This window comes from Trichococcus sp., from assembly GCF_055118575.1.
Map to the genome: position 1 here is coordinate 1 of NZ_JBSQPW010000020.1, position 46,003 is coordinate 46,003.

Annotated in this window: 41 protein-coding genes; 35 read left to right on the plus strand and 6 right to left on the minus strand. The window is 47.6% G+C overall.

What is annotated here, in order from left to right; all coding sequences use genetic code 11:
* The first annotated feature begins 236 nt into the window (after positions 1-236).
* From ACTCCX_RS07000 to ACTCCX_RS07165, 34 genes are all read left to right on the plus strand, one after another.
* A complete protein-coding gene (locus tag ACTCCX_RS07000; RefSeq protein ID WP_463275335.1) occupies positions 237-1,103 on the plus strand; it encodes a DegV family protein in 867 nt (288 codons plus the stop codon).
* Between the two features lie 102 nt (positions 1,104-1,205).
* On the plus strand, positions 1,206-1,793 hold the full coding sequence (thpR, locus tag ACTCCX_RS07005; RefSeq protein WP_463275336.1) for an RNA 2',3'-cyclic phosphodiesterase: 588 nt from the start codon (positions 1,206-1,208) through the stop codon (positions 1,791-1,793).
* A 94-nt stretch (positions 1,794-1,887) separates the two neighbouring features.
* Positions 1,888-3,258, plus strand: coding sequence for a DEAD/DEAH box helicase (locus ACTCCX_RS07010; protein ID WP_463275337.1), 1,371 nt, complete (start codon positions 1,888-1,890; stop codon positions 3,256-3,258).
* Positions 3,259-3,382: 124 nt separating this feature from the next.
* Positions 3,383-3,919 carry a ComF family protein gene (locus ACTCCX_RS07015; protein ID WP_463275338.1) on the plus strand — a complete coding sequence of 179 codons (537 nt, stop codon included), beginning with the start codon at positions 3,383-3,385 and terminating at the stop codon, positions 3,917-3,919.
* A 126-nt stretch (positions 3,920-4,045) separates the two neighbouring features.
* Positions 4,046-4,603 (plus strand): ribosome hibernation-promoting factor, HPF/YfiA family, encoded by a 558-nt coding sequence (hpf, locus tag ACTCCX_RS07020; protein ID WP_463275339.1) that lies wholly within the window; start codon positions 4,046-4,048, stop codon positions 4,601-4,603.
* Between the two features lie 300 nt (positions 4,604-4,903).
* Positions 4,904-7,453, plus strand: coding sequence for a preprotein translocase subunit SecA (gene secA / locus ACTCCX_RS07025; protein WP_463275340.1), 2,550 nt, complete (start codon positions 4,904-4,906; stop codon positions 7,451-7,453).
* 159 nt (positions 7,454-7,612) lie between these two features.
* A protein-coding gene (gene prfB, locus ACTCCX_RS07030; RefSeq protein WP_276647472.1) for a peptide chain release factor 2 occupies positions 7,613-8,729 on the plus strand; the annotation gives its coding sequence in 2 pieces (ribosomal slippage) (positions 7,613-7,684 and positions 7,686-8,729; 1,116 coding nt in all).
* Between the two features lie 202 nt (positions 8,730-8,931).
* On the plus strand, positions 8,932-9,618 hold the full coding sequence (ftsE, locus tag ACTCCX_RS07035; protein ID WP_463275341.1) for a cell division ATP-binding protein FtsE: 687 nt from the start codon (positions 8,932-8,934) through the stop codon (positions 9,616-9,618).
* Complete coding sequence (gene ftsX / locus ACTCCX_RS07040) at positions 9,608-10,495, plus strand: permease-like cell division protein FtsX (protein WP_463275342.1); 888 nt, start codon at positions 9,608-9,610, stop codon at positions 10,493-10,495. Before ftsE ends, ftsX begins: the two co-directional genes overlap by 11 nt.
* Positions 10,496-10,946: 451 nt before the next feature.
* Positions 10,947-11,678 (plus strand): response regulator transcription factor, encoded by a 732-nt coding sequence (locus ACTCCX_RS07045; protein WP_463275343.1) that lies wholly within the window; start codon positions 10,947-10,949, stop codon positions 11,676-11,678.
* Positions 11,675-13,435, plus strand: coding sequence for a two-component system histidine kinase PnpS (gene pnpS / locus ACTCCX_RS07050; protein WP_463275344.1), 1,761 nt, complete (start codon positions 11,675-11,677; stop codon positions 13,433-13,435). The genes ACTCCX_RS07045 and pnpS overlap by 4 nt, the downstream gene beginning before the upstream one ends.
* Positions 13,436-13,654: 219 nt before the next feature.
* Positions 13,655-14,620 carry a PstS family phosphate ABC transporter substrate-binding protein gene (locus tag ACTCCX_RS07055; RefSeq protein WP_463275345.1) on the plus strand — a complete coding sequence of 322 codons (966 nt, stop codon included), beginning with the start codon at positions 13,655-13,657 and terminating at the stop codon, positions 14,618-14,620.
* 86 nt (positions 14,621-14,706) lie between these two features.
* Entirely contained in the window at positions 14,707-15,636 is a 930-nt protein-coding gene (pstC, locus tag ACTCCX_RS07060) for a phosphate ABC transporter permease subunit PstC (protein ID WP_463275346.1), read from the plus strand.
* The gene (pstA, locus tag ACTCCX_RS07065; protein WP_463275347.1) at positions 15,636-16,508 is read left to right on the plus strand and encodes a phosphate ABC transporter permease PstA; all 873 of its coding nucleotides are present in this window, start codon (positions 15,636-15,638) and stop codon (positions 16,506-16,508) included. The genes pstC (ACTCCX_RS07060) and pstA (ACTCCX_RS07065) overlap by 1 nt, the downstream gene beginning before the upstream one ends.
* Before the next feature lie 50 nt (positions 16,509-16,558).
* A complete protein-coding gene (gene pstB, locus ACTCCX_RS07070) occupies positions 16,559-17,308 on the plus strand; it encodes a phosphate ABC transporter ATP-binding protein PstB (protein ID WP_463275366.1) in 750 nt (249 codons plus the stop codon).
* Between the two features lie 66 nt (positions 17,309-17,374).
* Entirely contained in the window at positions 17,375-18,049 is a 675-nt protein-coding gene (gene phoU / locus ACTCCX_RS07075; RefSeq protein ID WP_463275348.1) for a phosphate signaling complex protein PhoU, read from the plus strand.
* 373 nt (positions 18,050-18,422) lie between these two features.
* The gene (locus tag ACTCCX_RS07080; protein ID WP_463275349.1) at positions 18,423-19,283 is read left to right on the plus strand and encodes a phosphate ABC transporter substrate-binding protein PstS family protein; all 861 of its coding nucleotides are present in this window, start codon (positions 18,423-18,425) and stop codon (positions 19,281-19,283) included.
* Between the two features lie 99 nt (positions 19,284-19,382).
* Complete coding sequence (gene pstC, locus ACTCCX_RS07085) at positions 19,383-20,300, plus strand: phosphate ABC transporter permease subunit PstC (protein ID WP_463275367.1); 918 nt, start codon at positions 19,383-19,385, stop codon at positions 20,298-20,300.
* A gap of 2 nt (positions 20,301-20,302) precedes the next feature.
* Positions 20,303-21,187, plus strand: a complete 885-nt coding sequence (pstA, locus tag ACTCCX_RS07090) for a phosphate ABC transporter permease PstA (protein ID WP_463275368.1) — start codon at positions 20,303-20,305, stop codon at positions 21,185-21,187.
* A 33-nt stretch (positions 21,188-21,220) separates the two neighbouring features.
* Positions 21,221-22,027, plus strand: a complete 807-nt coding sequence (pstB, locus tag ACTCCX_RS07095; protein WP_463275350.1) for a phosphate ABC transporter ATP-binding protein PstB — start codon at positions 21,221-21,223, stop codon at positions 22,025-22,027.
* A 12-nt stretch (positions 22,028-22,039) separates the two neighbouring features.
* Entirely contained in the window at positions 22,040-22,804 is a 765-nt protein-coding gene (gene pstB / locus ACTCCX_RS07100; RefSeq protein WP_463275351.1) for a phosphate ABC transporter ATP-binding protein PstB, read from the plus strand.
* A 43-nt stretch (positions 22,805-22,847) separates the two neighbouring features.
* Positions 22,848-23,516 (plus strand): phosphate signaling complex protein PhoU, encoded by a 669-nt coding sequence (phoU, locus tag ACTCCX_RS07105; RefSeq protein ID WP_463275352.1) that lies wholly within the window; start codon positions 22,848-22,850, stop codon positions 23,514-23,516.
* 182 nt (positions 23,517-23,698) lie between these two features.
* On the plus strand, positions 23,699-24,046 hold the full coding sequence (locus tag ACTCCX_RS07110) for an ArsR/SmtB family transcription factor (protein WP_463275369.1): 348 nt from the start codon (positions 23,699-23,701) through the stop codon (positions 24,044-24,046).
* A 118-nt stretch (positions 24,047-24,164) separates the two neighbouring features.
* The gene (gene uvrA / locus ACTCCX_RS07115) at positions 24,165-27,014 is read left to right on the plus strand and encodes an excinuclease ABC subunit UvrA (protein ID WP_463275353.1); all 2,850 of its coding nucleotides are present in this window, start codon (positions 24,165-24,167) and stop codon (positions 27,012-27,014) included.
* A gap of 452 nt (positions 27,015-27,466) precedes the next feature.
* A complete protein-coding gene (gene liaX, locus ACTCCX_RS07120; RefSeq protein WP_463275354.1) occupies positions 27,467-28,978 on the plus strand; it encodes a daptomycin-sensing surface protein LiaX in 1,512 nt (503 codons plus the stop codon).
* Between the two features lie 41 nt (positions 28,979-29,019).
* A complete protein-coding gene (locus ACTCCX_RS07125) occupies positions 29,020-29,337 on the plus strand; it encodes a PspC domain-containing protein (RefSeq protein WP_463275355.1) in 318 nt (105 codons plus the stop codon).
* Positions 29,337-29,681, plus strand: coding sequence for a phage holin family protein (locus tag ACTCCX_RS07130; protein ID WP_463275356.1), 345 nt, complete (start codon positions 29,337-29,339; stop codon positions 29,679-29,681). The genes ACTCCX_RS07125 and ACTCCX_RS07130 overlap by 1 nt, the downstream gene beginning before the upstream one ends.
* Before the next feature lie 227 nt (positions 29,682-29,908).
* Positions 29,909-30,847: an HPr(Ser) kinase/phosphatase gene (gene hprK, locus ACTCCX_RS07135; protein ID WP_463275357.1), complete on the plus strand. Its 939-nt coding sequence runs from the start codon at positions 29,909-29,911 to the stop codon at positions 30,845-30,847.
* A gap of 20 nt (positions 30,848-30,867) precedes the next feature.
* A complete protein-coding gene (gene lgt, locus ACTCCX_RS07140; RefSeq protein ID WP_463275358.1) occupies positions 30,868-31,704 on the plus strand; it encodes a prolipoprotein diacylglyceryl transferase in 837 nt (278 codons plus the stop codon).
* 7 nt (positions 31,705-31,711) lie between these two features.
* Positions 31,712-32,362 carry an HAD-IA family hydrolase gene (locus ACTCCX_RS07145; protein WP_463275359.1) on the plus strand — a complete coding sequence of 217 codons (651 nt, stop codon included), beginning with the start codon at positions 31,712-31,714 and terminating at the stop codon, positions 32,360-32,362.
* Positions 32,363-32,381: 19 nt separating this feature from the next.
* Complete coding sequence (locus ACTCCX_RS07150; RefSeq protein ID WP_463275360.1) at positions 32,382-33,428, plus strand: NAD(P)H-dependent glycerol-3-phosphate dehydrogenase; 1,047 nt, start codon at positions 32,382-32,384, stop codon at positions 33,426-33,428.
* Positions 33,425-34,318 (plus strand): UTP--glucose-1-phosphate uridylyltransferase GalU, encoded by an 894-nt coding sequence (gene galU / locus ACTCCX_RS07155; protein WP_086988679.1) that lies wholly within the window; start codon positions 33,425-33,427, stop codon positions 34,316-34,318. Before ACTCCX_RS07150 ends, galU begins: the two co-directional genes overlap by 4 nt.
* A 217-nt stretch (positions 34,319-34,535) precedes the next feature.
* Positions 34,536-35,507 carry a thioredoxin-disulfide reductase gene (gene trxB, locus ACTCCX_RS07160; protein WP_463275361.1) on the plus strand — a complete coding sequence of 324 codons (972 nt, stop codon included), beginning with the start codon at positions 34,536-34,538 and terminating at the stop codon, positions 35,505-35,507.
* Positions 35,508-35,679: 172 nt separating this feature from the next.
* A complete protein-coding gene (locus tag ACTCCX_RS07165; protein WP_463275362.1) occupies positions 35,680-37,407 on the plus strand; it encodes a phospho-sugar mutase in 1,728 nt (575 codons plus the stop codon).
* Between the two features lie 63 nt (positions 37,408-37,470).
* Here ACTCCX_RS07165 and ACTCCX_RS07170 read toward each other — a convergent pair whose 3' ends face one another.
* From ACTCCX_RS07170 to ACTCCX_RS07195, 6 genes are all read right to left on the minus strand, one after another.
* Entirely contained in the window at positions 37,471-38,091 is a 621-nt protein-coding gene (locus tag ACTCCX_RS07170) for an NAD(P)H-dependent oxidoreductase (protein WP_463275363.1), read from the minus strand.
* A gap of 390 nt (positions 38,092-38,481) precedes the next feature.
* On the minus strand, positions 38,482-40,359 hold the full coding sequence (asnB, locus tag ACTCCX_RS07175) for an asparagine synthase (glutamine-hydrolyzing) (protein ID WP_463275364.1): 1,878 nt from the start codon (positions 40,357-40,359) through the stop codon (positions 38,482-38,484).
* Positions 40,360-40,562: 203 nt separating this feature from the next.
* Complete coding sequence (locus tag ACTCCX_RS07180) at positions 40,563-41,234, minus strand: ABC transporter permease (RefSeq protein WP_463275365.1); 672 nt, start codon at positions 41,232-41,234, stop codon at positions 40,563-40,565.
* Positions 41,234-42,184, minus strand: a complete 951-nt coding sequence (locus tag ACTCCX_RS07185; RefSeq protein ID WP_463275370.1) for an osmoprotectant ABC transporter substrate-binding protein — start codon at positions 42,182-42,184, stop codon at positions 41,234-41,236. Before ACTCCX_RS07185 ends, ACTCCX_RS07180 begins: the two co-directional genes overlap by 1 nt.
* Before the next feature lie 2 nt (positions 42,185-42,186).
* Positions 42,187-42,825, minus strand: coding sequence for an ABC transporter permease (locus tag ACTCCX_RS07190; protein ID WP_068560924.1), 639 nt, complete (start codon positions 42,823-42,825; stop codon positions 42,187-42,189).
* 4 nt (positions 42,826-42,829) lie between these two features.
* Complete coding sequence (locus tag ACTCCX_RS07195) at positions 42,830-44,011, minus strand: betaine/proline/choline family ABC transporter ATP-binding protein (protein ID WP_086988674.1); 1,182 nt, start codon at positions 44,009-44,011, stop codon at positions 42,830-42,832.
* 390 nt (positions 44,012-44,401) lie between these two features.
* Here ACTCCX_RS07195 and glpK point away from each other — a divergent pair, with 390 nt between their 5' ends.
* A complete protein-coding gene (gene glpK, locus ACTCCX_RS07200; RefSeq protein ID WP_422539269.1) occupies positions 44,402-45,913 on the plus strand; it encodes a glycerol kinase GlpK in 1,512 nt (503 codons plus the stop codon).
* Positions 45,914-46,003: the final 90 nt, after the last annotated feature.

A 46,003-nucleotide genomic window follows, 5' to 3' on the forward strand; every position in this document is an offset into this window, starting at 1 on the left:
ACAATCGCATTCAGTGATTCTTTTCGTCTCTAAGAGACGTTTTTAAAAGGAAAAAATAACAGCTCTGCCAAAAATCCAATATTGCAGATGAAATAGGGTTGTTCATATCAAGATTTGGGGTGGTATGAATAATTCAGGAAACAATTTATGCGTTTTCGGCGCGGATTCAACCAGAAATTTATCGTATAATAAAGAATAATTAAGCTAAATAACGAGCAGAAAGTTTGAGGATTTTCATGAAAATTGCAGTAGTTACGGACAGTACCGCTTATTTGACGGCTGAAATACGTCAGCGGCATCATATTCATATGCTGCCGTTAGTCGTGAATATCGGAGGAAAGACATATGAAGAAGAAATAGATTTGGCTGCTGAGGACTTTTACGCGCTGATGAAAGTGTCTGAGGATTTTCCGAAGAGCTCCCAACCAGCAGTGGGTGTCATGTATCAACTGTATGAGGAATTGGCGAAGGAGCACGATGCGATCATCAGTATCCATCTTTCAAGCGGCATCAGTGGCACATACCAGAATGCGGCCTCTTTGAGCAGGGAATATCCTGAGTTCAACATCCATCCCTTCGATTCCGAAATCAGTTGCTATGTGCAGGCCCGATTCGTCTTGGAGGCTGCAAGGCTAGCTAATGTCGGTATCGAACAGGAGCAGATCATTGCGCGATTGGAACACATGAAGAAACGTTCCCAGGCCTACTTTATGGTGGACGATCTGATGAACCTGCAGCGCGGCGGCAGACTCTCAGGGGGGGCCGCGGTCATCGGCTCCATCATGAAGATCAAACCAGTGCTGCATTTTTCGGACAAAAAAATAGTTGTCTTCGAAAAAATCAGAACAAATGCAAGGGCATTACGACGGATCGAAGAACTGCTTGGCCAGACTGCCGCAACAGCTGATTACCCAATCATCGCAACGGTCATCCATGGGAATATTCCCGAAAAAGGACAAGCTTGGTTAGAGCAGCTCCAACGAGAGTTTCCGGACATCAGATTCGAATTGAGTTATTTCGGCCCTGTCATAGGGACGCATTTAGGTGAAGGTGCGTTAGGGCTGACCTGGACGGAAGATACCGAATTGAGCTGTCCGCTATAAGCGACAAATAGTTGCGGCAATCATACATTCATTTGGGAGGAAGAGCCAACAAGGTTCTGTCCTTCCTGTTTTTTTATCAAAAATGGATAGAGGAGTGTAGTCATGAGAGTATTCGTTGGCATCCAATTGCCTGAAGACATCAAAGAACACCTAGCCGCTGTTCAGGGAGAAGTGAAACGCGCCTGCCTGAAAGGGTCATTCACGGATCCGGATAACTTTCATTTGACGATGCGTTTTATAGGAGAAGTGGATCCGGATCAGAAGAGTGCAATCACAACTCTGCTGGCCCGTTGTGCCGCAGGACAACTCCCATTCCTGATCGAAACCGCTGGATTGGGTTGTTTTTTCAAAAAGAACAAGCGGATTATCTGGCTGGGCATTAAAGAAAATAGTCAACTCCAAAAACTCTATGGTCAGCTTAACGCTTCCTTGCAGGAGCAAAAAATGACAGTAGCCGAGGAGGGGGCTTTTATTCCGCACCTTACGCTCGGTCGGGGAATTACACTGTCGCAGGAGTGGGAAGTCCTAAGCCAATTGTCGTTGCTGCCGGATCAACAAATCCCGGTAACTGCGCTGACACTGTTCGAAAGTGGTCGGCTGAACGGAAAACTAGTCTATCGCCCGATTGCTGATTTCCCTTTCGAAGGGAGTTCCGTCCAGCCGATAGCCAACAAATCAAAAAATCCCTGACCGGAAACAGAAAAGCGTCACTCTCCGTAAATTCAGCGGAAGAGCGGCGGCTTTTTTTGCGTATGCTACCAAGGAGGGGGAAAGGGAGGATGGCATGGACGGAAAGGATTTGAAAGGCAGGGAGTTGACGAGGATCGAGTGCCGCAGTGTGGACGATCTGCTGTTGGATGTGGCTGAAAAACGTCCCGGTTTGGCCAGAGTGAAAGGGAAGCTAACCTGTTCCCGCTGCGGGAATCAGGACAGGAACAAAATGCAGGCAGCGCCGTGCTCTTGTGGAACGGCTTGTCTTTATTGCCTGAGTTGTCTGAACATGGGGAAAATCAAGAGTTGCACTGTGCTCTACCATCTGCCGGAAACCAATTCTTTCGCATGCTACCATGAGCCGATCCTGCAATGGGAAGGCCAGTTGTCCCCGGAACAGAAACGAGCATCGGATGAAATCGTGGGAACGGTCCAATCGGAACAGACACGCCTTATTTGGGCGGTCGCTGGTGCCGGGAAGACCGAGATGATTTTTGAGGGGATTGCAGCTAGTCTGCGCAAAGGCGGAAGAGTCTGCTTGGCTTCCCCACGTGTGGATGTATGTTTGGAACTGGCCCCTCGGATCAAACAAGCATTCCCGGAGGTCCCGCTAGCTTTACTGTATGGGGGCAATGAGGAGGGCTACAGCTATACGCCGCTCGTCATCGCCACAACCCACCAGCTGTTGCGTTTCCGGGAAGCGTTCGATCTGCTCATCATCGATGAGATCGATTCTTTCCCCTATCACAATGATTTGGGTTTGCAGTTTGGGGCGCAGAAATCCAGGAAAATAGCGAGCGCGCTGATTTATCTGACGGCAACACCTTCAGGGGAGATGCAAAAGGAAATCAGGCGCGGCAGATTGGCGACGACGGTCTTACCAGCCCGCTATCACGGCTTTGCGTTGCCCGAACCGGAATGTCTGTGGGTCGGAAATTGGCGTAAGGCCATCAACAGAAAGAAAAATACTCGATTTCTTTCCTTGATACGCAGGCAACTCCAACAGAAAAGGCGCTTTCTGCTTTTTTTGCCGCATATCCAGCTGATGGAAGCGTTGGATAGATGGTTGCAGGAAGTTTTTCCGGATAAGCTGTTCACCTGCGTTTCCGCGAGCGATCCTGATCGCGAGGAGAAAGTGAAAAGGATGCGGGCAGAGGAGTATGATTTTCTGATGACAACGACCATACTGGAGCGCGGCGTGACTTTCCGGGATATCGATGTCATTGTGCTTGGCGCGGAAGATCGGGTCTTCACGGAAGCCTCGCTTGTGCAGATCGCCGGGAGGGCAGGCAGGCACAAAGACTTTCCGACAGGATGGGTCTGTTTTGCCCACTACGGTGAGACCAAAGCCATCCAGGGGGCAATCCGGCAGATCCGCTCACTGAACCGGGACGCGGGAAGAAGGGGGTTGTTGCATGGGACAGTGTCTATTTTGCCAAACTGAGATCCGCGAAGTTCTGACCTTGCAGGAACTTTTCGATTTCGGGAAAAAGGATCGCGGAACGGTTTGCCGAACTTGCGAGGGGAAATTGCCGCGTCTAACCGGCCAAACTTGCTGCTCAGGATGCATGCGTCCGCAAGAATCCACGAATTTGTGCGAGGACTGCCGGAGGTGGAGCAGTTGCTATCCGGAGCTGAAGATTGCGCATCATGCTTGCTATGCCTATACGGGTGCGGTGAAGGACTGGCTGCAACGCTATAAGTTTCAAGGCGATTACCGTCTTTCTGCCGCGTTCACGAACGATCTGCAAGCATTTCGAAGGGAGCATCCTAAAGCACTGTTCCTTCCGTTGCCGATCTCGATTGCCAGCTACGAGGAAAGGGGCTTCAATCAATGCGAGGAGATGCTGAAACGAGCGGGAATCCGCTACGTACAATTCTTGGGAAATCAGCATGCGGGAGAAAAACAATCAGAAAAAAACAGACAGGAACGACTGCTGACCACGCAACCTTTTTCCTTGCTGGTTGGGCATGAAAAATATCTTAAGCAGGAAATTATTCTTTTTGATGACGTCTACACCACCGGGAGAACGCTCTATCACGCAAAATCGCTCCTGTACAAGCAAGGATTCAGATCGGTTCGCTCCATCACAATCGCAAGATAATCAATCATAAAGATTGAAATGTTAAGGCGCTTACATTATAATGAAGTTAAAGAAACCCCCTATGAGTGGTCCATAGGCGAGGGTTGTCTTTATCTGACGATGCGTCAGACGAAAGGAGAGAGTGCTATGTTTAAGTATAATGTCCGAGGAGAAAATATCGAGGTTACAGAACCGATTCGCAGCTACGCCGAGAAAAAATTAGGCAGATTGGAGAAATACTTTGGCAACGTGCCTGAAACAACTGCGCATGTCAACTTGAAAGTATATCCATTCCCAGCCGAAAAATCTGCTAAGGTGGAAGTTACGGTTCCGCTACCTTTCCTGGTTTTAAGAGCCGAAGAGACTTCCAATGATCTTTACGGAAGCATCGATTTGGTCGTGGACAAACTTGAACGCCAAGTTCGTAAATACAAGACGAAGATTCACCGCAAATCCAGAGAGAGAGGATTTGATATCGGTAACGAGCCAAATCCTATCGAAGAAACTATAGAAGCAGACGAAAATGCCCTTGAAATCGTCCGCACAAAACGTCTTTCTCTCAAACCGATGGACAGTGAAGAGGCTGTATTGCAGATGAATATGCTTGGACACAACTTCTTTATCTTCGAAGATGCTGAAACGAACGGCACAAGTATCGTGTATCGCCGTAAAGACGGTAAATTCGGCCTGATCGAAACTGACTGAATCCGAAATTAACGTCCCCCGCCACTGAACGGCGGGGGGCTTTTTTTGATTGTTGCAGCCCGAAGAGTCGATAATAGGTTATCCATCAACCACGGGCTGCAATCACTGACCCTAAATCCATCGATCGGCAACCGCTGCAAGGTTTTGTTGATGGGGACTAGTTCACATTAATTAAAAGAAATGATAGAATAGTAGAGATATAAGAATTATTTTTACAGCACCAACGAACAACATACACATAAATGCATACCAGTGAATATGATCGCTGGAATGAAATCAGACAGCAAGAGGAGATATAGAATGGCCAACTTTTTAAAGAAACTCATAGAGAATGATAAGAAAGAGCTGCGTTCCTTAGAAACATTAGCGGATAAAGTCATCTCATACGCGGATAGAATGGCCGCTTTGGATGATGAAGAATTGCGGGAGCTGACCGAATCCTACAAAGCACGCTATCAAAAAGGGGAATCTTTGGACGACCTGCTTCCGGAAGCATTTGCCGTAGTCCGCGAAGGCGCAAAACGCGTCTTGGGGCTGTATCCTTATAAAGTGCAGATAATGGGTGGGATTACCCTGCATAAAGGCAACATTGCCGAAATGAAGACCGGTGAAGGTAAAACCTTGACCGCAACGATGCCGGTATATCTGAACGCCTTATCAGGCGAAGGTGTCCACGTTGTCACTGTCAACGAGTATTTGGCAAGCCGCGATGCAGTCGAGATGGGTGAACTCTACCGTTTTCTGGGCTTGACTGTCGGTTTGAACACAAACGGCAAGTCTTCGGAAGAAAAGCGTGAAGCCTATAATTGTGACATCACTTACAGCACCAACAATGAATTGGGCTTCGATTATTTGCGTGACAATATGGTTGTCTACAAAAACCAAATGGTGCAGCGCCCGTTGAACTTTGCGGTCGTCGATGAGGTCGACTCGATCCTGATTGATGAAGCCCGCACACCATTGATCATTTCCGGACAAGCCGAAAAATCGACTGCACTCTATAACAGGGCTGATTTCTTCATCAAAGGCTTGAAAGAAAATGAAGACTATACGATCGATTTGACTTCCAAATCAATCGCGTTGACGGACGAAGGCATCGAAAAAGCCGAAAAAACTTTCCATTTACCAAACTTGTATGATGTGGACAATACCCGCCTCGTGCATCATTTGGATCAAGCCCTGCGTGCGAACTACATCATGCTTGTGGACATCGATTACGTGGTGGATGACGGGAAAGTAAAAATCGTCGATCAATTCACGGGCCGGATCATGGAAGGCCGTCGTTACTCGGATGGTCTGCATCAAGCCATCGAAGCGAAAGAGAACGTGGAAATCGAAAATGAATCGAAAACAATGGCCACCATCACTTTCCAGAACTACTTCCGTATGTACAAAAAACTGTCCGGTATGACCGGTACGGCGAAAACGGAAGAAGAAGAGTTCCGGGAAATCTACAATATGAACGTCATTTCGATCCCTACAAACAGACCGATCGTCCGTCATGACTATCCGGATTTGTTGTATCCATCTTTGAAAAGCAAATTCAGGGCCGTTGTTGGCGATATCAAAGAGCGACACGCAAAAGGTCAGCCGATCCTTGTCGGTACCGTAGCTGTTGAAACGTCTGAGCTGCTTTCGCAGATGCTGCGCCAAGAAAACATTCCGCACCAAGTTTTGAATGCCAAAAACCATTTCCGGGAAGCGGAAATCATCATCGGAGCCGGCCAACCCGGAGCCGTCACGATCGCCACAAATATGGCTGGTCGTGGTACCGACATCAAGCTGGGCAAAGGTGTCAAGGAATTAGGCGGTCTTTGCGTCATCGGTACCGAACGCCACGAATCGCGCCGGATCGACAATCAATTACGGGGACGTTCCGGACGTCAAGGGGATCCCGGCGAAACGCAATTTTACCTGTCATTGGAAGACGACTTGATGAGACGCTTCGGATCGGAACGCATCCAGCAAGTCTGGAGCAAATTGAATTTGGATGATGAAGCGGAAGATGTGGTCATCCAAAGCAAAATGCTTTCCAAACAAGTGGAATCCGCCCAAAAACGAGTGGAAGGCAATAACTATGATACCCGTAAAAACGTACTGGAATACGATGAAGTCATGCGTGAACAGCGTGAGATCATTTATGGGCAACGTTTGGAAGTCATCAATGAAACCGAATCGTTGAAGTATGTCGTGACAGCGATGATCAAGCGTGCGATTGCGCGTGTGGTCGAAACGCATACCATCGGTGAAAAGGCGACTTGGAATCTGCAAGGCATCCGTGATTTTGCCGGAGCTGCCCTTGTGCATCCCGACAGCATCAGTTTAGCCGAACTGGAAGGAAAATCTGCGCACGAAATCGAAGAATATTTGGTGGAACGCGCAATGGAAGTTTACAAGACAAAAGAGTCACAATTGAGTCCAGAACAAATTTTGGAATTTGAAAAAGTTGTTATCCTGCGGGTTGTCGACAGCAAATGGACCGATCACATCGACAATATGGATGAGCTGCGTCAAGGAATCGGCTTGCGTTCATATGCACAGAACAATCCGTTGACCGAGTACCAAACCGAAGGCTATGATCGTTTCCAGGAAATGATTGCGACCATCGACTATGACGTTACCCGGATTGTGATGAAATCAGAAATTCGTCAAAATCTGCAACGCCAATCCGTAGGCCAAGGCTCGAACATCATGCCGACGCGTGAGACAGTCGCTTCCCAAACGGAGCAACAGGAACAAGCACGCAGAGCACAGATCGCGGCAATGAGGATGCAAAAACTGATGGAAATCCAAAAAGCAAAACTGGCGGCTGAAGCAGCCGAAAAACAAGAATCACAAACTGAAGAATAACAGGCAGCGCATCCGCAAGAGGCATTTCAAGCAATAAAACCAAGTCAAATACAACAAACTAATCGGATACAACGCCAATCGGGGAGGGTCGGGATAAAAAACAGTCGCTTGTTTTTATCCCGACCCATCCTTCTTTTGTCGAATCTAGGAGGAAATCAAATGGAATTAAGTGAAATCAAAGCAATATTGGAAAGTTCAGAAACAAAAATTGCAAGCTTCAGGAGGTCTCTTTGACTTAGATGGCCTCGAAACGGATATCGCAGAATTCGACGATCGCATGTTGGATCCGGAATTCTGGAACAATGCCGAAGCGGCGCAGGAAGTCATCAACCAATCAAACCAATTAAAAGCGGTCTACAATACGTTCAAGAGTCTGGAAGCGCAATATGAAGACCTCGAAGTCTTATATGAAATGGTAAAAGAGGATGAAGATCCGGAATACCTGGAAGAATTGAACGAAAAAACGACAGAATTTACAGAAGCACTTGAAAAATATGAATTGACGATGCTGTTGAACGGACCGCACGACAAATCGAACGCTATTTTGGAAATCCATCCAGGTGCCGGCGGAACGGAATCCCAGGACTGGGGCAGCATGCTTTTCCGCATGTATACGCGTTGGGCCGACAAAAAAGGCTTTGACGTGGAGACGTTGGATTATCAAAGTGGGGACGAGGCCGGTATCAAAAGCGTAACGATCCTGATCAAAGGGATGAACGCCTACGGCTACCTGCGTTCGGAAAGGGGCGTCCACCGTTTGGTCCGCATCTCGCCGTTCGACTCTGCAGGAAGAAGGCACACCTCGTTTTGTTCGATCGATGTGATGCCGGAGATAGCCGCCGACGATGCAGAGATAGAAGTGAATCCGGATGATATCCGGGTGGATACTTACCGCGCCAGCGGAGCCGGTGGACAACACATCAATAAAACATCATCAGCCATCCGGATCACGCATATTCCGACCGGTATTGTTGTGGCAAGCCAGGCGCAACGTTCGCAATTCCAGAACAGGGATACCGCTATGGGAATGCTGAAGGCGAAACTGTATCAACTGCAGGAGGAAGAGCGCGAAAAAGAACTGGCCGCCATCCGTGGCGAGCAAAAAGAGATCGGTTGGGGTTCACAGATCCGTTCATACGTGTTCCATCCGTACTCCATGGTCAAGGATCACCGAAGCAGCTACGAAACGGGTAACGTACAGGCCGTCATGGACGGGGATCTCGACGCCTTTATCGATGCTTATCTGAAAATGACGATGGATCAGGAAGAACTTTAAAAGCCGCAACCCAAGTAAATATGATTAAGCACGAACAGGGATGCTGAGGATTCAACTGGACTACTGAGAAACTATTGACACATACTTGTAAAGAAACTAAAACAGACATATTTGCGCAACGTGCTATAATAGGGAAGCATTCTTGCAGCCTTTGAAGGTTTCAGAGCGAAAGCAAGGAAAAAAAGAAAAGACAGGTGATAAAATGATTGAAATGCTGAATGTCTCTAAGAAATACAACAACGGCATTACGGCGGTCAATAATCTGAGCGTGAAAATCGAGCAGGGTGAATTTGTATATATTGTAGGCCCCAGTGGAGCCGGTAAATCAACCTTCATCAAAATGATGTATCGCGAAGTAAAACCCACCTCAGGAACTGTTCAAGTAGGCAAATATAATTTAACGACCATGAAAGAAAAAGAAATCCCGTTGTTGCGCCGTTTTGTGGGTGTGGTCTTCCAAGATTTCAAGTTATTACCTAAACTGACCGTATACGAAAACATCGCCTACGCGATGGAAGTAGTCGAAAAAAGTCCGAAAGTCATCCAGAAACGCGTCTTGGAAGTGCTAGATTTGGTCGGCTTGAAGCATAAAGTTCGGATGTTCCCGAATGAACTTTCCGGTGGGGAACAGCAACGGATTGCGATTGCGCGTGCAATTGCGAACATGCCGGGTATTCTGATTGCGGATGAGCCGACAGGTAACTTGGATCCGGATACGTCGATGGAAATCATGCGCATTCTGGAAGAAATCAATAACCAAGGCACAACAATCCTGATGGCAACCCATAACAGTCAAATCGTTAATGACATCAAGCACCGCGTATTGGCAATAGAGAATGGCCGTATTGTCCGAGATCAACAAGAAGGAGAATATGGATATGAAATTTAGAACATTTTTCAGACACGTAAGGGATGCTTTCAAAAGTCTTTTCCGGAACGGCTGGATGTCGGTGGCATCGATCAGTGCAGTGGCGCTGACTTTGCTGCTTGTGGGATCCTTCACCGGTATTCTTTTGAACGTGAACAAATTGGCTTCCGACGTCGAAAATGATGTAAGTGTCAAAGTGTACATCGATTTGGCGGCTGACCCGACAGCGCAGGAAGCGCTGAAGACGGAATTGGAGAACATCGCCAATGTGGAATCCATCACTTTCTCAAGCAAGGACGAAGAGTTGGATAAGATCATCGGAAGCTACGGTGATGAGTTCGACCTTTTCGGTGGGGATGCCAATCCGTTGTATGATGCCTATGTCCTGAATACGACGGCACCCGAGCAGACGAAAGCGGTAGCTGAAGCAGCATCCGACATGCAGTATGTCACTCAGGTCGAATACGGCGGCGCCACAGCAGACAAATTGTTCGAGACGATTGCGACGATCCGTACGATCGGGCTCGTTATCATCATTGGCTTGCTGCTGGTTGCGGTGTTCCTGATTTCCAATACAATCCGGATCACCATCTTCTCCCGCAGCACGGAGATCGAAATCATGCGTTTGGTGGGCGCAAAGAACAGCTTCATCAGATGGCCTTTCTTGATCGAAGGGGCTTTGATCGGTTTGGTAGGGGCTTTGATCCCTACAACTTTCCTTGTGTTCCTGTACCGCTTCATTTTTGATATGAGCGGAGACTACTTGGCCGGCACAAATTTCGGCCTTTTGACCCCGAATCCGTTCCTTATCTACATCAGTCTTTTGATGGTGGGTATCGGCATCTTTATCGGGGCATTCGGTTCCGTATTCTCGATGCGCCGCTTCCTGAAAGTTTAACAAAACAGATTGTATACAAAAACGGGATTGCCTTTATTCAGGGCAGTCCCGTTTTTTTTGAGCGCCCGGCTTTGAGATGTCAGGCTGACGGAGGGGGCATTACTGGCTGAATCCCGGTGAACGGGGGAGTCCAGTTGTTTCCCCCGGTTTATGTAACCCGGCGCCGCTTGGAGTGACTCTTCCAAAATTTGAGCATTCGTTATTATTTTCGCTCGCGAATAATTTTCCTGAAGCTGGGGAAATCACTTCAGCAGCGTACATTTTGGTGCCGTTCCAACTGGGAAATCAGCAACAGATGCCGAAATCTGAATTGCCGTTTTCCAACAAATTTAGTATTCTAAAAAGGAAAGCGAGTCGGTCAGGAAGCTGATACTCTCAAACTACGGATATTTCGTAAACTATATGGGATGGAATAATCCATCCCAGACCCCAATCGGTCAGAGGAGGACATATGAAAAAGGTTTTGCTAGTGGATGATGAACCATCCATCGTTACATTGTTGGCTTTCAACTTGGAAAAAGATGGCTACGAGGTGACAACGGCCACCGACGGAGCGGAAGGCTACCGTTTGGCCATCTCGAATCCTTATGACTTCATCATTTTGGACTTGATGCTGCCTTCGATGGACGGCATGGACATCTGCAAACGTCTGAGGCAGGAAAAATTCGAGACGCCGATCATGATTTTGACAGCGAAGGATGATGAGCTGGAAAAGATCATCGGCCTTGAATTGGGTGCGGATGACTATATGACGAAGCCATTCAGCCCACGCGAAGTATTGGCCAGGATGAAAGCTATTCTAAGAAGGACAAACAAAGCTGTTCCGGCCGAGCCGATTGCGACTGCCCAACCGGAAACAGTGGAGGATGAAACCGAAAAAATCGAAGTGGGCGAAATCACCATTTTTCCGCAATTGTATGAGGTCCATGTCAACGGAGCGCTGATCGAAGTGACACCGAAAGAATTCGAATTGCTGCTTTACATGGCGAAGCGCGCCAACCGCATCTTGAGCAGGGAACAGTTGTTGAATGCCATCTGGAATTTTGATTACGCAGGGGAGACGCGGATAGTCGATGTGCACATCAGCCATCTCCGCGAAAAAATAGAAAAAGATACCAAAAATCCGCAATACATCCGTACAGTTCGGGGGTTCGGCTATAAATTCGAGGTAGCCAAACCATGAAACAACTGCAGTTTCGGATGCTTGCCACTTTTGTGCTGATTTTTGCGCTGTTCAGTGTGGCATTCGGGATTTTCCTTGAGACGGTGCTGGGGAACTACACCCGAAGCCTGCACAGCGAATTGCTTGTTGAGCAGACCCAAATAGTGGGCACACTGCTGCAAAACAGCACGGATGGGAGTGATTGGACTTTTGTCGAAGAAGAACTCGATAAAATTGACGCTTTCACGGAAGATAGGATCACGTTAATCGATACTGATGGGGTCGTGCTTTACGATTCGCAGATCACGACGGTAAATCTGGAAAATCATTTGCGGCGGGAAGAAATCCAAGAAGTTCTTTCCGGAGAGCCCTACGGAACTGGGCAACGGAAGAGCGAAAGCACCAATCAGGAGTTGTATTATGTAGCTGTACCCATCTACGATGCAGAAAGTGCCATCGTCGCTGTTATCCGGTTATCCAGACCGCTGAGCGCCTTGACGGTCAGCCAACGCATTGAGCAGTCACTTTATGTTTTTATTCTATTGGCCTTGGTTGTGGCGTTCATACTCACCTATGCTTTGACGAAGCGCATTGGCCGACCGATTGATGCGGTTATGGATGTCGCCAAGAAGCTTTCTGACCATCAATACGATGCACGATATAAAGGAAGAGGCTTCGGCGATTTCCAGAAATTAGGCGAAACAATCAATGAGCTCGCCGAGAGCCTGGATAATCAAATGAACGAGATTAAGCAGAATGATGAACGGCTTACTGGGTTAATCAATCATCTGGTCATCGGGGTGATGCTTTTGGATGAAAACAAGGAAATCACAATGGTCAATGCCGCCATGCAGGAAATACTGAGCGAAAGTGAAGAATCATTGGTCGGGCAATCCTATGTGGAGGCAGTCAGCAGTTATGGTCTCAGCCATATGATTGAGCAAGCTTACACTTACAGAGAGCCCCAGAATGACGAAATCTATTTTTATTATCCAAAAGACAGAATCGTGGATGCCAATATCGTCCCGATCACAAGCAAGAAACCTGGCGAAATGAACTTGATCGTGCTCCTCTACGACATAAGCGAAATCCGGCGTTTGGAGAAAGTGAGGACCGATTTTGTTGCCAATGCATCCCACGAGCTGCGGACACCCGTCACAGCTTTAAAGGGATTCGCCGAAACGCTGCTGGACGGCGCAATGGAAGATCCCGTCATCCTGAAACAGTTTTTGGAAATCATTCTGGCCGAAAGTACACGGCTGAATCTTTTGGTGAATGACATACTGGAACTGTCAAGATTGGAACAGCGCCAAGTCCCGCTTGCGCTGCAGGAAGTGAATATTTCTGAAGCTGTGTTGGCGACTTTCCAGTTGGTCGATCAGAAAGTGAAAGAGAAAAACATGACGTTGAAATTGGTCGAAAAGGATTTTGTTACGCTGCATACGGATCCGAACCGATTGAAGCAAATACTCGCGAATCTGATCAACAATGCCGTAGTTTATACGCAAGCCGGTGGGGATATCACGGTAACTATCAAGAAGACGGCGGAGCAAGTCCGACTGCACGTTGCCGATAATGGCATCGGAATACCGGAAGCCGATCTGGGAAGGGTTTTTGAACGGTTCTATCGCGTCGACAGAGCGCGGAGCCGCAATTCCGGCGGGACCGGTCTAGGTTTATCGATCGTGAAGTACTTGGTGGAAAACATGAACGGCACGGTGACGGTGGCAAGCAAACAAGGCAAAGGGACGACCTTTACGGTGACGCTGCCCCTATAAGAACAGATCCAAATACACAAGCTTTACAGGCGGGAAACGTGTCTGTAGGGCTTTTTTGTTTGATTTCCGAAGGCGTGTTTACAAAACATTTACAAAAAAACGGGTAACTCAACAAAAACTTTACACGAAACCGCAAGGAAATTAACAATGGACCGTTAATATTAGGGATGTGAACAGGCAATGACGTTCAAATAACCTCAAAATAAAGGATGGTAAAAAATGAACTTTGGCAAATTATCTAAATTCGCAATGGCTTTAACTATCGGCGCTACCTTGGCGGCTTGCGGTAACGGAGATGGCACAACTACTGAGAGCGGTGCGGAAACGGGAAGCACAGCTGCAGCAGGAAGCGGCACTGTTTTGGTCGACGGTTCTTCTACCGTATTTCCGATCATGGAGGGTGTAGCTGAAGAATTCTCAATCGCCAATCCGGATGTCAAAGCAACGATCGGTGTATCCGGCACAGGCGGCGGATTTGAGAAATTCATCGCAGGCGAAACGGACATCAGCAATGCTTCACGTCCGATCAAAGAAGAAGAAATCACCTTGTTGGAAGAAGCAGGCATTGAATATACAGAGTTCCAAATTGCCTTGGATGGTTTGACAGTAGTTGTGAACAGCGAGAACGATTGGGTAGATCAGTTGACTATCGAAGAACTAGCAATGATCTGGACAGAAGGAACTGGCGTAGAAACATGGGCGGATGTCCGTGAAGGCTGGCCGGAAGAAAAAATCGAGTTGTTCAGCCCGGGTACTGACTCAGGAACGTACGACTACTTTGATGAAGTGATCTTGGATGGCGAACAAATCAACAAAGCAGCTTCATTATCTGAAGATGACAATGTTTTGGTGCAAGGTGTTTCCGGATCCGCAAATGCTATCGGCTACTTCGGTTATGCATACTTCCTGGAAAACAGTGACATTGTTAAAGCTGTTCCGATCGTAAACGGTGAGGGCGTTGCAGTCACACCTAACGATGTTACCGTTCAAGATGGATCGTATGAGCCGCTTTCCCGCCCATTGTTCATCTACGTGAAGAACGAGTCATTGAAAAACGAGAGCGTCTACGAATTTACGCAATATACGTTGGAAATGGCAGCCGAAATGGCAGCTGAAGTTGGCTATGTAGCTTTACCGGCTGAAACATATGAAGAAGCCTTGACTACACTGGAAGGCTTGAAATAAACAAAACTAAATCAATGACTAAGGGATGTGAGGAAAGCGGGCGTTTTGCTTTCCTTACATCTCATCTTTATTAGAGGAGAATCAATATGTCCAAATCTGTCAAAGACTTGATGAATGAAAAAAGTTCACGACAAAAATCTCTGCAATTTACAGAAAAAGCAATGCCGCTTTTTTTTCTGACTTGTGCGATCATTTCGATCCTGACCACATTCGGGATTGTCTTCACATTGGCAAAAGAAACGTTCACGTTTTTCGGTGACGTTCCGATCCTGGAATTCTTGACAGGAAAAGAGTGGTACCCTTTCTTCAAAAATGATCCCAGTTTTGGGATTTTGCCGCTGTTGAGCGGAACATTCCTGATAGCAGGCGTTGCGATGCTTGTTGCCGTACCACTCGGCCTAAGCTCAGCCATCTATTTGAGCGAATACGCAACCGAACGGACGAGAAAAATCGTCAAGCCTGTTTTGGAGGTTTTAGCCGGAGTTCCTACAGTGGTTTACGGGCTGTTCGCCTTGACGTTCGTTACCCCTTTGTTGCAGACGTTTATCCCGAATCTGCCGATATTCAATGCGCTTAGCCCCGGGATTGTCGTGGGGATCATGATCATCCCACAAATCACTTCCTTATCGGAAGAAGCGATGGGAGCAGTTCCGAATGCTATGCGTGAGGGAGCTTTAGCTCTAGGCGCTACCCGCTTGGAAGTGGCACTGAAAGTGATCTTACCGGGATCATTGTCAGGGATCATCTCCTCCGTTGTTTTGGGTATTTCCCGTGCGGTAGGCGAAACGATGATCGTATCCACAGCCGCTGGATCCACACCTAAATTTACACTTGATGTAACAGAATCCATCCAAACGATGACATCCTATATTGTTCAGGTCAGCATGGGGGATGCAACATACGGTTCTACGATATACTACAGCATCTACGCAGTAGGGATGACGTTGTTCCTCTTCACTCTGCTCATGAACCTGTTGGCGAATTACATGTCCCGTCGTTTTAGGGAGGAATATTGATGAAATTAGTGGAAAAAAACAACAAAAGAGTCAACAATCGGCTATTGCTCAACACCTTAGTCAAATGGCTGTTCTTTCTGGCAACCTTTTTCGGGATCTTTGTTTTGGCTATCTTGGTCATGCGGATCGTCTCTCAAGGTGCCGGATATCTAGATTGGGATTTTTTGAACAATTATGCTTCGAGAAAACCGGAGGACGCCGGCATCAAGGCTGCCATCTCTGGAACGGTCTGGATCATGGCCATCATCGCCCCGTTATCGCTTCTTCTGGGTGTCGGAACGGCGATTTATCTTGAGGAATATGCTCCCGACAATAAATTTACGCACTTCATCGAATTGAATATTTCGAACCTTTCCGGCGTGCCATCGATTGTTTTCGGGCTATTGGGACTGACGGTATTTGTCCGTTTGCTGGAAATGGGCCGGAGCGTCTTGGCGGGCGGCTTGACTATGAGTTTGATGATTTTGCCTGTCATCGTGGTTTCGAGTCAGGAAGCAATCCGTGCCATCCCACGAGAACAATATGAGGCTTCTTATGCAATGGGCGCCACGAAATGGCAGACAATCCGGACAGTCGTTCTGCCCGCAGCAGTACCCGGCATTCTGACGGGTTCGATACTGGCTTTATCCAGGGCTGTCGGAGAGACTGCACCGCTGTTGATGATTGGAGCGATGACCTTTATCGCTTATGTTCCGGAAAGCATCTGGTCCGGGTTTACGGCAATGCCGATCCAAATTTTCAACTGGGCAGGGCGTCCTCAAGAGGAATTTCAGGCAGTCGCTGCAGCAGGAAGTATTGTCTTGATGCTGATGTTGGTCATCATGAACTCATTGGCGATCTACATCCGCAACAAATTCTCGAAGCGTTATTAAATTAGGAGGTTACTCATTTGAATCCAGAAGTGAGCCAGAAAGATAAAAAAATGATTTACAGTGTGAAAGATTTCAATCTATGGTACGGAAATACACACGCCTTAAAGAACATTCAGCTTGATATTCCCACCAAGGAAGTCACAGCGATCATCGGACCATCAGGCTGCGGCAAGTCCACTTTCATCAAAACCTTGAATCGGATGGTCGAATTGGTTCCGAGCGTAAAAATGACGGGATCGATCAATTACAATGAACAGAATATTTTTGATCCGCGCTATAAAGTGGAGCAGTTGCGCACGGATGTGGGGATGGTTTTCCAAAAACCGAATCCTTTCCCAAAATCGATCTATGAAAATATCGCCTACGGGCCTAAAATCCACGGCGTAAAAGACAAAAACGTATTGGATGAAGTTGTTGAGAAGAGCTTGAAAGGCGCAGCACTTTGGGATGAAGTAAAGGATCGTCTGAAAGAAAATGCTTTCGGGCTATCCGGTGGACAACAGCAACGCTTGTGCATCGCCAGAAGTCTGGCGGTGGAACCGGAAGTCCTTTTGATGGATGAGCCGACTTCCGCTTTGGATCCAATTTCGACATCAAAAGTCGAAGATCTTATCCAAAGTTTGAAAAAAGACTACAGCATCATCATCGTGACCCATAATATGCAGCAGGCAGCACGGATTTCGGACCAAACGGCCTTCTTTTTGAATGGAGAAGTGGTAGAATATGATAAGACGGAAATCATTTACTCCAATCCGAACGACAAACGCACAGATGATTATATCTCTGGTAAATTCGGTTAAGACTGGGCTATAATGGGATAAGGGATGCACTGTGATGCATAATGACATGTAACAGGGGGCGAAAAGATGAGAAAGATTTTTGAAGAAGAATTGCAGGATCTGCACGTACTTTTCTCTGAAATGGGAAAAATGGTGAACGAAGCAATCTACATATCTGTTAAAGGTTTTGTGAACCATGATAAAGAGCTTGCTGCGGAAGTGATTGCGAGTGATGTCGCTATCAACCAAAGAGAAGCTGAAATCGAAAAAAGATGCTTTGAATTGATCGCGTTGCATCAGCCGGTTACCGGTAACCTCCGCAGAATCGTCACCATCATGAAGGCGTGCGCGGATCTGGAGCGTATGGCGGATCACGCCGTCAGTATCGCAAAATCGACCATCCGTGTAAAGGGGAACAAGCGCAATTCCGATATCGAAGCCGCGATAGCCGAACAATCAGAAAAAGTAAAAGTAATGGTGGAGGAAGTACTTGCCGCCTATATCAAAACGGACATCGAGAAAGCCAAAGAAGTTGCCTTGAGCGACAAATTGGTAGATCAGGCCGCCGAACATATTTACGGACGCGCCATCGAAGAGATGAAGCTTGATCCGGAACTTGTTCTGGGAGCAACCGACTACATCATGGTCGCGGGCTACCTTGAACGGATCGGTGATTATGTAACAAATATTTGTGAATGGATCATTTATTTGGGGACAGGGAAAATCATCGAATTGAACACAAACAACAAGTTTGAAGACTGACACATTTAGGGATGCAGAATGAGAAAAGATAAAGCCAGGAAGACCACGTGATCGAACCCGATTGCGCGCCATCTTCCCGGCTTTTTTTTATCCTTTTCTAATATCTGCCAAAAGTGGATGTTTGAAAACACTCATGAAAATGTAATAAATATTTCTGTGCCATATGTAAGACAAGCGTTCCGCCAATTTGTTATAATGTGGATAATCATAGAGTAAATTTACAAAAAAATAACGCAGAATCAACGTTACAATGTTCCATCGATAAAATAAATGATGGATTTACATAAAATTTACAAAAGAGATACGAAACATTTACAAACATTCGTTACGATGGATAAGTATGTGTTCAAGGTAAATAAATGGGAGGTATACAATGAAATTAAGATACGTTTCAGCCATAGCCAGTCTCGCAGCCATTTTTACGCTCTCTGCCTGCGGACCTGTAGTCGATGAGGAATCGATCACCGCAGTAGGCTCTTCTGCGCTGCAACCGTTAGTGGAGGCCGCCGGGGAGCAATTCAGTGCGGAAAATCTCGGGAAATTCGTCAATGTGCAAGGAGGCGGTACTGGGACAGGATTGAGCCAGATTGCCGCGGGTGCGGTCGATATCGGCAATTCGGATATTTTTGCCGAAGAAAGGGAAGGGATCGATGCCAGCCAATTGGTGGACCACCGTGTCGCCATCGTAGGTATCACGCCTATCGTGACGCCTGGCGTCGGTGTGACGGATCTTTCCATGGAAGAGTTGCGCGGCATCTTTACCGGCAAATACAGCAATTGGTCCGAATTGGGCGGAAAGGATCTGCCGATTGTCGTCTTGAATCGCGCGAAAGGCAGCGGAACCAGAGCAACATTCGATAAATGGGTTCTGGCCGGGGAAGAAAGCATCGTCACCCAAGAGCAGGAATCCAACGGAACCGTCCGTCAGATCGTTGCCTCAACACCGGGCACTATCAGCTATGTATCGTTCTCCTACGTGAATGAGGATGTCGAGGCGCTCTCTATCGGTGGGGTGAAGCCCACAGCTGAAAATGTTGCGACTAACGCTTGGGTCATCTGGGCATATGAACATATGTATACGAATGGCGAACCGACTGGATTGACGAAAGAATTCCTGGATTACATGCTGTCGGAAGAGGTGCAGGGAAATCTGATCGAAGCGTTGGGATACATTCCTTCGACGCAAATGAAGGTCGATAGGGACCTAGAAGGAAATGTAACACCAATCGAGTAGCAAGCAACCGAATATCATTGTGACGGAAAGCGGCCGCCTTTTCGGAGGACGGCGCTTTTCGTCGCGGCTCAAAGTTTAAGAGGAGGGTTTCTCTTGGAAATGACACCAGGAAACTTAATGAAAAAGTCAAGTAAACGCAGATTGGAATCATTTGGACGCACCATCAGCCTTATCAGCACAGCAGTCATCGTCTTCATTGTGCTGTCCATTCTTTATTTTGTCACCAGCAAAGGAATATCCACCTTTGTTACGGATGGCGTATCACTGGGGGATTTTCTGACGAAGAGCATCTGGAATCCTGGTACCGTTGCTGATGACGGCACACCATTGGTAGGAGCCTTACCGATGATCGCAGGCTCATTTTTGGTCACTTTGATTTCTGCAGCTTTTGCGACGCCGTTCGCCGTGGCTGCTGCCCTGTTCATGACGGAAATTTCACCGAAATCGGGAAAAAAAATTCTGCAGCCGGTAATCGAACTGCTTGTCGGTATTCCGTCAGTCGTGTATGGATTCATCGGCTTGACGGTCGTCGTGCCTGTTGTCAGGTCTCTGTTCGGCGGTACCGGATTCGGAATTTTGTCTTCCACATTGGTCCTGTTCGTCATGATTTTGCCGACCGTGACCAGCATGTCAGTGGATGCTTTGAATGCTGTTCCTCGTCATTACCGTGAAGCTTCACTTGCATTGGGAGGGACCCGCTGGCAGACTATCTATAAGGTTGTATTGCGGGCAGCGACACCTGGTCTGCTGACAGCAGTCGTCTTTGGGATGGCGCGTGCCTTCGGAGAAGCATTGGCGGTCCAGATGGTCATCGGTAATGCGACTTTGATGCCGACAGGATTGGTGACACCCGCTTCGACATTGACAAGTATTTTGACGATGAGCATGGGGAACACGGTAATGGGAACGTTGGAGAATAATGTCCTTTGGTCATTGGCTACCATCCTCCTGTTGATGGCGCTATTCTTCAATATTTTGACACGCTACATCGGTAAGAAAGGAGCCGTTAAAAAATGAACATGGATTCTAAAAAAGTAGATAAATTTATGGTCGGTCTGATCTATTTGTTCTCCGGAACGATCATCCTTATTTTGGCAAGTCTGCTGCTCTTTATCATATGGCGTGGACTGCCCCAGTTCTCATGGGAATTTTTGACGGCACCGGCAAAATCCTTCCAGGTAGGCGGCGGAATCGGAGTACAGTTATTCAATTCGTTTTATCTGCTGGTCTTGACGTTGCTTATCAGCACGCCACTTGCGTTGGGGGCGGCTATTTACCTTTCGGAATATGCACCTCAAAATTGGTTTACCGACATCATCCGTACCGCTATCGAAGTTTTGAGCTCCTTGCCCTCTGTCGTGGTCGGTCTCTTCGGCTTCCTGATTTTTGTTATCCAGTTTGGTTTCGGCTTTTCGATCCTTTCGGGAGCTTTGTCCCTTACCATCTTCAATCTGCCGCTTTTGACGCGTACGATCGAAGATTCCTTGCGGGCGATTCCTTCTTCCCAGCGTGAAGCCGGATTGGCGCTGGGCCTTTCCCGCTGGGAGACAGTGACGCGGATTATTCTGCCGGCTGCTTTGCCGGGTATTCTTACCGGTATGATTTTGGCTGCAGGCCGTATTTTCGGTGAAGCTGCCGCTTTGATCTATACAGCCGGTCAGAGCGCTCCGGCTTTGGATTTCACAAACTGGAATCCGCAATCCATCACAAGTCCTTTGAACATTTTCCGGCCCGCCGAAACATTGGCTGTGCATATCTGGAAGATCAACAGTGAAGGCGTGAAACCGGATGGAGCGGAAGTGTCCGCTGGTGCCTCAGCAGTATTGGTGCTGGCTGTCCTCATCTTCAATCTGACTGCAAGAAGTTTGGGCAGAAGATTGCAGAAAAAGGCCACTTCTGCATAGGACCGGAAATTTGACTTGAAGGAGGGACCCTTGATGGGAAATGAAAAAACACTGGAAACGAATATCATCCAGATGCGTCCTGAGGCTGAAATCGCCCTTAAAACAAATGATCTGCATGTTCATTACGGCGATTTTGAAGCAATCAAAGGCGTTTCCATGGAATTTGAAAAGAATAAAATCACCTCGCTGATCGGACCGAGCGGGTGCGGAAAATCCACGTATCTTCGTTCGCTGAACCGGATGAACGATACTGTTGCCGGCGCAAAGGTGACGGGGGAAATTATTTACCAAGGCATCGATGTGAACGTACCTGAAATCGATGTGTTCGAGATGCGGAAAAATATCGGGATGGTATTCCAAAGACCGAATCCTTTCAGCAAATCGATTTATGAGAACATCGCTTTTGCATTGAAAAGACACGGCTTGAAGGATAAGGCAGTCTTGGACGAAATTGTCGAAACCAGCCTGAAACAAGCTGCTCTTTGGGATCAAGTGAAGGATCAGTTGAACAAGAGCGCCTTAGCGCTTTCCGGTGGTCAACAGCAGCGGCTCTGCATCGCAAGGGCAATCGCATTGAAACCGGATATCCTGCTTTTGGATGAACCTGCCAGCGCGTTGGACCCAATCTCGACTTCCCAAGTCGAAGAAACATTGCTGGAGTTGAAGGAAAAGTATACGATCATCATTGTTACGCACAATATGCAACAAGCATCCCGGATCAGTGATTATACGGCGTTCTTCTATTTGGGCAATGTCATTGAATATGATGAGACCAGAAAAATCTTTACCCGTCCGAAGATCCAACAGACGGAAGATTATGTTTCTGGGCATTTCGGCTAGGAGGAAAGCAACGTGAACAGCACAAAACCCATTATTGAAACGCGTGATGTACATTTATATTACGGAAAGAACGAAGCGTTGAAGGGCATTTCGCTTGATTTTCATAAAAAAGAAATCACGGCTTTGATCGGTCCGAGCGGATGCGGCAAATCCACCTACTTAAGGACCCTGAATCGTATGAATGACTTGATTCCGGATGTCACGGTCACCGGTAAAATCAGTTTCAATGACCAGGATATCTACAGTCCACAGATGGACACTGTAGAGTTGCGGAAGAAGGTCGGCATGGTTTTCCAGCAACCAAACCCATTCCCGTTTTCTGTTTTCGATAACGTAGCGTATGGTCTACGCATCGCCGGAATGAAGGACAAAGAAAAAATCGCCCGGATTGTGGAAGAAAGTTTGAAGAAAGCAGCTGTATGGGATGATGTCAAAGATAAATTGGATCAGAGTGCCTTATCTTTATCAGGCGGCCAGCAGCAAAGGGTCTGCATCGCACGGGTCTTGGCGATCGAACCGGAAGTCATTTTATTGGATGAACCGACGAGCGCGTTGGATCCGATTTCCAGTGCTCAGATCGAACGGATGCTTATGGATTTGAAAGAAGATTACACGATGATCATTGTTACGCATAATATGCAACAAGCATCGCGGATTTCTGATAACACTGCCTTTTTCTTAAATGGAGAATTGATTGAATTCGGCGAAACCAGCCAAATCTTCACCAATCCAAAAGAAAAACAAACGGAAGATTATATTTCTGGACGTTTCGGCTGATCCGTTGCATAATGAAAGATATTTACAAAGGGGTTGGTTTGTGATGAGACGAGTATTTGAAGAGGAACTAAAGAGTTTGCACGCTCACTTTTTGAAGATGGGTGTGTTGGTCAATGAAGCGATCCATAAATCAGTGGACGCTTTTGTCACACATGACAAAGAATTGGCTCAACTAGTCATAGATGAAGATGCAGCCATCAATAAACTCGAGAACGATTTGGAAATCGAATGTTTCGAACTGATAGCCTTGCAGCAGCCAGTCACTACAGATTTGCGCAAAATCGTTACCGTGATGAAGGCCAGTGCGGATTTGGAGCGGATCGGGGATCATGCGGTCAGTATCGCAAAATCGACGATCAAAGTGAAAGGCAGCAAACATGATGCCGATATCGAGACGGCTATTGCGGAGTCTGGTTTGAAGGTCATGGCGATGGTCAGGGAAGTTCTGGATGCCTATGTCGTGATGGATGCCGATCGGGCCCGCGAGATTGCGGCAAGGGACATCGAAATTGATGCACAAGCAAAAAGCATTTACGAAAGCTGCATCGAGCATATGAAACAGGATCCTGATATCGTTTTTGGAGGGACCAATTATATGCGCATTTCGACTTATTTGGAAAGAATAGGCGATTATGTAACGAATATCTCCGAGTGGATCATTTACTTGGATTCCGGAGAAGTCGTGGAACTGAATGTCCATCATAAAATCTAATCAGAAAAGTGTTGCGATGCCCAAAGCGGTGTTGCAACACTTTTTTTGGTCAGTCAGTGCTTAGGCTAACCGGATTTGCTTGCAGCTGCTTGATTTCGACAGGAAGGGCAATAGCTTTCATAGAACGGATGGATTTGCTAAAATGAAGATTGAAGGAAAGGGATAGGGGTCTAAATGAGATGATGTCAGATTTGAATACCGAAACGATACGAGCAGTTACGCAAATTTTCAAATTGATCGGCGATCCGACCCGGTTTTTGATTCTCCATGTATTGGAAAACCGGGAATTGAACGTTAATGCCATCGCACAGGAACTGGACTTGGAACAATCCGCAGTGTCGCACCAGCTGAAGAAACTGCGGGAAGCGAAGTTAGTGAAAAGCAGAAGAAACGGGAAAAATATACTCTACAGCCAAGATGATCAGCATGTCTACGAAATCCTGCACTTGGCTGTCGAACATGCCGAACATGGTCGGAAAGATGCACAAAATGAGGCAGGGAAAACTCCGTCAGACGGGAAACAACATTGAATATCCGTGCGAACTAGTGTTCTTTTGCGGCGTGGATATGGTATACTATCTACTATAGTAAATAGATAAAAGTAAATAGACAAGAACCAAAGAATAAGGCAAAGAGGGATCTGAAAATATGGCAAAAGACCAAATCATCGTACGGGGAGCCCGTTCGCACAATTTGAAGAATATAGATGTTACCATCCCAAGGGATAAACTTGTCGTCATGACCGGTCTTTCCGGATCGGGCAAGAGCTCATTGGCCTTCGACACGCTGTATGCGGAAGGACAGAGACGATATGTGGAAAGTCTCTCGGCCTATGCGCGCCAGTTTTTGGGTCAGATGGATAAACCCGATGTCGACAGTATCGATGGGTTGAGTCCGGCGATTGCTATCGATCAGAAGACAACGAACCGCAATCCCCGTTCGACAGTCGGTACAGTCACGGAAATCAATGATTTCCTGCGGTTGCTTTTTGCCCGTGTCGGCCATCCAATCTGTCCGAATGATGGCACGCCGATAAGTAGCCAATCACCTGAACAGATGGTGAATCAGGTTCTTGAGTTGCCGGAACGCACGAAACTGCAGATACTGGCACCGATCATCAAAGGCAAAAAAGGGCAGCACAAAAAAGTATTTGAGGACATCAAAAAGCAAGGCTATGTCCGCGTCCGCATAGACGGAGAATTGTTTGATGTTTCTGATGAGATTGAATTGGAAAAGAACAAAAAACATGACATCGCCATCGTTGTGGACCGCCTGGTCATCAAAGAGGGCATCCGTTCGCGTCTTTTCGATTCGATCGAAGCAGCCTTGCATTTGGCTGATGGATATGCTGTAGTTGATGTCATAGGCAGTGAGGAGCTTTTGTTCAGCGAACATCACGCTTGTCCATACTGCGGATTTACGATCGGTGAGATTGAGCCGCGGCTATTCTCTTTTAATGCACCCTACGGAGCCTGTTCCGAATGCGACGGTCTGGGGATGAAGTTGGAAGTCGATCCCGACCTGATTGTTCCTGATAAGCAACTTTCCTTGAATGAAGGAGCCTTGGTACCTTGGAATCCGATCAGCTCGAATTATTACCCGGAAATGCTGCGCCAGTTTTGTGGACAGAACAGAATCGACATGGATGTTCCGTTTGCAGAACTGAGCACGGATACCCAGAAGAAACTGCTCTATGGTTCCGGGGGAGAGCTCTTCCACTTCCATTATCAAAATGAATTCGGTGGTGTCCGCGATGTCGACATACCCTTTGAAGGGGTCATTACAAATGTTGATCGACGCTACAAAGAGACATCGAGCGATTTTACGCGCGACGCGATGCGCCAGTACATGACTGAGCTGGCCTGCCATACTTGCCATGGCTATCGTCTGAATGAGCAAGCCCTGTCCGTGAAGGTGGCCAAGCTCGATATCGGCCAAGTCACCGAATTTTCCATCGAGAAGGCTGTAGCTTTTTTTGAGGATATTTCCCTTTCGGAACAGGAAAAACAGATTGCGGCTCCTATACTGAAGGAAATACTCTCTCGGTTGACTTTCCTTAAGAATGTCGGCCTCGACTATTTAACGCTGAGCCGTACGGCGGGCACACTTTCGGGCGGAGAAGCGCAGCGGATACGGTTGGCAACGCAGATCGGTTCGAACCTTTCTGGCGTCCTCTATATCCTGGATGAGCCGTCCATCGGGTTGCATCAACGCGACAACAACCGATTGATCGAATCGATGAAAAATATGCGCGACCTCGGGAACACACTGATTGTTGTGGAACATGATGAAGACACGATGATGCAGGCGGATTATCTGATTGATATCGGACCGGGCGCGGGTGAACTCGGCGGTGAAATTGTGGCTGCCGGCACGCCCGAGCAAGTTATGAAAAATAAGAAATCCTTGACCGGAAAATACCTGTCAGGAAAATTGTTCATCCCGGTCCCTGAGACACGAAGGACAGAAGATCGAGGAGCCGTCAAAATCACCGGCGCCGCTGAGAACAATTTGAAGAATGTCGCTGCAGCCTTCCCATTGGGCAAACTTGTGGCGGTCACAGGGGTCTCCGGATCAGGCAAGAGCTCCTTGGTCAATAATGTTCTGAAGACGGCGCTTTCCAAAGAATTGACCCGCACGAAAGAAAAACCGGGCAAGTTCAAGACGATCAGTGGGTACGAAGGTTTGGAGAAAGTCATCGACATCGACCAAAGCCCGATCGGACGCACACCGCGGAGCAATCCAGCCACTTATACGAGCGTCTTCGATGACATGCGTGACCTTTTCGCCAGCACCAATGAAGCCAAAATACGCGGCTACAAAAAAGGCCGCTTCAGCTTCAACGTCAAGGGCGGCCGTTGCGAAGCCTGCCGCGGCGACGGCATTCTAAAAATCGAGATGCATTTCTTGCCGGATGTCTACGTGCCTTGCGAAGTCTGCCATGGTACGCGCTACAATTCGGAAACGTTGGAAGTGCAGTATAAAGGCAAGAACATCGCCCAAGTGCTGGATATGACAATTGAAGAAGCTTTGACGTATTTTGAAGCCATCCCGAAAATCAGGCGTAAACTGCAGACCATCGTCGATGTCGGCCTCGGCTATGTGACATTAGGACAACCAGCCACTACTTTATCCGGTGGTGAGGCTCAACGGATGAAACTTGCCAGTGAACTGCAACGCGTATCGAGCGGGAAGACATTCTATATACTGGATGAACCGACCACAGGCTTGCACACGCATGATATCGCAAGGTTGTTGCAGGTTTTGGACCGTTTGGTGGAAGCAGGCAACACAATCGTGGTGATCGAACACAATCTGGATGTGATCAAGACGGCCGATTACATCATCGATATGGGTCCTGAAGGCGGAGCCGGCGGAGGAACTGTACTCGCGACCGGTACGCCGGAAGAAATCGCCGAAGTGAAGGGTAGCTACACCGGCCAATTCCTGAAACCAATCCTTGAACGGGATAAAGCAAGGGATAAAAAAACCAAATAGCCACAAGAGACTGTCTCATTTAATTTAAATATGAGACAGTCTTTTCTTATTGATATCAGATGACTTTTTTGAGGCTACTTTCTATAACTAGGAACTGCACTATTCTACTCCGGCGGACGGAGGCTTTGCCGGAGTACAGGATGCATGCCGATTACGATTTCCGATGAAGGTCGCTTCATCGGAGTTAAGTCCGATTTTTAGTGGTCTACTCCGGCAAATTGCCCCTCATCGGAGCTGAAGACAGATTGTATGCACTGCTCTGTTCAGCAGACAAGCCTATTGTACCCGCAGTCCTCTAGTCATTTCTGCTGAAGGGAAAATCCATCTTAAGACCTATGACAAGGGAAAGGAAATTGGGCATAATAAGAACATAAGCAACAGATAATCAGAAATAGGCAAACTGTCCCGTGTCAGTAATCAGATAGATGGATAACCACCAAGGAGGAACTACCATGAATGAAAGAGACCGAATTTTGGCGTTGGTAAGAGAAGGCATCATCACTACAGAAGAAGCCTTGGTACTTTTGGAAAACTTAGCAAAACGCGAAGGTAAAGATGCAGTGAAGTTAAATCAGCAACAGGATTTTACTGACTCAAAGGATACTGCATCAGCATATATAGAGCAAACGGATCACGTATCCGATCAGGAGCGGGAGGACCGCAAAAATTTGGAAAAGATTTTGGATGAACTGGCAAGCGAGATCTCCTATTTCTCTTCTCAGATAGATGCGAAAGGCGAGGCACTCCAATCGCTGAAAAAACAGATCAACGACAAAGCCGAAAAAAGGCAGGAATTAGCGACAGCCGATGAATTGGGCGATCTGACGGGTGAACAAGAAGTCACCTTAATGCGCTTGGATGAAGAACTGGAGGGTCTGCGTGGGCAAGCTGCTGCGCTCGAAGCCGAAAAAATCGAGATGGAACAAAAAATGCGCAGCCTCAAGAAGGAGCATGTGGAAAACAGTGTGAAATCCTTTGGCGAGAAACTGGGAAATAAAGACGAATGGAAAGACACAGCCACCAATTTCACGGAACGCCTCACCAAAGCAGGCGCACAATTGAGCAAATTTTTGACCGATACGGTCCAAACGGTGGTAGAAAATGTCGATTGGAAAGACACTGATTTCAACATCAAACTCCCGGGATTGATTACCAGCAAATTCCAGCATGAATTCACTTTTGATCAAAATACAGCTACAATCCTTGATTTTCAATTGGCAAACGGCAATGTGACGTTTCAGAGTTGGGATAACGAAACCATCGCGGTCGCCGCGGATGTGAAAATCTACGGGAAAACAGAGGAAGCGACAGCGAAGGAAGCTTTCGATGCGCGCAGCACGGTTGTGATGGATGAGGATAAATTCACTTTCCGCGTTCCGAACAAACGGATGAAATGCGATATCGTCGTCTCTTTGCCGAAACGCGAATACGATTACGTGGCAATCAAGCTTTTGAACGGGAATGTCAGCCTGAAAAATATCGAAGGAAAAGATTTCTACATCAAATCCACAAACGGCAATATGGTCGTCTCAGGTCTCAAGGCCATCATGCTGGAGACGGATGGAGTCAACGGGAATCTGGATGTCTCGGAAAGCACAATCATTGATGTCCTGGCGAAGACTATAAACGGCAGTCTGACGATCAAAAGTGATGTCGTCAGCGCCACTGTTTCCGTTGTGAACGGCGATGTGAAACTGTCCTATCCAGGAACAAACGCCAAGCAGATCCAAGCCAGCTCCGTCAACGGGTCAGTTAAGCTATCTTTGCCGGCTGGCAAAAGCGCTGAAGTGAAAGCCAGCAGTTCTTTAGGGAAAATCATGAACCGGATGGAAAACATCGAAATCATCCGCCAAAAAAATGAACACACCAACAAGTACCTGGAATTCAGACGAATGGACGAGGAATCGCCAGTTATGGTAGAATTAAAGACGACAACAGGAAACATATTCTTAAAAAATAACTAAAAATAGCGACAATAAATGGCACACATAAGGGGAGAATGAACATGAAAAAATTAACGAAATCTGCTACAGACAGACAAGTCAGCGGTGTTCTGGGAGGCATTTCCGAATACTTCGGCATCGACTCGACGATTGTGCGTGTGGTCTTTCTGATCGCCGTATTTGCGGGAGTCGGTTCGCCAGTATTGCTGTACATCCTGATGGCGATCCTGATGCCTGAACCGAGCCAAAGCGGCAGCGGCCAATCATTTGGCGGATCGTATGGTTCTTCATCATCGCGCCGCAGTTCCGACACTGCAAGACCAGTAAAAGAAGCTAAACCAGTGGACAAACAAGAAGAGGACGACTGGAGTGATTTTTGATGGGATTCTGGAAGAAAGCGGCCGTCAATTCGCTAGTGTTCATCGCCTTGGCTTATTTTATGGCACCTTCATTTTATGTGCATAGTCTTTGGACGGCATTTTGGGCCAGCATTGTCTTGGGCATCGTCAACTTTTTGATCAAACCGGTGCTTTCGATTCTTTCGTTTCCGATCACAATCCTTACGTTCGGCTTGTTCAGCTTTGTCATCAATGGCTTCATGCTGTATTTGACGTCTTGGTTAGTGGGTCCAGGATTCCACTTCACGAGCTACGGTACGGCATTCCTCGTGGCTTTGATCATGTCGGTCGTGCATATGTTCCTGAGCAGGGATGACGCGCATTAGTTAGTGTGTTCAACATTGGCAGCCAGCATCAAATAACCTAAATTAAGGCAGTTGAAACGATTGTTTCAGCTGCCTTTTTGTTCTTTCGCATGCACCCATAAAATGTTATGATGGATAGGAATACAATAAACCACAAGCGAGCTGTTTTTTTGATTGCGGTGAGATGAAAACAAAAAAATCCTGCCTGATCAGGGTCAGGAAATTATATGATAGAGCGAGGGATAAGAATGGCGAATACAGTAACTGTAAAGGAATTAGTGGATTCTTCAGGATATGTTGTACTGAGCGGAGAAGAATTTTTGGGCAACGAGATCACGACCAGTGAAATCTCTAGACCCGGCGTGGAGTTGACAGGTTTCTTTAATTTTTACCCATCAGCCCGTATCCAATTGTTGGGGAAAACGGAACTGACATTTATCGAACGGATGACCGCAGAAGAGCGCTTGATCGTCATGAGGCGTCTTTGCAACAAAGAAACACCTTGTTTCGTTATCGGACGCAGACTGCCTGCACCCGCAGAATTGCTGAAAGCCGCACAGGAAGCCGGCATACCGATTCTTTCGGCGCAATCCAGAACTACAAGAGTATCCAGCAACATCACCAATTTCCTTGAGGGCAAGTTGGCAGAACGGGTTTCGATGCACGGGGTTTTCGTTGATGTGTTCGGGATGGGCGTTATGATTACAGGGGATAGCGGCGTCGGAAAGTCGGAAACGGCTTTGGAATTGATCCAAAAAGGCCACCGTTTGGTTGCTGATGATCGGGTTGATCTTTACCAACACGATGAAAATACGCTGATCGGTGAGGCACCGGGTATCCTGCGCCATCTGATCGAAATCCGCGGAATCGGCATCATCGATGTGATGACGCTGTTCGGGGCGGGCGCAGTCAAACAGACCAATGAAGTCAATCTGATCGTCAATCTGGAGCTTTGGAGCAAAGACAAAAAGTTCGAACGTCTGGGCAGCACCGAAGAAATCGTGAACATTCTGGATGTCGGTATCCCTAAAATCACAATTCCAGTAAAGACAGGACGAAATCTTGCCATCATCATCGAAGTGGCGGCCATGAATTTCCGGGCGAAAACCATGGGCTACAATGCCGCTGAGACTTTCGAAAGAAATCTGGAGGCTTTGATAAAAGAGAACGCCCAAAAGGGTGAATAGGTTAAAAAAAGGAGAATGAAATGAATAATTTGATAGCCGCATTGAATCCCGTAGCATTGTCGTTCGGTGGGTTGGAAATCCGTTGGTACGGTGTCATCATCGCGGCAGGTATCCTCGTTGCCATGACACTGGCGACGAAAGAGGCCGACAAAAAAGGATTGGATCCGGATTTTATTGTCGACATGATGTTTTGGACGATACCGATCGGGATCATCGGCGCTCGCATCTACTATGTATTGTTTGAGTTGGATTATTACTTGCAGAACCCAGGCGAAATCATCCAAATCTGGAATGGTGGCATCGCCATTTACGGTGCGTTGATTGCCGGTATTCTGACGATTTATTGGTACACAAAACGAAAAGGGATTTCTTTTGCACTGACGATGGACATTCTGGCACCCGCCGTCCTGATTGCGCAATCCATCGGCAGATGGGGGAACTTCATGAACCAGGAAGCGCATGGCGAAGAAGTCAGCCGCGCCTTTTTGGAGCAGTTATTCTTACCGGAGTTCATCATTGAACAGATGAACATCAACGGAATCTATTACCACCCGACCTTCTTGTACGAATCGCTTTGGTCATTGGTTGGATTTTTACTGATTCTGTTCCTGCGCAGAAAGGCAAAGCTGTTGCGTGTCGGTGAAGTGATGTTCACGTATGTCATGTGGTACTCTTTCGGCCGCTTCTTCATCGAAGGTATGCGTACGGACAGCCTGTATCTTTTCGGACCAATCAGGGTTTCACAAGTGCTGTCCATCCTGTTGTTCCTCGGAGCGATGGCAATATGGGCATACAGGCGCAGAAACAATTATCCACCGGATCCCTTTTACACGGACATCACCAGAAAGGAAGCATAGTAAAGGTATGAATTTCAAAACGGTTTTATTTGATTTTGACGGCACAATTGCCGACACGAATCGACTCATCAGCGAAAGTCACTTCGTCGTTATGGAGGAAAATTTTCCGGGTCGCTTCAAGCTAGAGGAAATGGCTCAGTTCAACGGTCCAAGTTTAGAGGAAATTTATGGGAACCTTGATCCAGAGCGACAGGAGGAACTGGTTGCCCGCTACAGGGAAGTCATGCTGGAGAAGCATGATGACATGATCGGTATTTTTCCGGGCATCAGAGAAGTACTCAACAACCTCAAACAAGAAGGACTTCGCCTGGGTGTTGTATCGACGAAACGCAGCGATGTGCTGAAACGCGGAGTTTCGATACTTGGCATCACAGATTATTTCGATACGATCATCGGTTCAGGTGATTTTGCGCGTCCGAAACCCGATCCGGAATCCCTCTTCCTGGCGATGGATCAACTAGGTGCCGAAAGAGAAACAAGCGTAATGGTAGGGGACAATCACCACGATATAGTTGCAGGCAATAATGCTGGAGTCACAAGTGTTTTTGTGGGCTGGTCCGAGAAAACGACAGACTTCATCCAACCATTTCGGCCAACAAAAATAGTCAAAGATCCAGAAGAGTTGGAAGAGTACATTCTTTCCGGCGTGAGAGTTTAATGGAGGGGAAGCGAGCAAAATGAAACAAAAAGTCGCCGTATTGGGGGCAGGATCTTGGGGAACAGCCTTATCCATGGTATTGGATGAGAATGGACATGAAGTCCGCCTTTGGGGGAACGATCCGCAACAAATCAAAGAAATCAATGAACAGCACACGAATGAGCATTACTTACCGGGTGCCAAGCTGAACGAAGCGATTGCGGGATACACCGATCTGAGAACTGCCATAGACAACGCAGATGCGCTCTTGTTCGTTCTGCCGACAAAAGCAATCCGGGTGGTTGCGAAAGAAGTTGCGTCGTTATTGGATGGCCAGACAAAGCCGCATCTGATCCACGCCAGCAAAGGTCTGGAACAGGATACCCATAAACGGATTTCCGTCATCATCCAGGAGGAGATTCCGGCTGAAAAATACGATAGTTTAGTCGTCCTTTCCGGACCGAGCCATGCGGAAGAAGTAGCCAAAAAGGACATCACCACGATCACTGCCGCATCTGAAAATGAAGAGGATGCTGGGTACGTGCAGAAACTATTCATGAATCCCTATTTCCGGGTCTACCGGAATACGGATGTCATCGGGGTTGAATTGGGTGCTGCATTGAAAAACATCATCGCAGTGGGTGCCGGAGCGCTCCATGGATTGGGTTACGGGGACAATGCGAAAGCGGCTTTGATGACACGCGGCTTGGCGGAAATCAGCCGACTAGGCATCGCTTTTGGAGCCGATCCAATGACCTTCTTCGGTTTAAGCGGAGTAGGCGATCTGATCGTTACCGGAACGAGCCGCCATTCGCGAAACTGGCGGGCAGGGAATCTGATCGGAAAAGGGCATGATCTGGATGAAGTGCTGAACAATATGGGGATGGTCGTTGAAGGAGTGGCGACAACGAAAGCCGCTTATGAATTGGCACAGGAAAAAGGCATCGAAATGCCGATTACGGAAGCCATCTATAAAGTGTTGTACGAGAAAGTCGATGTCAAAAAAGCAATCGAGGAATTGATGCTGCGCGAAGGCAAAGCGGAGCAATCTTCTCAAAATGTGGAAAAGGGGAGCCAGTCAATATGAAAAAAGTCAGAAAGGCAGTGATTCCTGCTGCGGGATTCGGAACGCGCTTTTTACCGGCGACGAAAGCGATGGCAAAAGAGATGCTGCCGATCGTCGATAAACCGACCATTCAATTCATCGTCGAAGAAGCAATCGCATCAGGGATCGAAGATATCCTGATCGTAACCGGAAAAAGCAAACGTCCGATTGAAGACCATTTTGATTCAAATATTGAATTGGAAGCGAATCTGCGTGAAAAAGGCAAAAATGAATTGTTGGAATTGGTTCAGGAAACGACCGGGTTGCGTATCCATTTCGTCCGCCAGTCTTATCCATTGGGGCTGGGTCATGCGGTTCTGCAGGCGAAAGCTTTTGTCGGAGATGAACCATTTGTCGTCATGCTGGGTGATGATCTCATGGAGGATGAAGTGCCATTGACCAAGCAGTTGATGGATGCTTACGAGCGCACGCATGCTTCCAATATCGCCGTGATGGAAGTGCCGCATAAAGAAACATCCAAATACGGCATCATCGATCCGGATCAGGAACTGGAACCAGGCCTGTTCAACGTCCGCAGATTCGTCGAAAAACCGAAGCCGGAAGATGCACCGAGCAATTTGGCTATCATCGGCCGGTACTTATTGACTCCGGAAATTTTCGAAATTCTGGAAAATCAAAATCCAGGTGCAGGCGGAGAAATCCAATTGACCGACGCAATCGATACTTTGAACCAGACACAGCGCGTCTTCGCAAAACGCTTCGACGGCAAGCGTTTTGACGTTGGAGACAAATTCGGTTTCCTGACGACAAGCATTTCCTATGGCCTCACCCATCCGGAAATAAAAGATAAATTGAAAAATTATCTGGTGGAGCTTGGTGAAAAACTGACTGCCGAGGATGAAGGCAAATAGCCGTTTTGGTAATCCGAATCCAGCCGAATGTTGAGTGATAAACAACAGAAGCCGAGCCACCAATCGTTCTGCGATTCATGGCTCGGCTTCTTCATTGTGGATTTGGCAGCCTGAGCAGAATTGTGGCACAAAAAATAAAGTCAGAGTAAACTGTATAAGAACCAGATTCCGGCATCCGGCCGGAACAGACTCAACACAAGAAGGAGATACAATAAATATGGAACAAACTGAAACAATTTATGACGTCATCGTCATCGGAGCTGGTCCAGGCGGAATGACCGCGGCGCTTTACGCATCCCGTTCAAATTTGAAGACGTTGCTGTTGGAGCGCGGCATCCCGGGCGGGGAAATGAACAATACAGCCGAAGTCGAGAATTATCCTGGATTCAAATCGATTTTAGGTCCGGAGTTGGCTGAAAGGATGTACGAAAGCACGATGCAATTCGGGGCGGAGCACGTTTATGGCGATGTAAAACGAATCGTTGTCGATGGCGATTACCGTATCGTTGAAGCAGGCAAAAAATCCTATAAGGCACGTGCTGTCATCATTGCCACAGGATCTTATCACCGCAAGTTGGGTGTTCCTGGGGAGGAACAGTACAACGGCCGAGGCGTTTCCTACTGCGCCGTCTGTGATGGTGCTTTCTTTAAAGGCAAGAAATTGGCCGTAGTCGGTGGCGGCGATTCTGCTGTGGAGGAAGGGACTTACCTGACACAGTTCGCGGATGTCGACATCATCCACAGACGGGATGAATTGCGGGCTCAAAAAGTCATCCAAGACCGTGCCTTCAAGAATGAGAAAGTTTCCTTTACTTGGGATTCTGTTGTGGAAGAAATCAAGGGCGACGGACAAAAAGTAACGGGCGTAGTGATCCGGAACAAAAACACCAACGAAATCACAGAAAAACCCGTGGATGGTGCCTTCATCTACGTAGGTATTTTGCCGCAATCGGACGCGTTCCTTGATCTGGGCATCACCGATGAAGAAGGCTGGATCATCACAAATGAGCATATGGAAACAGCAGTTCCTGGGATCTTTGCAATCGGGGATGTGCGTCAGAAGCTGTTGCGGCAAATCACGACAGCTGTCGGTGATGGAGGGGAGGCCGGAAACCGCGCCTTTGCTTACATCGAAGACCTGCATGACCGGCTGGCAGCTGCAGAAGCAGCTGCTGAGACAGCGGACTGAAAAAAATAGTCACCGCAACAGCCAATTTGTTGTCAAATCGGCAAGCATAAAAGTAGTTCACGCCCTGAAATCAGGGCGTGAACTTTTTTGTTTGTAGATTCCATCTTTTCGCTCATTTGGCATGTAAATAATGTTATAATATGGCTAAACTAATATGGGAAGGATGATGAAAATGTCTTATCAAGAAACCATCGCACAATGGAATGAGTTTGCCTTATTAGAACCTACTTTAAAACAAGAACTGCAATCTTTGGAGGGCAATGAAGAAGCGCTGAAAGATGCTTTCTTTGCTCCGCTGGAATTCGGGACCGCCGGCATGCGCGGCATCCTGGGAGTCGGAATCAACCGGATGAATATCTACACAGTCCGTCAAGCGACCGAAGGTTTGGCTCGTTTGATGGAAGCGAAAGGTGAGGAAGAGAAAAAACGCGGTGTCGCAATCGCTTATGATTCCAGACACCAATCACCGGAGTTCGCCATGGAGGCAGCCAAGACTTTGGGTGCGCACGGTATCCCGGCATTCGTTTTTGAAAGCTTGCGTCCAACACCCGAGTTGTCCTTTGCGGTGAGACATTTGAATGCGCTAACGGGCATCATGATCACAGCGAGTCATAACCCGGCTGATTACAACGGCTACAAAGTCTACGGGGATGATGGCGGCCAAATGCCTCCTGCCGATGCGGATGCTTTGACCGATTATGTAAGAGCAATCGAAAATCCGCTGACGATCCAAGTGGGCGATGAAGCAGAGTTGAAAGCTGCTGGCCTGATCAAAATGCTTGGGGAAGAAGTCGACGCGGCTTACCTTGATTTGGTCAAAACCGTTACTGTCGATCCTGCTCTTGTCAATGAGATGAGCAAAGAGATGAAATTGGTCTTTACGCCTCTGCACGGAACTGGCCAAATGCTGGGTGAGCGCGCCTTGAAAAATGCCGGTTTTGAAGGTATTCACCTTGTTCCGGAACAGGCTGTAGCCGATCCGAATTTCTCTACCGTGAAATCACCGAATCCGGAAGAAGCAGGCGCATTCGAATACGCCTTTAAACTGGGGACAGAACTGGATGCCGATATTTTGGTCGCGACAGATCCGGATGCTGACCGCTTGGGTGCGGCCGTACGCAAAGCAAAAGGTGAGTATGTTGTCCTGACCGGTAACCAGATCGCTTCTTTGATGCTTGATTACTTGTTGCGCGCGAAAAAAGCTGCCGGCACTTTGCCTGCCAACGGGACAGCCCTGAAATCGATCGTATCCAGCGAACTGCCGACCGCAATCGCAAAATCTTACGGAGCGGACATGGTGGACGTACTGACTGGATTCAAATTCATTGCAGAAAAAATCAAGCAATACGAAGAGGACCACAGCAAGGAATTCTTGTTCGGTTTCGAAGAAAGCTACGGCTATCTGGCAAAACCGTTCGTCCGCGACAAAGACGCTATCCAAGCCCTTGTGTTGATTGCTGAGGTAGCGGCTTACTACAAGAAAAAAGGCCAAACGCTTTATGACGGCTTGGTAGAAATCTTCGAAACGCACGGCTATTATAAAGAACAGACGATTTCCGTCACAATGTCCGGCATCACTGGAGCAGAAAAAATCAAAGCGCTGATGGCCAAATTCCGTGCGGAAGCGCCGGCGGACTTCGCAGGCATCGCCGTATCGATCACCGAAGACTTCGGAAACTCAACGAAGACTTTCCCTGATGGTTCCACAGAAAACATCGATATGCCTAGCTCGAATGTGCTGAAATACTTCCTGGAGGACGGCAGCTGGATTGCCATCCGTCCAAGCGGAACAGAACCAAAAATCAAATTCTACATCGGTGCAAAGGCTGAAAGCCAAGCTGCCGTCGATGAAAAAGTTGCTGCTTTCGAGGCAAGCATCCGCACATTGACTGCCGAGTAATCCGAGAAAACGTAACAAACAAAAAAAGAAGCCGGTGGGCTTCTTTTTTTGTTTGAGGTTATATCAGAAAGTTTTGGCCAATTGTTTGGCTTTTTCGATCGCATCCGCGACGATTTCATCAGCACGGTCAGGGTATGTGTCCATCCCTTCGACGAACAGTTGTGAGATTTCCTCTACTCCCAAGAAGCGGAAAATGCTCTTGATGTATTGGCTGGCAGGGTCACGGCCGTCGAAGATTCCGCCGTTAGCTTGGATATGCAGCAACTTTTTATCAGGCACCATTCCGACTGCTCCGGATTCTGTGTAACGGAACGTCTGTCCGGCTACTGTGATGGTGTCGATCCATGTTTTCAGACGACCGGGAACGTGCATGTTCCACAAAGGATTGGCGATGATGATTTTATCCATGGATAAAAAGTCATCTGTGTAATGGTTGAACAGGGTCACTTTTTCCTGCTGACGGGAAGTCAATTGATCAAAAAGGGCGCCTTTCGACAGTTCCTTCCAGGCTGTCAAAAGATCCCGATCGATTTCAGGGATGGCGACTTCATAGAGATTCATGTCCTTGATGCGGTCGTAAGGATTCACCGCTTTATATTCCTCCAGAAATGCATCCAAAACTTTCATGGAACGGGAAACGCTGCTGTCGAAAGGATGCGCGCGCACTACTAAAACTCTGGCCATAGAATAACCTTCTTTCTGATATTTTATATGTACAATGATACCATTTACACGCAATGATGAGAAAGCATAACCCATCACCGATATCACAATTCAACAACCCAAAAAGGAAGGCAGCCTCCCGGATGATTTGAAGCAAGAATCTGTGTGTTCTCCTCTGGCGAACGGAGGATTCGCCGGAGTTCGTCCAACATACTGTTTGTGTCCTTCGGGAAGTACGGCTTAATCGGAGATGAGCCCGATTTTTAACCGCGTTCTCCGGTTAAGAGGCGGTCACCGGAGCTGGCAGCATTTTGGCCGAGCCCCTTCGGCCAGCCGTCCACGCAAAAACAGGTGCACAAAAACAGGAGCCGCCTCGCAACGAGGCAACTCCTGTTTCTGATTTATGCAAGCTTAAGCAACAAAGGCTTCCGCGGATACAGGTGTTTCGTCTATGAAGAAACGTTTGTACCAGACGAGGAAGATGTAGGCTGTCCAGATCTGACGGCCATAATCCAATTTCTTCGTATAGTTGTCATCAAGGATCTGCACGAGCTTAGCCGTATCGAAAAATTCGGCCGCATAGTCGGATGAGAAGGCTTTTCTGACTTCGTTGTAGAATTCTTCCTCACGCAACCAGTGGCGGATAGGAGTAGGGAAGCCCAGCTTCGGACGTTTCGCCCATTCTTCCGGCAGGACATCGGCAGCCGCTCTGCGCAGCACATACTTCGTATCGATTTCATTGACGCGGTAATCGGAAGGGATGCGTTTCGCCAATTCCATCACTTCTTTGTCCAAGAAAGGTACGCGCAGCTCCAACGAGTGGGCCATGCTCATCTTGTCGGCTTTCAACAGGATATCCCCAGGCATCCAAAGGTTCAGATCGAGATACTGCATCTTCGTTACATCGTCCTGGCCTTTGACTTCATCATAAATCGGTTTGGTTATCGAACGGATATCCGGACCGTTTTTGTATGCCGGCTTCAGGATGTCAACAGCTTCTTCCTCATCCCAGACGATAGCTTGTCCGATGAAGCGTTCTTCAACTTTTTGGCCACCTTTGACCAGGAAAGTAGTCAGGGTATTCTTCGGCAATTTATGGGCCACTTTGCCGATGCCTTTTCTCAGGCCGTAAGGGATTTTTTCGTAAGTCTCCATTTTCTTGGATGGCTCATACCAAGAGTAGCCGCCGAAAATTTCATCTGCGCCTTCACCAGAAAGTACGACCGTCACATCTTTCTTCGCCAATTCAGCCAAGAAATACAACGGAACGGAAGACGGATTCGATTGCGGTTCATCCATATGGTATTGGATGGTAGGCAGGGCATGGAAAGCTTCCTCAGGCGAGATGTACTTGCGGACATTCTCGATGCCGAGGATGTCGGAAAGATCGGCAGCCTGGTTGGTTTCGTTGAACATTTTTTCGTATTCGGAGAAGCCGACAGAGAAGGATTTTTCCGGTTTCATCAAGGCGGTAACCAAGCTGGAGTCGACGCCGCCGGAAAGGAAAGCGCCTGTCTTCACATCACTGATTTTGTGGGCACGGACGGAATCGGCCATCGTTGCTTTGACTTCCTCCACGTAGCTTTCCAAAGTGCCGTTTTCGGCATGGAATTTTTTGTCCCAATATTCGACAGTATGGATATCATTGCCTTTCAGCACCATATAATGCGCTGGTTTCAATTTGTGGACGCCTTTGAAGAAGGTTTCGCCCATCGAAGAATATTGCAACGTTAAGTAGGGACGCAAAGCATCTTTGTTCACTTCTTTGATGAACGCAGGGTGAGCCAAAAATGACTTGATTTCGGAACCGAAAAGCAAGCTGCCATCGGTTGTGTTTGTCGTATAGTACAACGGTTTGATGCCGAAGCCATCACGGGCGATGAACATCGTATCGTTCACTTTGTCCCAGATTGCGAACGCGAACATGCCGCGCAATTGTTTCACGAAGTCATAACCGTATTCTTTGTAGCCGTAAATCAAAACTTCACTGTCCGTTTTGGAATGGAAGACGTGTCCTTTTTGCTTCAGATCTTCGCGCAACTCCTGGAAGTTGAAGATTTCGCCGTTGAACACCAATACCAAATTTCCGTCCGCACTGTACATCGGTTGTTTTCCGTTATCGGAAAGGTCGATGATGCTCAATCTCCGGAAGCCTAACGTTACCTTGTCATCAGAATACATACCGCCGCTGTCTGGTCCGCGGTGGACGATTCTGTTCATCATACCTTCAATTACAGTCTGATGGTTCCATGCAGTCGATCCATGGATGTATCCAACAAAACCACACATTTATACCACTCCTTAAGTATCTCTTGCTAGATCAGAATTTTCTGTCCGTCTAGAGTCCAATCTATTCTATCACAAATGGAAAATCATTAAAAGAAATTATCCGCCGCTGAGGCGCAGTGGAATCCATGGGAAAAAAACAAGACAATCCACGGTTTGTGTAATTGCCTTGTCCTTTCGACTGCATTGCTTATTTTGAGCACTCACTATTTAAGTGTGACTTTGCTGGATGGGTCCAATCGCTTTTCCAAAAGACCCAACAACCAGTCGGCCAGAACAGCCATCAAAGCGGTCGGGATAGCACCGGCCAGGATAATTGCTGTACCGTTTGTCGCATTCACGCCACGAGAAATGATATCCCCCAATCCACCGGCGCCGATGAAGGTTCCGATGGCGGTGATACCGATCGCAACGACTAGGGCATTCCGCAAGCCGGCCATGATGACGGAGAGGGAAAGCGGCAGTTCGACCAGATAAGTCAATTGCATCCGCGTCATCCCCATGCCCTTACCGGTATCCAACAGCGCGGCATCCACATTCCGGACGCCCGTGTAGGTGTTCTTGATGATCGGCAGCAACGAATACAGGAAAACAGTCGCAATGACGGTATCCGATCCGAGCCCTAGTCCCAACATCAAAATGGACAATAGCGCCAAGGAAGGGATTGTCTGGATGACATTGGCGGCTCCGATGATCCAATCCGCCAGTTTTTTGTGGCGTGCGATCCAGAAACCGAGCGGGATCGCCACAATCGCTGCAAACAGCACACCGTAAATGGAAATCAGGAAATGGCGGGTGAATTGTTCGAATACATAGCCAGCGTTTTCTCTATAATAGTAGAGCAACTGTTGGAGCGTATTCATTTCACTTAAGTTCATCAGTCTTCCTCCTTTATGGATGTGACTTCTTTGTCTTCAAAATAGTTGTTCTCTTCCAAAAAATTTTGGGCGACTGTTTGGGCTTCCACCAAATCGTTATCGACCTCATAGTTCATCGCCTGCATCATTTCGTCAGTCACAGTGCCCTCCAATTTCAGCAGGATGGTCTCCAGTTCAGGATAAGCTGCAAGTATCTCTTTAGTGGCAACTGGGCTGGCGTCATAGGGTGGGAACAGTTGCAGATCGTCTTCCAGGACGACCAGGTCATAGCTTGCGATCCGTCCGTCAGTGGAGTAGCCCAAAACGATATCCATTTCATCCGCCTGCAGGGCATCATAAACGAGGCCGACCTGCATCGGATAGACACGTTGGAAGTCAAAAGCGTAGGTTTCTTTGAAGGCTTCATAACCGTCGCCTTCCCGCTCCATCCAGGAGTTGTCAACGCCCGCTCTCAGATTCGGCGCTAATGCCGCGAGATCGCTGACGGTCTCCAAATTATTTTCTTCGGCGAATTCACGTGTTACCAAAAAGGCGTAGGTATTGGCAAAACCGTAGGATGGGAACCAAACCTGATCGAAGTTTTCATCGAAACCTTTTACAACCGTCTCGAAAGCCAGTACGGGATCGGTAATAGGGTCCATGCCCAACTCACCGGTCAGGGAGGTCCCTGTATAGCGCGCAGCCGATACATTTGCATCGCCTCCCATCATCGCTTGATGATTCAGTGTCGACGAGCCAAGATTATTGACCATATCCACGGAAGCATCCGGCAGATAGTGTTCCACCATCCCTCTGACCATATAACTCAATATTTGCATTTCTGTCGTTGTCCCACCGGTGATGACGATGCCGTCATTGTTTACGGAGGCACCCAGACCAGGCAGAGAGCAAGCCGCCAATAACAGTGCTGTCAGCGGGAAAAGCAACCATTTTTTCATATATTTCTTCATCATCAGTTTCCTCCTTTTGCAGATGTTGTCTGTGGAGAAACGAATCGTTCAAGCTTACCGAGGAGGAAGTCAACCAATAAAGCCAACAAGGTTACCGGCAGGGTTCCCCAAATGATCATTTCCTGATCGTATACATTTAATCCGTTGAAAATGTAATCCCCTAAACCACCGGCTCCGATATACGAAGCAAGAGTCGCCCAAGCGATGACGTACACTCCCGCCAACCGGATCCCGGACATGATGACCGGGGCAGCAAGCGGCAATTTCACCTGCAGAATAATCTGATTATCGGTCATACCCATCCCTTTTGCGGAGTCAACGATTGTGCTGTTCACATTTGAGATGCCGATGAACGTATTTCTCAGAATCGGCAAGAGTGAATAGATGAACAAGGCTACAATCGCGGGAAGCTTTCCGATTCCGAACAAGGGAATCATCAAGGCAAGCAAAGCCAGAGAAGGGACAGTTTGTAGAATCGAAACAAAACTGATGATAAAACCGGAATAGCGTTTGAAACGTGTCAAGGCGATGCCTAAAGGAACAGCAATCAGAACGCCAAGCACCAGCGCCATCGCTGAGATGTAGAAATGTTCTCCTGTTTTAAAGAGCAACTCGGAACCATTCGCTTTCAAAAAGTCCATATCATCACCCCTCAACCGTTTCGATGTCCGCGGTTGTCTCGATTACTTCTTCCGCCGGCATTTCGGGCTCTATGTCTCCCCAAATTGTGTCATAGACCATATCCACAATGGATGTGCGGGTGATCAAGCCGATAAGCTGGTTATTTTCATTGACCACAGGAATATTTTTGTAACCCAATTTCAGGATCCGTTGTAAAGCATCCCGGACGAGTGTGCCTTCACGAACAAAGGAAACCTCACTCATGACCTCGCCGACAGTGACTGGACGGCGTCGGTTGGTATCGATCGCTTCGACACTCAACATGCCCAACAAGATATCATCCGCATCGGTCACGAACAAACTATCGACACGACGGGTGCGCATCAATTTGATGGCTTCAGAAAGATTTTGGTCTGACGAAACCGAAACTGGGCCGCGGATCATGATCTGCTCAACAGTGCGGAAGTTCGTACGTGCTTGGCTCAGACGTTCTTCGCCTATAAAGTTTTCGACGAATGCGTTCGCAGGATCCATCAGGATATTGTCGGGTGTGTCGAATTGAACGACTTTTCCGTCCTGCATGATGACGATCCGGTCTGCCAGTTTCAAAGCTTCATCCATATCATGTGTGACGAAGATAACCGTTTTTCCCAATTCGCGTTGCAGTTCTTTGAGGGTTTCTTGCAGGGAATCGCGAGTGATCGGATCCAAAGCTCCAAAAGGTTCATCCATCAAAATGATGTCCTGGTCAGCTGCCAAAGCCCGGATAACACCGATACGTTGTTGTTGCCCGCCAGACAGTTCGGATGGATAGCGTTCGAGAAAATCCAAAGGTAGGTCGACTTTTTGAATCAGCTCTTCTGCAATCTTTCTTTGTTTTTCGACAGGCCATTTCAATAGTTTTGGAACCATAACGATGTTATCGAAGATAGTCATGTGGGGCATCAGGCCGATCTGCTGGATGACGTAGCCGATTTGGCGTCTCAGTTCCACCGCGTTCATGTCCTTGCTGTTTTTTCCGTTGATCAAAATTTCACCGGAGGTTGGTTCGATCATGCGGTTGATCATCCGCATAGAGGTTGTTTTGCCGCTGCCGCTCGTCCCGATGAATACAATGAACTCTCCGTCATTGAATGTCAGGTTCAGAGAATCCACAGCAATTTTCCCGCCTGGGAATCGTTTAGTAAGATTTTTAAATTCTATCATGGTTTCACCTCTTAGTGTTTTTAGGTTCACAAATGTCTTACTCTACCTTAACGCGCAACAAAGCCTTTTTGCAAATGATACGGTTGAAATCTTGTGAAAAAAACGCATTTCCGGAAGCGTTACCATCGTTGCGATGACGGTATATTTGCGACAAATTTTTATATTTTTAAATTTACGCATTCTGAATATCTCCAAATTGACAAACGTGACAGTAAATATAGGGTTGGAGATAACCCGGAATCATGCTGGGAAAGAATAAAAAATAATTGGGAATCATAAAAAAGAATGCTAGGATAATAGCAAGAGCAAATGCGCAGAGATGTGAATAAATGAGAACGTTTTCTCGTTTGCGTACAACAACAAATTTTAAGGCAGGAAAGAGGATTTCAAGTGGAAAAAAAATACATCATGTCTATAGATCAGGGAACAACCAGCACACGTGCAATCATCTGGGATAAGAAAGGCACAATCATCTCCTCTTCGCAAAGAGAATTGATGCAATATTATCCTGAACCGGGTTGGGTGGAACATGACGCGAATGAAATTTGGATCAGTGTCCAGTCGGTCATAGCGGATGCCTTGATCAGAGGAGCTATTCGTCCGGAGGAGATTGCGGCAATAGGTGTAACGAATCAGCGCGAGACGACGGTTGTGTGGGACCGCGTTACCGGAATGCCGATCCACCATGCAATCGTTTGGCAATCCCGCCAAACTTCGGAGATCGCCGATAAACTGAAGCAGGAAGGCCATAACGATTTCATCCATTCGAAAACGGGTCTGATCATTGACTCTTATTTTTCAGCCACAAAAATAAAATGGTTGCTGGACCATATTCCGAATGCTCGAGAGCGGGCCGAAAAAGGAGAATTGCTCTTCGGCACCATCGATACATGGATTGTCTGGAAACTGACCGGGAAAAAAGTGCACGTGACGGATGTTTCCAATGCCAGCCGGACGATGCTGTTCAATATTTATGATCTGAAATGGGACGAGGAAATCCTGGATTTACTGGCTATTCCGAGAACGCTATTGCCTGAAGTCCGCTCTTCATCAGAAGTATACGGCTATACGGAGGAAAACGATTTTTACGGATCGCGTATCCCGATTGGCGGAATAGCCGGCGATCAGCAGGCTGCTCTCTTTGGACAGACCGGTTTTGAACAGGGAATGGTGAAAAATACTTACGGTACGGGGGCGTTTATCGTCATGAACACCGGCCTTACACCGGTGAAATCGGAAAATGGCTTGCTTACGACGATCGCTTATGGGTTGAACGGCGAAATAAACTATGCTCTTGAAGGCAGCATTTTTGTGGCCGGTTCTGCTTTGCAATGGTTACGCGATGAAGCTGAGCTGATCCGATCAGCGGCGGAATCGGAAGAGTACGCCGAACTGCTTGAATCGAACGATAATGTCTACATGGTTCCTGCTTTTGTTGGATTAGGTGCCCCCTACTGGGACCAAGATGTGCGCGGCGCTTTCTTCGGATTGACCAGAGGGACTTCAAAGGCGCATCTGATCCGTGCGACACTCGAATCGCTGGCTTATCAGACGAAGGATGTTGTGGACACGATGCAGAAGGATTCCGGACTTGTCATCACGAATATGCGTGTTGATGGAGGGGCAGCGCACAACAACTTTCTGATGCAATTCCAAAGCGATCTGCTGAATACAACCTTGACCAGATCCAAAGTATTGGAGACAACGGCACTGGGAGCCGCATACTTGGCAGGTTTGGCAGTAGGATTCTGGAAGGACACCGATGACATTATCCAAAATTGGCAGCCTGACTGCGAGTTCCACCCACAAATGGCGACTGAAAAACGCGAAGACCTCTATGCTGGCTGGCAAAACGCAGTAGCCGCCGCCCGCCACTTCAAACACAAACCCAAGAGAGCGTGATGATTCGCGGATAGGGGGTGAGCACTAAGCGGGCTAGCCGTAATGGGTTTGTTTTCGCCCATGAAGGTTAGCCAGATTAGGCGGAATCCC

Excerpts from the sequence above, each read along its gene's own strand:
- asnB (WP_463275364.1), bottom strand. The coding sequence starts at position 40,359 with ATGTGTGGTTTTGTTGGATACATCCATGGATCGACTGCATGGAACCAT.
- ACTCCX_RS07000 (WP_463275335.1), top strand. The coding sequence starts at position 237 with ATGAAAATTGCAGTAGTTACGGACAGTACCGCTTATTTGACGGCTGAA.
- ACTCCX_RS07045 (WP_463275343.1), top strand. The coding sequence starts at position 10,947 with ATGAAAAAGGTTTTGCTAGTGGATGATGAACCATCCATCGTTACATTG.
- hpf (WP_463275339.1), top strand. The coding sequence starts at position 4,046 with ATGTTTAAGTATAATGTCCGAGGAGAAAATATCGAGGTTACAGAACCG.
- pstA (WP_463275368.1), top strand. The coding sequence starts at position 20,303 with ATGGATTCTAAAAAAGTAGATAAATTTATGGTCGGTCTGATCTATTTG.
- ftsE (WP_463275341.1), top strand. The coding sequence starts at position 8,932 with ATGATTGAAATGCTGAATGTCTCTAAGAAATACAACAACGGCATTACG.
- ACTCCX_RS07010 (WP_463275337.1), top strand. The coding sequence starts at position 1,888 with ATGGACGGAAAGGATTTGAAAGGCAGGGAGTTGACGAGGATCGAGTGC.
- pstC (WP_463275367.1), top strand. The coding sequence starts at position 19,383 with ATGACACCAGGAAACTTAATGAAAAAGTCAAGTAAACGCAGATTGGAA.
- hprK (WP_463275357.1), top strand. The coding sequence starts at position 29,909 with ATGGCGAATACAGTAACTGTAAAGGAATTAGTGGATTCTTCAGGATAT.
- ACTCCX_RS07125 (WP_463275355.1), top strand. The coding sequence starts at position 29,020 with ATGAAAAAATTAACGAAATCTGCTACAGACAGACAAGTCAGCGGTGTT.
- ACTCCX_RS07130 (WP_463275356.1), top strand. The coding sequence starts at position 29,337 with ATGGGATTCTGGAAGAAAGCGGCCGTCAATTCGCTAGTGTTCATCGCC.
- uvrA (WP_463275353.1), top strand. The coding sequence starts at position 24,165 with ATGGCAAAAGACCAAATCATCGTACGGGGAGCCCGTTCGCACAATTTG.
- ftsX (WP_463275342.1), top strand. The coding sequence starts at position 9,608 with ATGAAATTTAGAACATTTTTCAGACACGTAAGGGATGCTTTCAAAAGT.
- ACTCCX_RS07190 (WP_068560924.1), bottom strand. The coding sequence starts at position 42,825 with ATGGACTTTTTGAAAGCGAATGGTTCCGAGTTGCTCTTTAAAACAGGA.
- ACTCCX_RS07170 (WP_463275363.1), bottom strand. The coding sequence starts at position 38,091 with ATGGCCAGAGTTTTAGTAGTGCGCGCGCATCCTTTCGACAGCAGCGTT.
- pstB (WP_463275350.1), top strand. The coding sequence starts at position 21,221 with ATGGGAAATGAAAAAACACTGGAAACGAATATCATCCAGATGCGTCCT.
- ACTCCX_RS07165 (WP_463275362.1), top strand. The coding sequence starts at position 35,680 with ATGTCTTATCAAGAAACCATCGCACAATGGAATGAGTTTGCCTTATTA.
- trxB (WP_463275361.1), top strand. The coding sequence starts at position 34,536 with ATGGAACAAACTGAAACAATTTATGACGTCATCGTCATCGGAGCTGGT.
- ACTCCX_RS07080 (WP_463275349.1), top strand. The coding sequence starts at position 18,423 with ATGAAATTAAGATACGTTTCAGCCATAGCCAGTCTCGCAGCCATTTTT.
- pstA (WP_463275347.1), top strand. The coding sequence starts at position 15,636 with ATGAAATTAGTGGAAAAAAACAACAAAAGAGTCAACAATCGGCTATTG.
- thpR (WP_463275336.1), top strand. The coding sequence starts at position 1,206 with ATGAGAGTATTCGTTGGCATCCAATTGCCTGAAGACATCAAAGAACAC.
- ACTCCX_RS07195 (WP_086988674.1), bottom strand. The coding sequence starts at position 44,011 with ATGATAGAATTTAAAAATCTTACTAAACGATTCCCAGGCGGGAAAATT.
- ACTCCX_RS07185 (WP_463275370.1), bottom strand. The coding sequence starts at position 42,184 with ATGAAGAAATATATGAAAAAATGGTTGCTTTTCCCGCTGACAGCACTG.
- ACTCCX_RS07145 (WP_463275359.1), top strand. The coding sequence starts at position 31,712 with ATGAATTTCAAAACGGTTTTATTTGATTTTGACGGCACAATTGCCGAC.
- phoU (WP_463275352.1), top strand. The coding sequence starts at position 22,848 with ATGAGACGAGTATTTGAAGAGGAACTAAAGAGTTTGCACGCTCACTTT.
- ACTCCX_RS07015 (WP_463275338.1), top strand. The coding sequence starts at position 3,383 with ATGCGTCCGCAAGAATCCACGAATTTGTGCGAGGACTGCCGGAGGTGG.
- pstC (WP_463275346.1), top strand. The coding sequence starts at position 14,707 with ATGTCCAAATCTGTCAAAGACTTGATGAATGAAAAAAGTTCACGACAA.
- phoU (WP_463275348.1), top strand. The coding sequence starts at position 17,375 with ATGAGAAAGATTTTTGAAGAAGAATTGCAGGATCTGCACGTACTTTTC.
- ACTCCX_RS07055 (WP_463275345.1), top strand. The coding sequence starts at position 13,655 with ATGAACTTTGGCAAATTATCTAAATTCGCAATGGCTTTAACTATCGGC.
- lgt (WP_463275358.1), top strand. The coding sequence starts at position 30,868 with ATGAATAATTTGATAGCCGCATTGAATCCCGTAGCATTGTCGTTCGGT.
- ACTCCX_RS07180 (WP_463275365.1), bottom strand. The coding sequence starts at position 41,234 with ATGAACTTAAGTGAAATGAATACGCTCCAACAGTTGCTCTACTATTAT.
- pnpS (WP_463275344.1), top strand. The coding sequence starts at position 11,675 with ATGAAACAACTGCAGTTTCGGATGCTTGCCACTTTTGTGCTGATTTTT.
- ACTCCX_RS07150 (WP_463275360.1), top strand. The coding sequence starts at position 32,382 with ATGAAACAAAAAGTCGCCGTATTGGGGGCAGGATCTTGGGGAACAGCC.
- pstB (WP_463275366.1), top strand. The coding sequence starts at position 16,559 with ATGATTTACAGTGTGAAAGATTTCAATCTATGGTACGGAAATACACAC.
- galU (WP_086988679.1), top strand. The coding sequence starts at position 33,425 with ATGAAAAAAGTCAGAAAGGCAGTGATTCCTGCTGCGGGATTCGGAACG.
- ACTCCX_RS07110 (WP_463275369.1), top strand. The coding sequence starts at position 23,699 with ATGTCAGATTTGAATACCGAAACGATACGAGCAGTTACGCAAATTTTC.
- liaX (WP_463275354.1), top strand. The coding sequence starts at position 27,467 with ATGAATGAAAGAGACCGAATTTTGGCGTTGGTAAGAGAAGGCATCATC.
- secA (WP_463275340.1), top strand. The coding sequence starts at position 4,904 with ATGGCCAACTTTTTAAAGAAACTCATAGAGAATGATAAGAAAGAGCTG.